Raw genomic sequence first — 55833 nt, forward strand, 5'->3', positions numbered from 1 at the left:
TCCAGCACCGCCACCTCGACCTGCGGATCGCCGAGGACCATCTGCGCCGAGCGCGGGCCGGTGGCGTCGGCGATCTGCACGACCCGGCCGTCGATGGTGACACCGTCGCTGGTGGCGGTGCCGGTCCGCAGGCCGCTGCCGCTGAGCAGGTGGGCGATCAGCCGGGTGACGGTGGTCTTGCCGTTGGTGCCGGTGATCGCGACCGCCGGGATCCGCCCGTCCGAGCCGCCGGGGAACATCGCCCGCACGATCGCGTCGCCCACGTCCCGGGACCGGCCCTCCACCGGGGCCAGGTGCATCCGCAGCCCCGGCACCGCGTTGACCTCGATCACCCCGGCGCCGGTGGCGGCGCCGGCCGGCGGGACCGGGGCACCCACGTCCGGCAGGCGCAGGTCGATGCCGGCGATGTCCAGGCCGAGCAGCGCGGCCACCCGCCGGCAGATCCGGGTGACGTCCGGGTGGACCTGGTCGGTCACGTCCCGGCCGGTCCCGCCGGTGGAGAGATTGGCGGTGTCCCGGAGGCCGGCCACCTCACCGCGGGCCAGGACCGATTCGGGAGTACGGCCGTCGCGCGCGAGCACCCGGCGGACCGCGTCGTCCACCACGATCCTGGTCAGCACCCGGGAGTGCCCGGCGCCCCGGCGCGGATCGGCGTTCACCCGCTCGACCAGCTCGGTGATCGTCGCCTGCCCGTCGCCGACCACGTGCGCGGCCACCCGTTCGGCCGCCGCCACCACCTCGCCGGCCACCACCAGCACCCGGTAGTCCCGGCCGTCCAGCTGCCGTTCGACGACCGCCTCCCCGCCGACCGCGGCGAACGCCGCCCGGACCTGGTCCGCGGTGGTCAGGTGCAGGGCGACCGCCCGCCCGTGCCGCCCGTTGCGGGGTTTCACCACGACCGGGCCGCCGAGCAGTTCCAGGATCCGGACCGCCTCGTCACCGGTGCCGGCCGCGCCGCCGGGGGCGACCGGGATGCCCGCCTCGTCGAGCAGCCGCCGGGTGACGTGTTTGTCGCCGGCGATGTCCACGCCCAGCGCGCTGGTCCGGTCGGTCATCGCGGCCCAGGCCATCCGGCGGCGGTGGCCCCAGCCGAGCCGGACCAGGCTGAGGTCGTCGAAACGTTCCACCGGGATGCCGCGACGGCGGGCCGCCTCGATGATCGACCGGGTGCTGGGGCCGGTGGCCTCCCGCTCGGCGAGCGCGGCCAGTCCGGCGAGCGGCCCGGCCAGCTGAGCGGTGGACGGGCCGGCGCCGGCGGCCACCCGGACCACCAGGTCGATCGCGGCGGCCAGCAGCGCACCGGGAACCGGTGACTCGGGTGACTCGTCGACCGGGCACTCGGTGATCACGTCGTAGACGCCGTCCACCCCGGTGCCGACGGTCCGGCCGAACGTGACGTCCCGCCCGATCAGCTGGGACAGCTCGATGCCGACGTGTTCGGCGACGTGGCCGAAGTAGGTGCCGCCGCGCAGCCGGCTGACGAACCCGCCGGGGGTGCCGGCCGCGCAGTGGTGCTCGGCCAGTCCGGGCAGCGCCCGCAGCAGGCGCTCGGTGAATCCGGTGACGTCGGTGGTCTCCACCCCGGTCAGGTCGCCGAGGTGCAGCCGGGCGACGGTCGCGGGCCGGGAGAGGTAGACGTTGGGACCACGCAGCCGGCGGAGGCTCTCGATCTTCATGTGGCTCGTTCCCGTTCTGCCGACGACGGGCCGGTGACGGGTCGGCGGCCCGTTAGGTGGAAGGTGCTGCCCGCGGGCAGCACGTGGATACGGGCTCCGGCGAGCGCGATCGGCCCGGCCTGCGGAACCCGGATGTCGGTGGCGGCGCCGGCGTCGACCACCGTCACCGCCCCGCTGCCGAGAACCTCGAAACTGTCGCCTCCGGTCAGGATGGCGGTGTCCTCGTCGATGCCCACGCCCAGCTCGTGCGGGTAGCGGGCGACCGCGCTGAGCAGCCGGTTGAGCCGGCCCCGCTCGGCGAAGTGCTGGTCGATCAGCAGACCCGGCAGGAACTCCAGCCCCGGGCCGGTGCGCACGCTGTCCGCGGTCACGCCCGGGCTGTCCCCACCGGTGATCATGGTGCCGGCCATCATCGCCGCGCCGGCGCTGGTTCCACCGAGCACCACCCGCCCCTCGGCGACCAGGTCGTGCAGCAGGGCGTCGACGACGGTGCCGCCCAGGATCCCGGTGATCCGCTCCTGGTCGCCGCCGGTGAAGAAGACGCCGGTGGCCTCGCGCAGCACCGCCTCGGCGGCCGGGGCGTTCGCGTCGGTCCGGCAGGACAGGCGCAGGGCGCGCACGGTGCCGGCGCCGAGGTCGGAGAACCGCTGCAGGTAGACCTGCTCGGCGGTGGCCGGGGCCTGGCTGGCGGTGGCGATGACCACGATCCGGGCGGCGGCCGCTCCGGCGAGTTCCACGAACCGGCCGAGCAGGGCGGTTCCGGCCGCCCCACCCATGATCAGAAGCCGGTTCCCGCCCTCCACACTGCTGAGATTAAACGGATGTTTCGGTCTTATTCCGGTTTCTGACGCTTCGCCCGGGCGGCCCGCCGCTCCTCGAACCGGGACGCCTGCGTCTCCAGCTCGGCCATGTGCGCGGCCAGTTCCTCGCGGGCCTTCTCGCCGTCACCGCTCAGATCGGTGCGATCCCAGACGTTCCACTGCCGCAGCACCGGCTGCAGCACCTCGTCGCGGTGCTGGCGCAGGTCGTAGATCCCGGCCAGCGCGATCAGCACCGCCTTGCGGCCGAACCCCTCGATGTTCGCGCCGGGCATCTGGAAGTCGGCAGTCACGTTCGCCACCGCCCGCATCGCCTGGTTCGGCGCCAACTCGAAGGCCGCGGTCAGGATGTTGCGGTAGAACATCATGTGCAGGTTCTCGTCGGCCGCGACCCGGGCCAGCATCTGCTCGGCGATCGGGTCGCCGGTGGCCTTGCCGGTGTTGCGGTGCGAGATCCGGGTCGCCAGCTCCTGCAGCGCGACGTAAGCGATCGAGTGCAGCATCTCGTGGCCGTTGACGTTCACGTACCCGGACTGCATGTGGTCCATCCGGGCCCGCTCCAGCTCGACCGGGTCGACACCGCGGGTCACCGTCAGGTAATCGCGGATCGCGATGCCGTGCCGGCCCTCCTCCGCGGTCCACCGGTGCACCCAGGTGCCCCACGCGCCGTCCCGCCCGAAGAGGGAGGCGATCTCGTGGTGGTACGAGGGCAGGTTGTCCTCGGTGAGCAGATTGACGATCAGCGCGGTCTTCGCGATCTCGGGCAGCTTCGAGTCGTCCGGGCGCCACGCCTCACCACCGAGGATCCCGTCGAACGTACGGCCCTCGCTCCACGGCACGAACTCGTGTGGGAACCACTCCTTGGCGAGCGACAGATGCCGGTCGAGGTTCGTCGCCACGACGGGCTCCAGCTCGATCAGCAGCGCGGTCTGGTCCAGCGGCATCCACTCACGGTAACCGCTGGACCAGCCCTCCGCAGGATCAGCTCGCGGACACCGACGGGTGAAGATCAACTGCCGGCGGCTGCCAGGTCTCCGGGTCGGCCTCGACCTGCTCGCCGGACCGGATGTCCTTGACCGTGCCGGTCTCCCCCGGGAACCAGACGAACGGGATGCCCCGGCGGTCGGCGAACTGGATCTGCTTGCCGAACTTCGCCGCCGACGGCGCCACCTCGGTCGGGATGCCCCGGGCGCGCAGCTTCCCGGCGATCCGGTCGCACGCGGGCCGCTGGTCCTCGCTGGGCAGGGCCACCACCACACACGTCGGCACCGACCGGGACACCGCCAGCGCGCCCTTGCCGAACAACAGGCCGAGCAGCCGGGACACCCCGATCGAGATGCCCACCCCGGGGAACCTGGTGTTGCCGACCGAGGCGAGCGTGTCGTACCGGCCGCCGGAGGTGATCGACCCGTACTGCTCGTAGCCCTTGAGCTGCGTCTCGTACACCGTGCCGGTGTAGTAGTCGAGACCACGGGCGATCTTCAGCTCGGCCCGGACCAGTCCCGGGGCGTGCGCGTTCGCCGCGTCGACCACCCGCACCAACTCGTCCAGACCCTCGTCCAGCAGCGGGTCGGTGACACCGAGCGCCCGGACCCGGTCGGCGAACGACCCGTCGGTCGCCGAGATCTCCGCCAGCGCCAGACAAGCGGCGGCCTGGGCATCGGTGGCCCCGGCCGTCTCCACCAGCAGGGCGGCCACCTTCTCCGGGCCGATCTTGTCGAGCTTGTCGACGGTCCGCAGCACCTGCGCGGTGTCCGCCAGACCCAGACCGCGGTAGAAGCCCTCGCACACCTTGCGGTTGTTGACCAGGATCGTCGCCTCCGGGATCGGCAGCGACCGGAGGATGTCCCCGATCACCAGCGGCATCTCGGCGTCGAAGTGGAACGGCAGGGTGTCCCGGCTGACCACGTCGATGTCGGCCTGGAGGAACTCGCGGTAGCGGCCCTCCTGCGGGCGCTCCCCCCGCCACACCTTCTGGATCTGGTAGCGCTTGAACGGGAACTGCAGCTTGCCGTGGTTCTCCGTGACGAACCGTGCGAACGGGACGGTCAGGTCGAAGTGCAGGCCCAGCTGGTCGTCGCGTTTGGAGTCGTCGTCCTCCTGCAGACGGTGCAGCAGGTAGACCTCCTTCGAGGTCTCACCCTTGCTGAGCAGGGTGTCCAGCGGCTCGACGGCCCGGGTCTCGAGCGATGCGTAGCCGTACAGCTCGAAAGTGGATCTGATCCGGTCGAGCACCTGCTGCTCGATGATGCGCTGCGGCGGAAGCCACTCGGGGAAGCCGGAAATGGGCACTGTTGCTCCTAGCGCGAAAAGTAAAGACTCAGAGGCCGCGGCCGGGCGCGGCGGTCAGATCCCGCAGGTACGGGTTCGACGCGCGCTCACGGCCGATGGTGGTGGACGGGCCATGGCCGGGCAGCACGACGGTGTCGTCGGCCAGCGGCAGGATCTTGTCCCGCAGGCTGGTCATCATCGTCGGGGTGCTGCCACCCGGCAGGTCGGTGCGGCCGATCGACCCGGCGAACAGCACGTCGCCGGAGAGGCAGATCTCCTCCGCGTCCCAGGACGAGGCCGCCCCGGGCAGGCGGAACAGCACCGACCCGCCGGTATGGCCCGGTGCGTGGTCGACGGTGACCTCGAGACCCGCCAGGCTCAGCGTCGCACCGTCGGTCAGCTCGGCCACGTCATCGGGCTCGGTGTATTGCAGCCGGCCGCCGAACAGTGACGTCAGATCGGCGCTCAGGCCCTTCGACGGATCGGCGAGCATCTCCCGGTCGGCCGGGTGCACGTAGGCGGTGATGCCCCGGGCGCCACAGACCGGCGCCACCGAGAACGTGTGATCCAGATGACCGTGCGTCAGCAGCACCGCGGCCGGGTGCAGACGGTGCTTGACCAGGGTCTCCTCAAGCCGGTCCAGCACGCCGATGCCGGGGTCGACGATCAGGCACTGTTCCCCCTCGCCCACAGCGACCACATAGCAATTGGTGCCGAAGGCGTCGGCCGGAAAGCCGGTGACGAGCACGGTGGCGAACCTCTCTGGAGCGGGCGCAAATCGTAACGAGCCTAGCCGGGCGGGCGCACGCCACTTTCTCAGGAGGTACCCGTACACTCTTGCGGGCGTGTGGCGTGCCGCACCCCTTGACATACAGGGCCTCCCAGCGGGGCGACGGGCCTCATCCTGAGGCACAGGGAAGGACAGGCGTTCGGTGGCTTCCAGCAGGGACCGGCAGCGCAAGCTCGCGCGGGCGAAATACGACAGGCAACAAGCCCGCCGCGCCGAACGGGAGCACCGCAACCGCCGGATCACAGCCGGAGTCGGGGCCTCCCTGGCCGTCCTGCTGATCGCGGGTGGCGGCGCCTGGATCGGCGGCGCCTTCGACGGCGACCCGGAGACCGACACCTCGGCCTCCGACACCTGCCTGTGGACGCCGTTGAGCACCGAGGGCAACCCGTCGCTGAAGAACGTCGGTGAACCGCCCACCAAGGACATTCCCGAGACCGGCACCGAGACGATGACGATCACCACCGACAAGGGTGCGCCGATCGTCGTCAGCATCGACGTGGCGGCCTCGACCTGCGCCGCGGCCAGCTTCTCCTACCTGTCCGGCCGGCAGTTCTTCGACAACACCGAGTGCCACGAGCTGACCGCCGAGGGCGCCCTGCACTGCGGCGACCCGACCGGCACCGGTCTCGGCGGCCCGACCTACAGCTACTACAGCGAGAACGACCCGGCCGGCGCCCCGGCGCCGGACCCGAGCGCGAGCGCCGCCGCCACCGCTACCGAGGTGACCTATCCCAAGGGGACGGTCGCCCTGTTCGGCAACCCCAAGGGCGTCAACGGCAGCCAGTTCCTGATCTTCCACAAGGACTTCACGTCGGCCGACCCGCAGTACTCGATCCTGGGCAAGGTCACCGGCGGCCTGGACACGCTGGCCGCGATCGCGAAGATCCCGACGGTCGAGAACGATGCGGGCGAGAAGGTCAAGCCCAAGGACAAGATCACCGTCAAGACCCTGACCGTAGGCACGGACACCGCCGGTACGGCACCCACGGCCTCGGCCGGTGCCGCACCCGCAGCGAGCGTCCAGTCGTGAGTGCGAAGGCAGAGAGCAACATGGAGGAGACCGTGTCGTCGATCAAGGACCGGCAGCGCGCGGCGGCGCGGGCCCGGCTCGAGAAGGAGATGGCCGAGCGTTCGGCGGCCGCTCGTAAGCGCCGGCAGCGGCAGGCGATCGTCGGCTCGGCGCTCGCGGTCGTGGTGATCGCCGGCATCGCGTTCTTCGTCGTGCAGGCGACGAGGAACGACGACAACAAGAGCACCGAGGCGGCCGCGGCCGACCCGAGTGCCAGCGCCGCGACCGAGCCCAGTCTGCCGCCCGCCCCGGCCGGCACCGCGAACTGCACCTGGATCCCCTCCGACGAGGCGACCGGCGGCAAGGTCAAGGACACCGGCGGCACCCCGGCCGGCAACGTCCCGGCGACCGGCACCGACACCCTGAAGCTGGACACCAACCTCGGCGTCATCAGCGCGACGGTGGACAAGACGAAGGCCCCGTGCACCGCGGCCGCGTTCGAGTACCTGGCTGCCAAGAAGTTCTGGGACAACACCAAGTGCCACCGTCTCGTCAGCGAGGGCATCAAGGTCCTCCAGTGCGGTGACCCGTTCGCCAGCGGCGACGGCTATCGCGAGACCGACGGCACCGGCGGCCCGAACTTCATGTACCCGGAGGAGAACCTGCCGACCGAGGCGCAGGTGACCTACCCGAAGGGGACGATCGCCATGGCGCGTACCCAGCAGGAGGCCACCACCGGTAGCCAGTTCTTCATCGTCTACGAGGACATCCCCGCGACGTCCCTGCCGGCGCAGTACACCGTGCTCGGCAAGATCACTTCGGGGATCGACCTGGTGGAGAAGGTCGGCAAGGCCGGCAGCGACAACGCCAACGGCCAGAGCGACGGTCACCCCAAGACCGAGGTCACCATCAAGTCCCTGACGATGGCCGCGGCCTGACCTGTTGAACGACGAAGCCCCGGTCCGCGTCACGCGGGCCGGGGCTTCTTCTTGTGGTCTGTTCCACCGGGCGGCTCAGGCTCCCGAGGTCACCCGGTAGGCGTCGAAGACACCGTCCACCTTGCGCACCGCGGCGACCAGGTGACCCAGGTGTTTCGGATCGGCCATCTCGAACGTGAACCGGCTGACCGCCACCCGGTCACGGGTGGTGGTGACCGTCGCGGACAGGATGTTCACCCGCTCCTCGGACAGCACCCGGGTCACGTCGGCCAGCAGCTTGTGCCGGTCGAGGGCCTCCACCTGGATCGCCACCAGGAACGTGGACGCCGACGTCGGTTTCCAGCTGACCTCGACCACCCGCTCGGGCTGGTCGCGCAGGTCCTCGGCGTTGGCGCAGTCATCGCGGTGCACGCTGACCCCGCCGGACCGGGTGACGAACCCGAACACCGAGTCACCGGGAACCGGCGTGCAGCAGCGGGCCAGTTTCACCCAGACGTCCGAGACGTCCTTCACCACCACGCCCGGGTCCTGGGCGGCGCTGCGGTTGCGCGGCGGGCGGGTCGCGACGGCGGTCTCGGCGATGTCCTCGACCGCGCCCTCCTCGCCGCCGAAACCGGCGACCAGTTTCTGCACCACCGACTGGGCCGAGACGGCGCTCTCGCCGACCGCCGCGTAGAGCGACGCCACGTCCGGCAGGTGCAGGTCGCGGGCGATCGTCATGAGGTTCTCGTGGGTCAGCATGCGCTGCAGGGGCAGACCCTGCTTGCGCATCGCCTTGACGATCGCCTCCTTGCCGTCCTCGATCGCCTCCTCGCGGCGCTCCTTGTTGAAGTACTGCCGGATCTTCGTCCGGGCGCGCGGGCTCTTCACGAAGCCGAGCCAGTCCTGGGTGGGACCGGCCGTCGCCGACTTGGACGTGAAGATCTCGATCACGTCGCCGTTCGACAGCGGGGACTCCAGCGGCACCAGCTTGCCGTTCACCCGGGCGCCGATGCACTTGTGACCGACCTCGGTGTGCACCGCGTACGCGAAGTCCACCGGGGTCGAGCCGGTCGGCAGCGGGATCACGTCGCCCTTCGGCGTGAAGACGTAGACCTCCTGGCTGGAGAGGTCGAAGCGCAGCGCGTCCAGGAACTCGGACGGGTCGCTCGCCTCCCGCTGCCAGTCCAGCAGCTGCCGCAGCCAGGTCATCTCGTCGATGTGCGCCGGCGGGCCGACGATCGTCGCGCCCTTCTGCTCTTTGTATTTCCAGTGCGCGGCGATGCCGAACTCGGCGGTCCGGTGCATCGCGAACGTGCGGATCTGCATCTCGACCGGCTTACCGGTCGGGCCGATGACCGTCGTGTGCAACGACTGGTACATGTTGAACTTCGGCATCGCGATGTAGTCCTTGAACCGGCCCGGCACCGGCTGCCAGTTCGCGTGGATGACACCCAGCGCGGCATAGCAGTCCCGGACCGTGTCGACCAGGATGCGGACGCCGACCAGGTCGTAGATGTCGTTGAAGTCGCGGCCCCGCACGATCATCTTCTGATAGATCGAGTAGAGGTGCTTCGGCCGGCCGGTCGTCTCGGCCTTGATCTTCGCCGATTTCAGATCCAGGCTGACCCGGTTGGTGACCTGCCGCAACAGCGCCTCACGCTGCGGCTGGTGCTCACCGATCAGGCGGTTGATCTCCTCGAACCGCTTCGGGAACAGCGTGCCGAAGGCGAGATCCTCCAGCTCCCACTTGATCGTGTTCATACCGAGGCGGTGGGCCAGCGGGGCCAGGATCTCCAGCGTCTCCTTGGCCTTCTGCTCCTGCTTGGCGCGGGGCAGGAAGGTCAGGGTGCGCATGTTGTGCAGCCGGTCGGCCAGCTTGATCACCAGGACCCGCGGGTCCTTGGCCATCGCCACGACCATCTTGCGGATCGTCTCGGCCTTCGCCGCGTCACCCAGCTTGACCCGGTCGAGTTTCGTCACGCCGTCGACCAGCAGCGCCACCTCGGCGCCGAAGTCGTTGCGCATGCTCTCCAGGGAGTAGTCGGTGTCCTCGATCGTGTCGTGCAGCAGCGCGGCCACCAGCGTCGTGGTGTCCATGCCCAGGTTCGCCAGGATCGTCGCCACCGCGAGCGGGTGCGTGATGTAGGGGTCACCGGACTTGCGGTACTGCCCGGAGTGCCAGCGGGCCGCGACGTCGAACGCCTTCTGCAGCGCCCGGCCGTCGGCTTTCGGATGGCTGGCGCGGTGGGTCGCGATCAGCGGCTCGAGAACCTCGCTGACCTGCGTGCTCTGCCAGGGCGCGTTGAACCGGGCGAGCCGGGCCCGAACCCGGCGGCCGGTGGGTGCGCTGGCCAGCCCGAAACCGCTGCCCGGCTCATCCGCGGGAGCGAGTGGCTGGGTGGTGTCGGGATCAGGGGGCGAACCATCGCCCGAACTCTGGGACGGTTGCACCGTGCCCTCCGCCGGAGGAACGACGTCGCTGGACACCGGGCTCCTCACACGTTCGCCGGAATCTGGATCACTGAAATCTGAAGGTTCGCCCATCCTACCCGCACCGCCCTGCTGGTTGCCCCGGCCGAACCTACGAAAAAGCGAGCCCGGCCGGGCGAAGAACATCGAAGACGGATCAAACGGTCAGCAGAGCGTGTACCTTCCGTGGGCTCAGCCGCTCCCGCCCGTCCAGGAAACCCAGCTCCATCAGGACGGTGAACCCGGAGACCACGCCACCGGCCCGCTCCACCAGGTCCATCGTCGCGCCCGCCGTGCCACCGGTGGCGAGCACGTCGTCGACCACCAGGACACGCTGTCCGGGCGTGAACGCGCCCTCGTGCACCTCCAGGGTAGCCTCGCCGTACTCCAGCGCGTACGACGCGGAGAAAGCCGGTCGCGGCAGCTTCCCGGCCTTGCGGACCGGGACCACACCCACCCCCGTCGCGTACGCGATGGCGGCGGCCAGCACGAACCCGCGCGCCTCCACCCCGGCCACCACGTCGAACGAGCCGGGGCCCCAGTGCGCGACGATGCCGTCGACGACCTTCTTGAACGTCGGGCCGTCACCGAAGAACGGCATCAGATCCTTGAAGAGGACACCCGGTTTCGGGAAGTCCGGCACGTCGACGGTGCCGCTCGCGACCAGTGCTGCCAACTCCGGCCCGCTGTCGCCGCTCACCGGCTGGTTCTCGCTACTCACGGCGGACAGCCTAACGGGCGCGGCCCGCCACCCCGGGTGGGGTGGCGGGCCGCGCCGGTGTCAGGGGACGTCAGGGGCGCTTGCCCCCGGGACGGCTGCCACCACGCTTCTGTGCCGGGCGGGCGCCCGGGCGCGGGGTGGTGCTGCCCGCGAACGCAGGCACCTCGTCCGAGGCGGCCGGGTTCGTGCCGGTCCCGTCCTGGCTCACCGCGACGGAGCGCTGGTTCCGCTTGGCCATCACCCGGGCGTTGTGGGCCTTGATCCGCGGCTCCTGGTCCTTCAGATAGCTCAGCACCGGGGCGGCGAACACGATCGACGCCGCGACACCGATGCCCATGCCCACGAAGAGCACCAGGCCGAGGTCCTTCAGGGTGCCCGCGCCGAGCAGGCCGGCACCGATGAAGAGCACACCACCGACCGGCAGCAGAGCCACCAGACCGGTGTTGAGCGAGCGCATCAGGGTCTGGTTGACGGCCAGGTTGGTGGCCTCGGAGTACGTCCGGGTGCTGCCCGCCGTGATGCCGCGGGTGTTCTCCTGGATCTTGTCGAACACCACGACCACGTCGTAGAGCGAGAAACCGAGGATCGTCAGGAAGCCGATCACCGTGTACGGCGTGAGCTCGAACCCGACCAGCGAGTAGACACCCGCCGTGACGATCATGTCGAGCAGCAGCGACGCGAGGGCCGCCACCGCCATCCGCCACTCGAACCGGACCACCAGATAGACGGTGACCAGGATCAGGAAGATGACCAGGCCGAGGATGGCCTTGTCGATGACCGCGCCACCCCAGGCCGCGGAGACCTGCTCGTCACCGATCTGGCTGGCCTCCAGCCCCAGGTCGGCTTCGATCAGGCCCTTGACCTGCGCCATCTCCGCCGAGGACAGCGCCGGGGAGCGGACCACGAAGTTGGCGCTGGCGCCCTCACCGATCTGCTGGGCAGCGGTGACCTGAGCGCCCGGCTGCACCTCGTGGACGGCGTCGCCGACCGCGTTGAAGACGTCCTCCGCGGTCAGCGTCTGGCCCGCGACCACCGCCGGGACGGAGAACTTGCTGCCGCCGGCGAACTCGATGCCGAGGTGGAAGCCCCGGAAGACGAAGCTGCCCAGGGAGATCGCCACCAGCACGGCCGCGATGGTGAACCACATCTTGCGGCGACCGATGATCTGGATGTTCGCCTCGCCCTGGTACAGGCGATTCGCGAAACCGGAGCCGGCCATGTCAGGCCTCCTTCTGGCTGGTACGCAGGGCACGGCCGAGACCGCTCACCCGGGGCGACAGGAACGCCTTGGTACTGGCGAGCACCGTCATGATCGGGTGCCGGAACAGGAACACCACGACCAGGTCGAGCACGGTCGACAGGCCGAGCGCGAAGGCGAGGCCCTGCACCTGGCCGATCGACACGATGTAGAGAACCACGGCACACATGATCGTGATGGCGTTCGCCGAGATGATCGTGCGCCGGGCCCGGTGCCACGCCCGTGGAACCGCGCTGCGCGGACTCCGGCCCTCGTGGATCTCGTCCTTCAACCGCTCGAAGTAGATGACGAACGAGTCCGCCGCCACACCCAACGAGACGATGAAACCGACGATACCCGCCAGAGTGAGGGTGAAGCCGATCGAGCGACCCAGGAACACCAGGGCGCCGAAGGTGAGCAGGGCGGACAGGCCCAGGCTCAGGAAGATCACCAGGCCGAGCATCCGGTAGTAGAAGAACGAGTAGATCGCCACCAGGCCGAGGCCGATCGCGGCGGCGAGCAGGCCCGCCTCCAGCTGCTGGCCACCGACGGTCGCGGAGACGGTCTGCGCCGGGCCGGACTCGAAGGTGACCGGGATGGCGCCGAAGTTCAGCTGGTCGGCGAGCTCCTTGGCGGAGGCCGAGTTGAAGTCACCGGTGATCTGCGACTGACCGGTCAGCACGCCCTGGATCTGCGGCGCGGAGACGATCTCCTTGTCCAGGACCACGGCCACCGCACAGTGCTCGACGTTCGGGTAGAGCGAGCTGGCCGCGATGTAGCAGGGGTCGCTGGTGGTGGCCTCGAACGCCTTGCGGGTCAGAGCGGCCCACTTGTTCTGGCCGGCGCTCTTGAAGTCGAGCGAGACGACCCACTGGTTCTGGGTGGTGTCCAGCTGCGGGCTGGCCTTGTCGATGTCGTCACCGACGACCTCGGCCTTGTCCAGCATGACCTTGGCGCCCTGGTAGCAGGCGATGACCTCGCTGTTGATGTCGTCGATCGCGCCGTTCGGCCGCTTGTCCAGCTGCTCGCAGCTGATCGTCGGCACGTTGAACTGCATCTGCGGGTCGAGCGCGTTGACCTCGAGCGGGGTCAGCGTGGAGAACGGCTTGAACGGCAGGCCGGCCTTCGGCTCGGTGGACAGGTCCACCGGGGCGGTCAGCTTCTCGGCGGCGGCCCAGACGGCGGCGCCGACCTTCTTGGCGATCGCGGCGCGCTGTTCCTTCTGGTCCGCGGTCACCGGGGCCTCGGCGGCCGGAGCCGACGCGGAAGCCGACGGGGCGGCGGACGGCTCGGCCGAGACGCTCGGCGCCGGAGCGCCACCGCCCTGGCCACCGGTCGACGCCGACGAGGTGACCTCGGGAGCCTTGCTGCCGGACGCCGACGGCGCGGCGGAACCGGACGCGGACGGCTTGGCGCTGCCACTGGCCGAGACGCTCGGCGACGGGCTCGGCGGGTTGAGCGCGACCGAGGCGACGTCGCCGGTCACGCCGGTGAGCAGCCGGAACCGCATGTTCGCGGCCTTCGACAGGTCCTTGAGCTGGTCGTCGGCCTTACCGGCGAGCGAGACGACGATGGTGTTGTTGCCCTGGATGACCACCTCGGCCTCGGAGACGCCGAGAGCGTTGACCCGGCTCTCGATGATCTCCTGCGCCAGCTCCATGGCCTCCTTGGTGGGCGGCGCGCCCTGCTGGGAGGCGATGTAGGTGGCCTGCGTGCCACCGATGAGGTCGAGGCCCAGCTTCGGCTCCAGCCGATCCTTCCAGGTGCCGCTGGCGCCGGCCCCGAAGAAGACCAGCAGATACAGGACGACGAAGACCAGACCGAGCACGCCGAGTTGGCGTCCAGGATGCATCTGTCCCTGAGGTGGTCGTGCCACGGCGTTAGGTCTCCCTGTGTTCGGCCGCGTGGCTGCGCGGCGCTAGGTGTCTTAGACCGGCCGTCGACGGTCGAACGGCGGGCTGACGCACCGGGCCGGCGTGATCACCACCGGACCGGTGCGCGGGAACTACGGGTCAGTCCTGCTTACGCACTTCGGTGACGGGAGACTCCGGCTGATCCGTCTTGGACTCCTCGACCTTGGACTCCTCGACGGGAGAATCCTCAGCGGTGGGCACCTCGACGTCGGGCTCCGGGATTTCCTCACCGGACTTGTGAACGACTCGGGCGATCGCGGGACGCGCGAAACGAACCTGCACATCGGGGGCGATCTCGAGCAGAACCTCGTCGTCGGAGACGCCGGCGACGGTGCCGTGCAGGCCGCCGATGGTCACGATCTGGTCGCCCGGTCCGAGCGAGCTCTGCATCTCCTGTGCCTTGCGGCGCTGCTTCTGCTGCGGGCGGATCATCACGAAGTACATGAAGCCGAAGAGCAGAACCAGAATCAGCAGGAACGAATAATTGCCGCCGCCGGCTGGCGCGTCGGTTGCTGCGAGCACGAAAAAGCCTTCCGTCAGCCGCCGGCGCGACGAGTGTGGGCGGGCACCGGAGGTGATCTGCAGAATCCTGTTGGAACGGCGGCGAGTCTAATAGGTCAACCTGGAGATAACGAATGCGGCACACGTCACGTTCACATCACGAGGGATATTTATACGTCTCGGGCGAACAGGTCACCCTGAAACACACCGCCGCGGCCATCGGTGGGTGGCGTTTTGCCCAGATGTGCCCAGCCCGCCTCGGTGGCCACCCGGCCCCGCGGGGTCCGCGCCAGCAGCCCGGCCCGCACCAGGAACGGCTCGCACACCTCCTCGACCGTGTCGGACTGCTCCCCCACCGCGACGGCGAGGGTGGACAGACCGACCGGACCGCCCTTGAAGGACTCGATCAGCGCCCGCAGCACCGCCCGGTCCAGCCGGTCCAGGCCGAGCGCGTCGACGTCGTACACCTGCAGTGCCGCCTTGGCGACCTCCTCGGTGACCACGCCGTCCGCCCGGACCTCGGCGAAGTCGCGCACCCGGCGCAGCAGCCGGTTCGCGATACGCGGGGTGCCCCGGGACCGGCCGGCGATCTCGGCCGCGCCCTCGGCGGTGATCCGCACGCCCAGGATCCGCGCCGACCGGTGCAGCAGAGCGTCCAGATCGGCCGGTGAGTAGAAGTCCAGGTGCGCGACGAACCCGAACCGGTCACGCATCGGGCCGGACAGCAGGCCGGCCCGGGTGGTGGCCCCGACCAGGGTGAACGGCTCCACGTCCAGCGGAATCGCGGTCGCGCCGGGGCCCTTGCCGACGACCACGTCGACCCGGAAGTCCTCCATCGCCGAGTAGAGCAGCTCCTCGGCCGGTTTCGCGATGCGGTGGATCTCGTCGATGAACAGCACGTCCCCCGGGGCCAGCCCGGTCAGGATGGCGGCCAGGTCGCCGGACCGCTCGATCACCGGGCCACTGGTGGTCCGGATCCCGGTGCCCAGCTCGGCGGCCACAATGTTGGCCAGGGTGGTCTTGCCCAGGCCGGGCGGGCCGGACAGCAGGATGTGATCCGGCGGGGTGCCCCGGCCCATCGACGCCTTCAACAGCAGCTCCAGCTGGTCGCGGACCCGGTGCTGGGCGATGAAGTCGGACAGCCGGCGCGGGCGGACGCTGGCCTCGGCGTCGAGGTCCTCGTCGATCGGGTCCGGGGAGACGATCTCGTCGTTCACCGGGCGTCACACAGCGACATCGAGATCCTCCTGACCTGTACAACCGTTCGAATCAGCCTACCGGCACCGGAAAATACGTTCGGTATTCGTGGCCGGCACCATTCAGCGCGCCGGCCGATCACCCTAAGCAATTGACGTCACCCGATGTAACAATCAGCGGGTCCGGCCGAGCAGACGGATCGCCTGGCGCAGCAGCACCGGAACCGGCGGGGTCTCCCCGTCGATCGTCTCGGCCACCGCGGCCACCGCCTGATCGGCCTGCGTCGCGGTCCAGCCGAGCGCCAGCACACCCTGCCGCACCTGCTCCTGCCACGCGCCGTTGAGCACACCCGCCGAACCGCCGTCACCGATCGCGATCGGGCCGATCTTGTCCTTCAGCTCGACGATCATCTTCTCGGCGCCGCGCTTGCCGATACCCGGGACCTTCGTCAGGGCGGCCACGTCACTGCCGGCCAGCGCCCGGCGTACCGCATCGGGTTGATGGACCGCGAGCACCGCCTGCGCGATCCGCGGGCCCACCCCGTTGGCCGTCAGGAGCAGGTCGAAGAGCTGTCGCTCGCCGTCGTCGGCGAACCCGAACAGGGTGAGCGAGTCCTCCCGCACGATCAGCGTGGTCGCCAGCCGCGCCTCGCCGCCGGTCCGCAGGCCGGCCAGCGTGTTCGGGGTGCAGAACACCCGCATGCCGACACCACCCACCTCGACCACGGCGCTGTCGTGGAAGATCGCGGTGACCTCACCGCGCACACTGGCGATCATCTCAGGCTCCTGCGGGCTGCGGCCTCGATCCGGGCGCGGGTGCCCCCGCGCCAGATGTGGCAGATGGCGATGGCGATGGCGTCCGCGGCGTCGGCGGGTTTCGGCGGGGCCGCCAGTTTCAGCAGCCGCGTCACCATGGCGGTGACCTGAGCCTTGTCGGCGGTGCCGGACCCGGTGACGGCCGCCTTCACCTCACTCGGCGTGTAGGTCTGCACCGGCAGCCCGGCCCGCGCCCCGGCCAGGATCGCGATCCCGCTGGCCTGCGCGGTGCCCATCACGCTCTGCGCGTTGTGCTGGGCGAACACCCGCTCCACGGCGACACTCTCCGGCCGGTACGCCTCGACCAGCTCGGCCAGCGAATGGTCCAGGTGCAGCAGGCGCTGGGAGATGTCCTCGTCCGGGTCGCTGCGGACCACGGTGTAGCCGATCAGCTTGCCCTGCCGCCCCGGCATGCCCTCCACGACGCCGACACCACACCTGGTCAGCCCCGGATCGATGCCGAGCACCCGCACAGACTGCCTCCCCCTCGCGTACGTGTGTTCGACACCCTAGTACGCCCACCTCTTGCGCCCGCCGCCGACACGCCTCGACGATGAGCCAGGGAGGTCCGCCATGCACCTCATCCCGCCGATGCCCGACGAGCCGCCACCGGACTACCTGGCCTTCGTCGCCCGGCACCATCACGCGCTGCGCGCCGAGGCCCACCGCCTGACCGGCGGCGCCCCGGCCCACGAGGAGATCTACCTCTCGGTCCTGACCGACCTGGCCACCCGCTGGCGCCGCCTGCGCCTGCTGAACCGCACCGAGCCCTACGCCCGCGAACGCCTGACGAGACGAACCGCCCGGTGGCGCGAGGACCAGGTCTACGAGGTCCAGGTCCGCGTCCTGCCGCCGGCTTCACCGTCGGCTTCGAGGACCCGGCCGCGGTACGGCACCCTGGCGCTGCTCAAGGCCGAGGTGATCGACGGCACGACAAGACCGTCCCTGGAAGCCGTCGCCGACGCGGAGATCGCCTGGGTGCACGCCTGCCTACGCTCCCACTGGAACCGCCTGCTGCTGCACACCGCTTTCGTGCTGCTGGTGGTCGGCGCCCTGCTCCAGTACGCAGCCTGGCTGAGCACCGACCCCCATTGACCTCCCGATACCGGATCACAGGCCGGCAGTACTCAAGCGCTGCTGCTTGAGTTTCGGCACGAACCGCGCAACCGTCTCGTAGTCGGCGTCTTCGTGCAGGATGGTCATGTTCAGGCGGAGTGCCGTAGCCGCAATGACGAGATCCGCCACCGACAGCCCTTGATGGGCACTGTGCGATGCGAGCTCCCGCCGAATACCGGCCACCAGCCGCCAGACGCCGTCAGGAACGTCGATCTTCAAGTACTTCTCTTCGATCGACGTCTCCAGCGCCTCATACTTCTTGGTCTCCGCCAGCAGGAGCGTTTCGGCCATCGCCGGTTCACAGATGGTCAACAGGCCTCGGTCGGCCAGCTCGTCCCACTGATCAGCGGCCTGGTTCCGCAGAAGGCGCACCAGCGCGCTGGTGTCCGCCAGATACTTCATTCGCCACCCGCCTCCGGGTCACGAAAAGTGACGTCACCATCAGCGATCATCTGCTGAAGGCGCTCACGCGCTGCCCGCCTCCGGCCCCGCTCGGCCTCGACGAATCGGCGAAGAATTTCGTTGATCGCCTCGTTGGGCGATGCGGCCTGAAGCTGCCACTGCGCCTCCTCCAGCAACTCCAGATCGATCGGGGGTTGAGCATCGATCTTCTCGGATCCCACCTCCGCGCCGGCTTCGGCATCGGGACGGGTCACCACAGCGGTCATCTGCACCTCCGGCAGATCAGCCATCAACAACACCCCCACCGTACTAGTCTCATGTCAATCTGGATACTAGTCAATGTGCACTGAGCAAGTGCCTACCGTTCCGAGAATACCTCGGAAACGCGAAAAGCCGGCCGCTGAGGCCGGCTTTTCGAAGGGTGCTGTCACTCCTCGTCGAGGACTGCCATGATCTCGTCGGAGATGTCGGCGTTGGAGAAGATGTTCTGGACGTCGTCGCAGTCCTCGAGCACGTCGATCAGCTTGAGGACCTTGCGGGCGCCGTCCTCGTCGACCGGCACGCTCATCGTCGGGACCAGCGCGGACTCCGCCGAGTCGTAGTCGATGCCGGCGGTCTGCAGGGCGGTGCGGACCGCGACCAGGTCGGTGGCCTCGCTGACGACCTCGAACGCGTCGCCGTGGTCGTTGATCTCCTCGGCGCCGGCGTCGAGCACCGCGAGCATCACGTCGTCCTCGGTCAGCTCGCCCTTGGGGACGATCACCACGCCCTTGCGGTTGAACAGGTACGACACCGAGCCCGCGTCGGCGAACGTGCCGTTGTTGCGGGTCAGCCGGGTGCGCACCTCGGTGGCGGCGCGGTTCCGGTTGTCGGTGAGGCACTCGATCAGCAGGGCGACGCCGTTGGGGCCGTACCCCTCGTACATGATCGTCTGCCAGTCGGCGCCGCCGGCCTCCAGGCCGGAGCCCCGCTTGACGGCGTTGTTGATGTTGTCGTTGGGGACCGAGCTCTTCTTGGCCTTCTGGATGGCGTCGTAGAGCGTGGGGTTACCGGACGGGTCGCCGCCACCGGTCCGGGCCGCGACCTCGATGTTCTTGATGAGCTTCGCGAACATCTTGCCGCGCTTGGCGTCGACGACAGCCTTCTTGTGCTTGGTCGTCGCCCACTTGGAGTGGCCGGACATGCGTAACCTCCGCTGTTATCAAAGGGCCTGGCGGACCATCTCGACGAAGTACCGGTGAACGCGAAGGTCGCCGGTGAGCTCCGGGTGGAAAGCCGTGGCGAGCAGGTTCCCCTGCCGAACGGCCACAATCCTACCGGCGTCGGCACCCTCGGCCACGCGCCCCAGCACCCGCACGTCGTCGCCGACCTCTTCGACCCACGGCGCACGGATGAAGATCGCGTGAAACGGGCCGCCCTCGATGTCGTCGATCGCGACCGGCGCCTCGAACGAGTCGACCTGCCGGCCGAACGCGTTGCGCCGCACGGTCATCTCGATCCCGTGGAACGTCTCCTGGTCGGATCGCCCGTCCAGCACCTTCGTGGCCAGCATGATCATGCCCGCGCAGGAGCCGTAGACCGGCTTGCCGGAGGCGACGAACGACCGGATCGGCTCGAGCAGCCCGAACGCCGCGGCCAGCTTGCTGATCGCGGTCGACTCGCCACCGGGCAGGACCAGGCCGTCGACACCGTCCAGCTCCTCCGGGCGGCGGACCGGCCGGGCCAGCACGTCCGCCTCGGCCAGCGCGGACAGATGTTCACGCACGTCGCCCTGAAGGGCCAGCACACCGATGTTCACCGCCCAACAATAAGGATGCAGGCCACCAGCGGGTCGATTGGCTATCGGAACCGCCGTCACGGCTTCGTAGCATCCGGAAAAAGCCAAAAGCAGCCGGGAAAAGCCAAAAAGGGAGCTTCCATGTCGGAGAACCAGCCCGCCGTCGGTACGGCCCGCGTCAAGCGCGGCATGGCGGAGATGCTCAAAGGCGGCGTGATCATGGACGTGGTCGACGCCGAGCAGGCGAAGATCGCCGAGGACGCCGGAGCGGTCGCGGTGATGGCCCTGGAGCGGGTGCCGGCGGACATCCGCGCGCAGGGCGGCATCTCCCGGATGTCCGATCCTGACATGATCGACGGGATCATCGCGGCGGTCTCGATCCCGGTGATGGCGAAGGCCCGGATCGGTCACTTCGTCGAGGCGCAGGTGCTGCAGGCGCTGGGCGTCGACTACGTGGACGAGTCCGAGGTGCTGTCGCCCGCCGACTTCGCGAACCACATCGACAAGTGGCAGTTCACCGTGCCGTTCGTCTGCGGCGCCACCAACCTGGGCGAGGCGCTGCGCCGGATCACCGAGGGCGCGGCGATGATCCGCTCCAAGGGCGAGGCGGGCACCGGCGACGTCTCCAACGCCACCACCCACATGCGGAGGATCCGGGCCGAGATCCGCCGGTTGCAGACGCTGCCGGAGGACGAGCTGTACGTCGCGGCCAAGGAGCTGCAGGCGCCGTACGAGCTGGTCAAGGAGGTCGCCGAGGCCGGCCGGCTGCCGGTGGTGCTGTTCACCGCGGGCGGGATCGCCACGCCGGCGGACGCCGCGATGATGATGCAGCTGGGCGCCGAGGGGGTCTTCGTCGGTTCCGGCATCTTCAAGTCCGGCAACCCGGCGCAGCGGGCCGCGGCGATCGTCAAGGCCACCACGTTCCACGACGACCCGGACGTGATCGCGAAGGTCTCCCGCGGCCTCGGCGAGGCGATGGTCGGCATCAACGTCGAGGACGAGCCGGTCCCTCACCGTCTGTCCGAACGAGGTTGGTGACAAAACCGCCTTTCCGGTACGCCCGGCGAACGGCTCTGCCTCGTCCCGCGAGGTGGCGCCGGGGCCGGGACCGACCCGCGACCGCCGGGCCGGATGCGGTGGCCGGGGGCTAGACCGCCTGAACCGGGCGGACCTCCTCGACCGGCGGGGCCGGGGACGGGGACGGCAGCGGCGGCAGGTCGGGGAGCGCCGACTCGACGATGTCGAAGTACTCCGGGCGCGGGTACCGCCGGGTCAGGCCGAGCAGTCGCACGATGACCCGGCGGCGGGCACTGAGCGCGTCCCGCACCAGGTCGGTGTGCACCTGCCGGGCCAGCATCACCCGGCGGCTGGTGCCGATCAGGGTGCGCGCCGCCGGGTCGGCCGGGTCCAGGGTGACCGTCCGCAACTGCCGGGTCAGGTCGTTCTCGGCGGTCTCGCGCTCACCCGGCTCGGCGTCCAGCGCGAGCCGCGCCGCCGCGTACAACTCCACCGACTCGGCCTGCTCGGCGACGACCGCGGCGGCCGCCGCCCGGCGCAACAGATGCGCGTCCAAGGCGCGCTCGGCCGACCGCGCCCGCGTGTGCAGACGCTCCACCCGTTGGGCGGTCCAGCCGAGGTACGCCGAGAAGACCGCGGCCAGCACGACGACTCCCACCACCCACCACATGCCGGGCATCGTAGTGCCCCGCCGTGACGGGACCTGTGGTCAGGACCACTCGTCGTCGAAAACTCTCCCGTCGGTGGCCTCGATCGACGTCGCGTAGACCTCCAGCACCCGGTTGGCCACACTCGGCCAGTCGAACGCGCCGACCGCCAGCCGGGCGCAGGATGCCAGGTCGGCGCGGCGGGCCGGATCGTCCAGCAGCTCGCCGAGCAGCCCGGCCAGGGCTTTCGTGTCGCCGTTGGGGAACAGCGCCCCGGCCCGGCCGCCGTCCAGCACCCGGCGGAACGCGTCCAGGTCACTGGCCGCGATGGTGGCGCCGGCGGCCATCGCCTCGGTGAGGATCATGCCGAAACTCTCCCCGCCGGTGTTCGGGGCCACGTAGACGTCGACGCTACGCAGCATCCGCGCCTTGTCCGATTCTGATACCAGACCCAGGAACTCCACCCGGTCGTGCAGGTCGGCCGGGACGTCGTCGTACAACTCGTCGCGGTCGCCCGGCCCGGCCACCAGCAGCCGCAGGCCGGGCCGTTCCCGGGCCAGCGCCACGAACGCCGTACGCAGCAATGGGAAGCCCTTGCGCGGCTCGGTGAACCGGCCGAGGAAACCGAGGGAACCGCCCTCGCCGGGCCATCCGGGCAAGGGCGCAGCCGAGGCGAACTTGGCGACCGCGACCCCGTTGGGGATCTCCACCGCGCCCCCGCCGAGGTGTTCGACCTGCACTTTCCGGGCGAGTTCGCTGACCGCGATCCGGGCGGTGATCTTCTCCATCGCCGGTTGCAGGAAGTTCTGCGCGGCGGAGAGCGCCCGCGAGCGGGTCATCGCGGTGTGGAAGGTGGCCACCACCGGCCCGCGCGCGGACAGCACCGCCAGGAACGACAGGCTGGGCGTGAACGGCTCGTGCACGTGCAGCACGTCGAACTCGCCGCGGCGCAGCCAGCGCCGGACCCGGGCGGTGGAGACCGGGCCGAAGGAGATCCGGGCGACCGAGCCGTTGTACGGCAGCGGCACCGCGCGACCGGCCGGCACCACGTACGCGGGCAGGTCGGCGTCGTCGTCGGCGGGCGCCAGCACGCTCACCGTGTGACCGAGACCGATCAGTGCTTCGGCCAGGTCCATGATGTGGTTCTGCACACCGCCGGGGACGTCGAACGAGTAGGGCGAGACGATCCCGATCCGCACCCGCTCCCCCTAGAGCCAGAGCTTCTGGAGCATGTGCCAGTCCTGCGGGTGCTCGGCGATCCCGGCCGCGTAGGCGTCGGCGAGCAGCTGGGTGGTCTTCCTGACCCGTTCGTCGAGCGCGCCCTCGGTGGGTGGCACGACCCGGCGCATCCGGGACTGGACGCGGTCCTCGTCGTACCACATGTCGACGGCGAACAGCGGCGCGCCGGTCCGGATGGCGAGGATCGCCGGGCCGGCCGGCATCCGGGTGCGCCCGCCGAAGAACTCGACCTCGATCCCGCGGCGGGACAGGTCCCGGTCGCCGAGCAGCGCGACCACCCAGCCCTTGCCCAGGTGTTCGGCGAGCACGTCGAGAGCCGGGCGCTCCCCGCCGCTGTGCGGGAGGATCTTCATCCCGAGCTTCTCCCGGTACGCCAGGAACTGCTGGTACACCTTCTCCTGCTTGAACCGCTCGGCGACGGTGATCAGCGGGAAGTCCTGGCCGGTCACCCAGGCTCCGGCGGCGTCCCAGTTCGCCACGTGCGGCAGCGCCAGGACCACACCGGTGCCGTCGGCGACACCCTTCTTGATCTGGTCGTGCCACTCGGGCTCCATCCGGAACCCGTCGAGGAACTGCTCGCGGCTCTGCGACGGCAGCCGGAACGCCTCCATCCAGTACCGCGCGTACGACCGCAGCGCGTCCCGGACCAGCGTCTCCGGCATGTCCGGGCCGACCACCTGCCGCAGGTTGGCGCGCAGCCGCTGGGTGCCGGGCCCGTCGGATTTCCAGGCCCGGTCGGCCCCGGCCCGGAACACTGCCTTCGCCACCGGCAGCGGCAGTGCGCGCACGATGTTCCACCCGGCCGAATAGCCGAGATCGATGAGACGGTCCTTCACTCGCTGGTCACCTTCGGTTCGGTCCGGCCGGCGTGGATCAGCCGCTGGAAGGCGGTGATCACGGAGAGAACGGCGAGCACCCAGAGCGCGGCCGGGAGGCCCCACTCCAGGCCGGCCGCGCCGAGCAGGCCGCCGACGCCGACGATCAGCAGTCGTTCCAGGCGCTCGGCGATACCGACGTCGGCGTTCAGCCCGAGGCTCTGGGCTCGGGCCTTCACGTACGACACGACCTGCCCGAAGACCAGGCAGAGCAGACCCGCGACGACGCCACCGTAAGGGTTGCCCTCGGTGGCCAGGTAGTAGGTGACGGCGCCGAAGACCGCGCCGTCGGCGATCCGGTCCATCGAGGAGTCGAGGAGCGCGCCGAACTTGCCGGTGCCGCCCCTCATGCGGGCCATTGTGCCGTCGAGAGTATCGGTGAGGGCACAGGCGGTTACGATCACGGTGGCCCAGAAGAGGTGTCCGTGAGCGCCGAGATATGAGCCGATCAGCACGCCGACGGTGCCGGCGACGGTGACCGCGTTGGGCGTGACACCGATCCGGAGCAGGAAACGGGCGACCGGGTTGACGCCGTACGAGACGACGGCACGGGCCGTTGATTGAACGATCTTTGCCATGGCCGTCCCACCATATCGGCGCGCGCCTGGTGACGGCACGGCTCGGCCGTCGGCTTGGCCGTATCGTCACCATCCGGCACCTTTCCAGGGCTGAAGGTCCTTGCGGCCCTTACCGCGCCGGGTGTGGGATTCAAAGAACAGCCGCGTAACAACCTGGAAACGACGGGAGCACTCGGCATGGCGCAGAAGGCTTCGGAGAAGGGACAGGTCGGCGCGGGCGCGCCGGCGGTGACCGAGCCCGGCAGGGTTCGCAACGTGGTGCTGGTGGGCCACTCCGGTGCGGGGAAGACGACTCTGGTCGAGGCGCTGCTCGCCGCGACCGGGGTGATCTCCCGGGCCGGTGGGGTGACCGACGGCACCACGGTCACCGATCATGATCCGGCGGCGATCCGCCAGCAGCGTTCGGTCGCGCTCTCCTGCGCGCCGCTGCCGCACCGGGACGTGAAGATCAATCTGCTGGACACCCCCGGTTTCGCCGACTTCGTCGGGGAGTTGCGCGCCGGCCTGCGGGCCGCGGACGCCGCGCTCTTCGTCGTCTCCGCGGTGGACGGGGTGGACGACTCGACGGTGGCCCTGTGGGAGGAGTGCGCCGCGGTCGGCATGCCCCGGGCGGTCGCCGTCACCCGCCTGGACCATCCGCGCGCCGACCACGACCAGGCGCTGCAGGACTGTCAGGCGGCGTTCGGCGACAACGTGCTGCCGGTCTTCCGGACGGTGCCCGGTCCCGGCCTGATCGGCCTGATCTCGCAGCGGGTCTCGGACTACGCGACGGGGTACCCGCCGCAGATCCGCGAGGCCACCCCGGCGGAGACCGACACGATCGCCGCCGACCGGAACACGCTGATCGAGGGCATCATCGCCGAGAGCGAGGACGAGACCCTCATGGACCGCTACATCGGCGGTGCACGGATCGGCACCGAGACCCTGATCGCCGACCTGGAGAAGGCCGTGGTCAAGGGCAACTTCCACCCGGTCGTCCCGGTCTGCGCGCACACCGGGGTCGGCCTGGACGCCCTGCTCGACCTGCTGGTCAGCGGCTTCCCGTCGCCACTGGAGCACGACCTGCCGCAGGTCACCGGCCTGGACGGCTCGCCGCGTGACCCGCTGACCTGCGACCCGGCCGGCCCGCTGGTGGCCGAGGTGGTCCGCACCACGATCGACCGGCACGTCGGCCGCGTCTCGCTGGTCCGGGTCTTCTCCGGCACGCTGCGCCCGGACCAGACCCTGCACGTCTCCGGGCACGGCCTGGCCGAGCGCGGGCACCCGGACCACGACGCCGACGAGCGGGTCGCGCACGTCTACTCGCCGCTCGGCGCGCAGCTGCGGGAGATCGGCTGCGCGGTCGCAGGCGACCTCTGCGCGATCACCAAGTCGGGCAGCGCCGAGACCGGTGACACCCTGTCGGCCAAGGACGCCCCGCTGCTGATGAAGCCCTGGCGGATGCCGGAGCCGCTGCTGCCGATCGCGGTCGTCGCGAAGACCCGCTCGGACGAGGACGCCCTGGCCAAGAACCTGGCCCGGCTGGTCGCTGGCGACCCGACGCTGCGCTTGGAACGCAACCCGGACACCCATCAGCTGGTGCTCTGGACGATGGGCGAGTCACACGCCGACGTGGTCCTCGACCGGCTCCGGGCGGGTGGTGTCGAGCTGGACACCGAGCCGGTCAAGGTGGCGCTGCGGGAGACGTTCGGCAGCGGCGCGAAAGGCCACGGCCGGCACGTCAAACAGTCCGGCGGGCACGGGCAGTACGCCGTCTGCGACATCGAGGTGGAGCCGCTGCCCCGGGGCGCGGGGTTCGTCTTCGTGGACAAGGTGGTCGGCGGGGCGGTGCCGCACAACTACATCCCGTCGGTGGAGAAGGGGGTCCGGGCGCAGCTGGAGAAGGGCATCGCGGCCGGGTACCCGGTGGTCGACCTGCGGGTCACGCTCTACGACGGCAAGGCGCACAGCGTCGACTCCTCGGACGCCGCCTTCCAGACCGCCGGCGCCCTCGCACTGCGGGCCGCCGCCGAGAACGGGCGGATCACCCTGCTGGAACCGGTCGACGAGATCGAGGTGCGGGTGCCGGAGACCTACGTCGGCGCGGTGATGAGCGACCTGTCCGGCCGGCGCGGCCGCCCGCTGGGCAGCGAGTCCGGCGGCACCGGCGAGGCCAGCCTGGTCCGCGCGGAGGTCCCGGCGACCGAGCTGATCCGGTACGCGGTGGAGTTGCGCGCCATCACCTCGGGCACCGGCACGTTCTCCCGCCATTACCTGCGGCACGAGCCGATGCCACCGCACCTGGCCCAGGAACACGCCTCAGTCCGGTGAGACCGGCCAGGCCTTGGTGATCAGATCCCGGGTGTCGTGCAGCAGCTGGGGCACCACCTTGGTCCGGCCGATCACCGGCATGAAGTTGGCGTCGCCGCCCCACCGCGGCACCACGTGCTGGTGCAGGTGGGCGGCGATGCCGGCGCCGGCGATCGAGCCCTGGTTCATGCCCAGGTTGAAGCCGTGCGGGGTGCTGACCGCGCGCAGCACCCGCATCGCGGTCCGGGTGAACGCGGCGACCTCGACCGTCTCGTCCTCGGTCAGGTCGGTGTAGTCGGCCACGTGCCGGTAGGGGCAGATCAACAGATGACCCGGGTTGTACGGGTACAGGTTGAGCACCGCGAACACCAGCACACCCCGGGCCACCACCAGCGAATCCGCCCCGGCCAGCCCGGGCGCCAGGCAGAACGGGCAGCCGCCGGGTTTGTCGTACCCGCCCTCCGGAGCGTCCTCCCCGGAGATGTAGGTCATCCGGTGCGGCGTCCAGAGCCGCTCCAGCCCGTCCGGTTCGCCGGTGCGCAGCCCCTCGTCCACGATCGCATCCTATGCCGATCCGTCAGTTCCGCAGCTGTGGGAAAACCCCGTACAGATGGAACCGGGCGCCGCCCGCGCGCTTGGCGGCGTACATCGCCGAGTCGGCGTAGCGGAGCACGTCGTCCGGGCTGTCGCCGGCCCGGGACAGCGCGATCCCGACACTCGCCGGGGCGCGCAGCTCGTGCCCGGCGACGAACACCGGCTCGTTCAGGGCGGTGATGATCCGCTCCGCGACGAGCACCGCGTCCACCTTGTCGTGCAGGTCCTCGGTCATCACCACGAACTCGTCGCCACCCAGCCGGGCCACCGTGTCCTCGGTGCGCACACACCCCCGCAGCCGGTCCGCGACCACCCTCAGCAGGGCGTCGCCGACGTCGTGGCCGTAGGTGTCGTTGACCGGTTTGAAGCCGTTCAGGTCCAGCAGCAGCACCCCGGCCGGGCGCCCGGTGCGCTGGGCGCGGGTCAGCGCGCCGGTCAGCCGCTCGCGCAGCAGGGCCCGGTTGCCCAGCCCGGTCAGCGGGTCGTGCAGCGCCCGGACGGTCAGCTCGGCGGTCAGCGCCACGCTGCCCAGCGCCAGCGACACCTGGGTGCGCAGCGTGTGCAGGGCCTTGACCAGCTCGTCGGGCAGGTCGTCGTCGGCTCCGGCGGTCATCATGCCGAAGAACCGGTCCCCACTGAGCAGCGGCATCATCAGCACCGGCCGGCCGGAGTCCGGCGCCTCGACGATCTCCCCCGCGAGCACCCCGGACGGCACCGCCGACCCGGGGGTCTCGGTGCCGAGCAGTTCCTCGGCGCCCGGCCCGGAGGCGTGCACCACGGTCCAGTACTCGGTGCCCGGCCCGGTGGTGACGACGGTGGTCCGGGCACCCGGCAGGCCGGCCAGCAGCCCGGCGGCGGCCACCCCGGCGAGCCGGTGCACCTCGGCCGGCTCGGTGGTGCGCAGCAGGGTGGTGCCCAGGTCGCTGAGCAGCTGCTCGCGCTCGATCGCGGCCCGCAACGCGGTCATGCCCGCGTCGACGCGCAGCACCAGGCGGCTGTTGTCCCGGACCGAGACGATCTGCCGGGTCACCACGATGCCGGTGAGCAGGATCGCCCCGCCCAGCACCGCCCAGGCGCCGGAGTCCAGGCCGTGCCGGCTCAGCACGAAGATCAGCAGCAGATCGACGGCGGCGATGGCGGCGTACGGCAGCAGGCTCGCCGGGCGGCGGGCACCGGAGACCGGGGCCGGCTCGCCATCGGTGGCCTTGCGGATGTGCGCGACCAGCGAGGCGATCACCGACACCCCGGCGACCTGGGCCAGCGCGAGCATCAGGCTCAGGCGTGGGGTGTGGGCCACCAGCGGCTGCAGCAGACCGGACCCGATCTGCGAGGCGGCCAGGGGCACTCCCCAGAACATCGCCCGGCGGCTCACCTCGGCGACCCCGCCGATCCACAGCCGGGCGACCGCGAACAGGCCGACCAGCGGCGCGACGGTCAGCACGATCGTCTCGGCGGACGCGCCCGGGCCGGCGATCTGCGGGCCGGCCAGGAAGTACCAGACGAAGACGGCGCCGGCCGTCATCACGGTGGCCATGTCCAGGCTCAGCCGCAACCGGCTGGACGACCAGCGGGTCTGCAGCGGGATGGTCAGCAGCGCCGGCAGGATGCACACCGGAACCAGCAGGTTCAGCAGCAGGACCAGCGGGGACTGCGAGGGGAACGACCGGTCACCGGCCGCCACCAGGTGCACCAACTGGACCACCGCGGCCAGTTCCAGCGCGGACCAGGCGATCCCGGTCAGGAAGAGGTACCGCTGGGCGGCCGTCTGCCCGGCCTCGCGGGCCAGGTACCAGGCCCGCCAGCCGAGCGCGGTCATGATCCCGCCGAGCAGCGGGGAGACCAGCTTGGAGAGGGTGATCTGGAAGTCCCAGCCGCCCACCCCGGTCACGTGCACCACGAACAACACGGCTGCCAGGACGTATCCCGCCACAGCCGGCGCCGGTGTCCGGAACCGCATCCCGCCCCCGTTCCCGCCGTCGCGTGTCGCGACGGACCACTCCGCGATCCAGTCGGACGGCGGGAACGGAAACTGAGATCAGGCGGCCGACGGGCCGGTGTTGATTCGGGAGCGGACCACCTCGACGACGTGCGCGACGGCCTCGTCGATCGAGACGCCGTTGCGCTGCGAGCCGTCCCGGTAGCGGAACGACACGGTGCCGCCGCTGACGTCGTCGTCACCGGCGATCGCCATGAACGGGATCTTCTGCTGCTGCGCGGTCCGGATCTTCTTCTGCATCCGGTCGGTGGAGTGATCCACCTCGGCGCGGATGCCCTTCTTACGAAGAAGCGTCACGAACTCCTCGAGGTACGAAGCGTGGTCGTCGCGGATCGGGATGCCGACCACCTGCACCGGGGCCAGCCAGGCCGGGAACGCGCCCGCGTAGTGCTCGACCAGCACGCCGAAGAACCGCTCCAGCGAGCCGAACTTCGCCGAGTGGATCATCACCGGCTCCTGCCGGGTGCCGTCCGCCGCCTGGTACTCCAGACCGAACCGGGCCGGCATGTTGAAGTCGTACTGGATCGTCGACATCTGCCAGGTCCGGCCGATCGCGTCCTTGGCCTGCACGCTGATCTTCGGGCCGTAGAAGGCCGCGCCACCCGGGTCCAGGACCAGTTCCAGGCCGGACTCGGTCGCCACGTCCTCCAGGACCTTGGTGGCGGTCTCCCACTGCTCGTCGGTGCCGATGAACTTGTCGCTCTGCGGGTCCCGGGTCGACAACTCCAGGTAGTAGTCGTCCAGACCGAAGTCGTCCAGCAGCGACCGCACGAAGTTCAGCAGGTGCTTGATCTCGCCCGGGGCCTGCTCGGCCGTGACGTAGGAGTGCGAGTCGTCCTGGGTCAGGCCGCGCACCCGGGTCAGGCCGTGCACCACGCCGGACTTCTCGTACCGGTACACCGTGCCGAACTCGAACAGGCGCATCGGCAGCTCACGGTAGGACCGCCCGCGCGACCTGAAGATCAGGTTGTGCATCGGGCAGTTCATCGCCTTGAGGTAGTAGTTCGCCCCCTCCAGCTCCATCGGGGGGAACATCGTGTCCTTGTAGTAGGGCAGGTGGCCCGAGGTGTGGAACAGGCCTTCCTTGGTGATGTGCGGCGAACCGACGTACTGGAAGCCCTCCTCGATGTGCCGGGCGCGGACGTAGTCCTCCATCTCGCGCTTGATCACACCGCCCTTGGGGTGGAAGACCACCAGACCGGAACCGATCTCGTCCGGGAAGGAGAACAGGTCCAGCTCGGTGCCGAGCTTGCGGTGGTCCCGGCGCTCGGCCTCGGCCAGCCGGTTCAGGTACGCCTTGAGCTCGTCCCGGGACGGCCACGCGGTGCCGTAGACCCGCTGGAGCTGCGGGTTCTTCTCCGAACCGCGCCAGTAGGCGGCGGCCGAGCGCATCAGCTTGAACGCCGGGATCAGCCGGGTCGACGGCAGGTGCGGGCCGCGGCACAGGTCGCCCCAGACCCGGTTGCCGTCCTTGTCCAGGTTGTCGTAGTGGGTCAGCTCGCCCGCACCGACGGCGGCGGCCTCCTCGTCCACGTCACCCTTGATGTCGACCAGCTCGAGCTTGAACGGCTCGTCCTTCAGCTCGGCCTTGGCCTCGTCGAGCGAGCCGTACTTCCGGCGGCGGAAGGTCTGCCCGGCCTTGACGATCTCCTGCATCCGCTTCTCGAGCTTCGTCAGGTCCTCCGGCTGGAACGGCTTCTGCACGTCGAAGTCGTAGTAGAAACCGTCCCGGATCGGCGGGCCGATGCCCAGCTTCGCCTCGGGGAAGACGTCCTGCACGGCCTGCGCCAGCACGTGCGCGGCCGAGTGGCGCAGCACGTCCAGGCCGTCCGGGGTGTCGATGGCGACCGGGGTCACCTCGGTGTCGGCGGCGGGCGCCCAGTTCAGGTCACGCAGACGACCGCCGGCCTCGCGGACCACGACGATCGCCTTCGGCCCGTGTGCCGGAAGCCCGGCGGCGGCCACCGCGTCGGCCGCCGTAGTCCCGGCGGGGACGACTAGTGGGTCGGCCACGACGGGTGTACGGGGTGCAGACACGGTGATCTCCATTCAGAAAACGATTAGAAGCCCTGATGCTATCGGCCGGTCCGCACCGGGCAGCCCAGGAGGGGAGCGGCTCGCGGGCGGCCGGACCCGGCGGGCACATCGCGATCGAGATCACCCCGGGGCCCGGTTCCGCCTGGTTTGTCAAGCGAAGGAGTGACGTCCCTACCGGGGAAACGGGGGAACGCCTACCGGGGAAAAGGGCTAACGGCATCGGTACTTCGGATCGTATTCCATCACTGAGAGTCATCAAAGCTTCTCGCTCGATCACCCGTTGGGCCCAGCCTTGCCAGGGACGCTACGGTCTTCGCATGGCCACGGTGTTGCTCGTCGAAGACGACCATGTCGTGCGCGGCGCCATGCTCCGGTCGCTGGCCGACCGGGGGCACGCCGTGCACGCCGTCGGCACCGCCCTGGAAGCCCTGCGGCGGGTCGCCGCGGAGACTCCCGACCTGGTCGTCCTGGATCTCGGGCTGCCCGACCTGGACGGCTCGGACGCGTTGCGGATGCTGCGTGGCATCACCGACGTCCCGATCATCATCGCCACCGCGCGCGACGACGAGCAGACCGTCGTCCGCCTGCTGCGGGCCGGCGCCGACGACTACATGGTGAAACCGTTCACCGGCGCCCACCTGGACGCCCGGATCGCCACCGTGCTGCGCCGGGTGGGCCGGGCCAGCCGGGCCGCGCAACCGGCCGTGCACGAGGTGGGCGAGCTGCGGGTGGACGTCGGCGAGCGCAGCGCCACCCTGGGCGATCAGCCGCTGGCGCTGACCCGCAAGGAGTTCGACCTGCTGGCCTACCTCGCCGCCCGTCCGGGCCGGGTGGTTTCCCGTCGTGAGCTGTTGGAGGAGGTATGGCGACAGCCATCGGTCGGCGAGGACCAGACCATCGACGTGCATCTGTACTGGCTCCGGCGGAAGCTGGGCGAGTCCGCGGCGAAGCCCCGCTTCCTGCGCACCGTGCGGGGGGTCGGATTCCGGTTGGTGGCGCCGGACTGAGGTTGCGGCTGGCGTACACCACCGCCGCCACCACCACCATCGCCGCTCTCGTCTTCATGGTTCCGCTGGGCTGGAGCCTGCGCAACGACCACCGGGACGCCGCCCTGGCCGAGGCCGCCGAGCGGTCCGCCACGGTGGCCGGGGTCATCGCGATCGGCGGCAACGACAAGGGTGTCGCCGCGGCGGTCCAGGCGGCCGGCGGCGTGCCGGTGGTGCACACCCCCGGTCTCGCGCCGTCCCCGGGCGGCCGGGCCGACGCCGCGCTCATCGACCGGGCCGCGACCGCCGCCGAGCCGACCGTCGCGGACGTCGGCGGTGGTGTGGTGCGCCTGCAGCCGGTGACGGTGAGCGGGAAGACCCTGGTGGTCGAGGCGTTCGTGCCGGCCGCGGTGCTCAACGAGGACACCGCCCGGGACTGGTGGCTGCTGATCGGGCTGGCCGTGGTCCTGATCGGCGGTTCGGTGTTCGCGGTGGACCGGCTGGCCCGGGGTGCGGTCTCGTCCGCCCGGAACCTGGTCGACGCCGCCATGGCGGTCGGGGACGGCGATCTGGCGGTACGGGTTCACCCGTCCGGCCCCCGGGAGCTGACCGAAGCGGGGTACGCCTTCAACCGAATGGCCGACCGCTTGGTAACCTCTCGCACCGACGAGCGTGAATTGGTCGCCGACCTGTCGCACCGGCTGCGTACTCCGCTGACCGCGTTGCGACTGGACGCCGAGGCGCTCGACCCGGACGACACCCAGATCATCGACCTCACCGCAGCCGAGGTGGACCGCCGTCGTGGCATCCGGCGCATCCGGCAGGCGATCGGCACCTTGGAGGACGAGGTCAACCACCTGATCAACACGACCCGGCAGGCCGTCGCGGACCGGGTCGCCGCCACCGAGCCGGAGGACACCCTCTGCGACGCCAGCGAGGTCGTCCGGGAACGGATGATGTTCTGGTCGGCGCTCGCCGGCGACCAGGACCGTCAGTACCGGGTGATAGGAGCACACCTGCGCATCCCGGTGCCGGTGGCCCGGGCCGAGCTGGCCGCCGCGCTCGACGCGGTGCTCGGCAACGTCTTCCGGTACACCCCGCAGGGCACCGCGTTCGAGGTGGCGCTCTCCCGCCGGGACGGCTGGGTGGCGCTGCGCATCGACGACGCCGGTCCCGGCATCCCGGACCCGGAGAACGCCCTGCGCCGCGGCCAGAGCCAGCAGGGCTCGACCGGGCTGGGGCTGGACATCGCCCGCCGGGCGGCGCAGGCCACCGGTGGCTCGGTGAGCCTGGACCGGGCCCAGCTGGGTGGCGCCAGCGTGGTGATGCTGCTGGCCGACGCCGACGCGGCACCCAAACAGGCGAGCCGCTTCGGCCTGGTCGGCCGGGGCCGCCTGGCCCGCGACTCGGATCGACGCCGTAACAGACGAGGAGAGGGATGAACTTTTTTCAATCCGACGAGGGCCGCGCCTCCCGGCGCCGGCGGGGCGACCCGGCCGCTACAGCCCGAAGTCGGATGGAAAATGGTTCACCGAGCAAGAGGTTCGACGGACGGATCCCTCGGACGACACAGCTCTTGCTTATATCTTCTTTAGGAACGTTCCTTCGGAACCGCCTCAGTGGCAAGGTTCCCTCCGATCCCATCAGGTTTCCGGGTTCGCGACCCGCAGCGCGTCCCCCGCGCCGCGACCCGCGAAGCCACCGGGCGGTGGGAGGTGGTCACCCCATGGCCCCCTCCCACCGCCTCCAAGCTCGACGAGGAGACGCCGTGTCCGCGCATCGCCGGCCGACGTTCCGCGGGTCGCCGCCTGGCCGGCGCCGCGCGGCCAGCGACCAGAAGCAACTGCGAACACGCTCCGCGACTTTCCGGTTCCTTCCGGTAGCTCTCGGCCTGGCCCTCCTCGGGGTCGGCGGCGTGGTCGGCCCCAGCGTCATCGGGTCGAGTCCGTCCACCGACGACTTCGCCCTGACCTCGCTGCCCGCCGACGCCCCCGAGCAGGGGCTGGTCTACAGCGGATTGAAGCTCGCCGCGTCCGACTCGGTCTGCGCCGGGTCGTACCAGGTGTTCGACGAGAACTGCACCCACGGCCCGGACGCGGCTCCGGCGGGTCTCACGGTGCGGCGGGACGTCGCCCCGGTGACCGCGGGCGGCTCCGAGGCCAAGGCGGTACGCCAGGAGAGCGGCACGGTCCCCGGTGACGCCGAGATCGCCCGGGACGAGGGCGGCAGCGCGATCACCGCGGACGCCCCGGCCCTCATCCCGGATGCGGCGCCCGGCCAGGCCGACTTCATCCTCGGCCCGGACGACGTGGCGTGCGCCGGTGACGGGCGTACCGGCAAGCGGGTGCAGTTGCTCTATCTGCACGAGGCGGGCAGCCCGAGCCGGTACGGGAAGTTCCTCAACTCGTTCCGCACCTGGGCGGCCGGGGTGGACGCCATCTACGACGCGAGCGCGGGTGAGACCGGTGGTTCCCGGCACATCCGCTACGTGACGACGCCCGAGTGCCGGGCCGACGTGGTCGAGGTGCAGCTGCCCGGCGGTTCGCTGCGGTCCTTCGCCTCGACCATCGACTCGCTGCGCGGCCTGGGTTACAACCGGGCCGACCGCAAGTACCTGATGTTCGCCGACACGAACCTCTACTGCGGCATCTCCACGTACGTCAACGACACCCGGGCGGGCCGGGGCAACCGCAACAACGGCGGCCCGTCCTACTCCCGGCTCGACGCCGGCTGCTGGAGCACCACCGTCGCCGCCCGCCAGCTCACCCGCTCGCTGGGCGCGGTCCTCACCGACTCGCCGAACTCCACCGGTGCGGGCAGCTGCACCGACGGGTTCGACCTGCTCTGCGCCGAGGACCGGACCGGCAAGCCGGTGCAGACGGTGTGCCCGAAGCAGAACAGCATCCGCCTGGACTGCGGGCACGACGACTACTTCAGCACCGACCCGGAGAAGGACAGCTACCTGGACAAGCACTGGAACGTCGCGCTCAGCGACTTCCTGCTGCGCAGCGACGGTGGCGACGACATCCCCGACACACCCGGCGCCACCGTGCCGGACCGGTCCGGGACGGCCCCCGGCAAGTCCGCTCCGGCCGACCCGGAGGCGGCGCCCAGCAGCGCCGCCCCGAGCCCCAGCGGTTCCGTGTCGCCGGCCCCGGACCCCTCCACCACCAGCGCCGCGCCCGGTCTGCCGCTGCCCCTGCCGAGCATCCCGGACGGCATCATCCCGTCCGTGGCGGTGGCTCCGGTGGCCCGGTACAACGCCAGCGGCGGCACCGGTGACCGGGACGGGAACGCCAGCCCGGACGTGCCGCCGGCGCTCACCGACGACGGTGTGCAGGCGGTGCTGGAGATCCGTGAGGCGACCAGCGGCTCGGTCCGGCTGACCTGGAGCGCGGGCGCCGCCGACGCGCAGTACGAGGTGTCGGTGGACGGCGAGCCGGTGGCCTGGACCAGGGCCACCCGGGCCCGGCTGATCGGCTTGAAACCGGACGCGAAGTACCTGGTGGAGATCCGGAACCGCAAGCTCGGCTACCACGCCAAGGGCAACGCGGAGACGGCTCCGGCGGCCAGCCCGGTGCAGAACTCGTGGTTCGTGCTCACCAACTCGCTGACCGGCGGCGCGGCCGATCTGTACGCGGCCCGTTCCGCCGACGGCACCCCGATCACCCTCGGCAACGACGAGGGCGGGACCCAGCAGCAGTGGCAGCTCGTGCCGGCCGGGAACAACACCTATTCGCTGGTCTCCAAGGCCAGCAACAGGTGTGCCGTCCCGCTCGGCGGCGAGGCGGTCGCCGGGTCGCCGCTGGTGCAGGGCGACTGCCAGGGCGGTGCGGCCACCCGGTGGACGCTGCGCGCCTCGGCGTACGGCTTCACCATCCGCTCCGCCACCGGTGACCTGGTGATCGGCGCGGGTGCACAGCGCTTCGGCACGTACCGCGTGCTGGTCTTGCAGAAGGACACCGAGCAGCGGCATCAGAGCTGGACGGCAGTGCCGGACTGAGCGCCGCCCCGACGGGAGACTGACTTCGATGCCCGATGTACTGAGTGGCCAGAAGACCGAGCCGGACGAGGATCCGGCCCGGTTCTCCGGTAAGCGCCTGGTGCGATGGCTGACGATCCTGACCATCGGCACCGCGATGATGTGGGCCTGCTGGCAGGACCCGCTCTACCCCTGAGCCTTCGTGTAGGCATCGATCTCGGCCAGCAGGGTGGCCTTGCCGTCCGCGGACCGGAAACTGTGCCGGACCGCGGCCCGGGCCAGGTCGGCCACTCCGGTGGCGTCCAGGTTCAGCAGGCGGGCCGCGGTGGCGTACTCCTGCTCCAGGGTGGTCCCGAACATCGGCGGGTCGTCGGAGTTCACGCTGACCGGCACCCCGGCGGCGATCAGCCGGGCGATCGGGTGCTCGTCGAGGTCGGCGACCGCCCGGGTGCGCAGGTTGGAGGTCGGGCAGACCTCGAGCGGGATCTGGTGCTCGGCGAGGTGGGCCATCAGCCGCTCGTCCTGGGCGGCGGTGATGCCGTGCCCGATCCGTTCGGCGCCCAGGTCGCGCAGCGCGTCCCAGATCGTCTCCGGGCCGGTGGTCTCGCCGGCGTGCGGGACGCTGTGCAGGCCGGCGGCGCGGGCGGCGTCGAAGTACGGCTTGAACTGCGGCCGCGGTACGCCGATCTCCGGCCCGCCCAGTCCGAAACTGATCAGGCCGTCGGGTCGTTCCTCGAGGGAGATCCGCAGCGTCTCCTCGGCGGCCGGCAGTCCCGCCTCGCCGGGGATGTCGAAGCACCAGCGCAGGTCGACGCCGAAGTCGCGGGCGGCGCTGCTCCGGGCGTCCTCGATCGCCTCGCAGAACGCCGTCGCCGCGATGCCCCGGCGGACGCTGGAGTAGGGCGTGACGGTCAGCTCGGCGTACCGCACGTTCTGCCGGCCCAGCTCGCGGCCGATCTCGTAGGTCAGCAGCCGGACGTCCTCGTCGTCGCGGACCAGGTCGACGACGCTCAGGTAGATCTCGATGAAGTGGGCGAAGTCCCGGAACTCGAAGTACTTCGCCAACAGCTCCGGGTCGGCCGGGACCGGCGAACTGCCCTCGTGCCGAGCGGCCAGCTCGGCGACGATCCGCGGTGACGCCGAGCCGACGTGGTGGACGTGCAGCTCGGCCTTCGGCAGGCCGGCGATGAACGACGTCAGGTCGGTCAAGAGAGTGCTCCTCAGATAGATGCCACCACGAAGATACGGCGGAACGGGAACGCGACGAGGCCGTGCCGCTCCGGGTACTCCTCGGCGATCCGTTCCGCGAACGCGGCGCGGAAGGCCGTCCACGCGCCGTCGTCCAGGGCCGCGCGGACCGGGCGCAGGGCGGTGCCCTCCATCCAGCGCAGCACCGGGTGCTCGGCGCCCTCGACCACCGGCAGCAGATGCAGGTAGGTGGTCTCCCAGGCGTCCACGGTCGCGCCCGCGCCGGTCAGCAGCCCGGCGTATCCCGCGGCGTCGGAGACCGGATCGGCCCGCAGCTCGATCGGGGACAGCTCGCGGGCCGCGCGGTGACCGGGGCTGTCGAAGTTGCCCGGCACCTGCATGGCGAGCCACGCACCGGCGGGCAGCTCGGTCACCCAGCGGGCCAGCATCTCCTGGTGGCCGGGCACCCACTGCAGGGCGGCGTTGGTGACGAGCACGTCGACGTCCGGCTCCGGGCTCCAGTCGGCGATGTCACCGAGCCGGAAGCCGTCGCCCGCTTTCGCGATCATCTCGGGCGACGAGTCGATGCCCGTCACCCGGGCGCCGGGCCAGCGGTCGGCCAGGGTGCGGGTCAGGTCGCCGGGGCCGCAGCCCAGGTCGACGACGGCCCGCGGGTTCTCCGCGCCGATCCGGGTGACCAGGTCGAAGAAGGGCCGGGAGCGTTCCGCGCCGAAGCGGCCGTAGACAGCGGGATCCCACATTCAGTCCTCCAAACCGTACGTACGTTTTGTTTGAAGGTATCAGCCGGGCGGTAGGGTCTCAACGTGGAAAATCGAACCTTTGGCAAGCTGGGACGCAGTGTCGGTGTGGTCGGACTGGGTGCCTGGCAGCTCGGCGCCGACTGGGGCGAGGTCAGCGAGGCCGACGCGCGCGCCACCCTGGCGGCCGCCGTCGACGCGGGTGTGACGTTCATCGACACCGCCGACGTCTACGGCGACGGCCGCAGCGAGCAGATCGTCGGCTCCTTCGTGAAGGACAAGCCCGGCCTGACCGTCTTCACCAAGATGGGCCGCCGCCTGCCGCAGGAGCACGACAACTACAACCTGGACAACTTCCGGGCCTGGACCGACCGCTCCCGCGCCAATCTCGGCGTGGACACCCTGGAGCTGGTGCAGCTGCACTGCCCGCCCACCTCGGTGTACAGCTCGGACCAGGTCTACGACTGGCTGGACACGCTGGTCCAGGAGAAGCGGATCGCGGCGTACGGGGTGAGCGTGGAGAAGGTCGAGGAGGCCCTCACCGCGATCGCCCGCCCCGGGGTGGCCAGCGTCCAGATCATCCTGAACGCGCTCCGGCACAAGCCGCTGGAGCGGGTGCTGCCGGCCGCGGCCGCCGCCGGTGTCGGCATCATCGCCCGGGTGCCGCTCGCCAGCGGCCTGCTCACCGGGCGTTACGACGCGAACACCACGTTCGCCACGGACGACCACCGCAACTACAACCGGCACGGCGACGCGTTCGACGTCGGCGAGACGTTCTCCGGCGTCGACTACGAGATCGGCCTGGAGGCGGTCCGCCGCCTGCGCCCGCTGGTGCCGGAAAACGTCACGATGGCGCAATTCGCCCTGCGGTGGATCATCGATCAGCCGGCCGTCACCGTCGTGATCCCGGGCGCGCGTAACCCGGAACAGGCGCGCGCGAACGCGGCATCCGCGGACCTTGCTCCGCTCTCGCCGGAAACCGGAGAAATGATCACCGCGGTCTACGATGAGTTGATTCGCCCGCAGGTGCACGACAAATGGTGAAGAATGGAGCCGGGTCACCGCAGTTGAAGGGCTGGCTCGCGATGTCGGCCGGCCTGCTGGCGATGACTCTGGGTGGAGTGTGGACGCTGCAGGGGCTCGGCTATCTCGGCGGCGGCCTGATGAGCGGGAAGTCGTTCTGGGCGGTGGTGGGCGGTGTCGTTTTCGCCGCCGGACTGCTTCTGGTCGTCCGGGGGATGCGCCGGCGCACGGCCGGTCACCAGGACCCGGGCTGACGAAAGAGGCCCCGCAACCTCGTCGAGGGTGCGGGGCCACGGTCGGGCCGACCTCCGCCAGGCGGTCGGCGCCCGGTCTCACGACCGGCTTATAGGTCTCAGAGCGGGCGAACCTGCTCCGCCTGCGGGCCCTTCTGGCCCTGGGCGATCTCGAACTCCACCCGCTGGTTCTCCTCCAGAGTGCGGTAGCCGCTCGTCTGGATGGCCGAGAAGTGGACGAACACGTCAGCACCCCCGCCGTCGACGGTGATGAAGCCGAAGCCCTTGTCTGCGTTGAACCACTTCACGGTTCCTTGCGCCATGCTGAACTCTCCTTCTGAAAATGCCGGCCCGCCCAACCGTGGCAGCGCGGGGCCGATGACCGTTTTCGAGCAGCGGCGCCACGAGGCGGCCTTTCAGAGGACGTCCCATCCACCCGGCCCTCACGACACCTGTCGACCATCCCGGGAAGGGTCGGTGTCACGCGGGTCAAGCAGAAGCAGCGAACCACGTACGCAAAAACTGGCCACACTGTACCCGAAAATCGGGCCGTAAAGCTGCCCCTCGAAGGAATCGAAAAATGGGCTGCCGATATGGAAAAGGTCCCCCACTTCACAAGGTGTGAAGCGGGGGACCGTCAAGACTCTCGTCTATACAGAAGTTGATCTAGTCAGGCCAAGTTCCGGTCAGTTTGTGAGTGGTGATGACACCTCCGCGGTGCACCGCCGCCTTCACGATCGAGAAGATCGCGCCCTGCAGCGCGGCAGCGATCAGGATCTCGGTCCAGCCGCGATCCGGGTCGCCGGCGTCCGGGGCGTCGTCCTCGCCCGCGACCACCTTCCACGCCTGTTTGAAGAGGAACCCGGCCGCCGCGCCGGCCGCGAAACCGGCCGCCACGTTCATCGGCTTCAGGGCCAGCTTCGAGATCTTGCCCGCCATCAGCGCCTCCCTCGGAGAATCAGGATGAGACCGGCCACCGCCGCGATCCCCGCGACGGTCAGCATCACCGGGAAGGGGTTGGCCCGCACCCGCTCGCCGGCCTGCACGGCCAGCTCACGCGGCGGGGTCTCCCGCACCGTCTCGCGGACCCGGCCGGTCATCTCGGCCGCCCGCGTCAGCACCCGCTGCTTGGTGACCTCGACCTGCTCGAGGGCCCGCTGCTTGGTCTCCTCGACCTGCTCCCGGGCGCGCGCCTTGACGTCCGCACGGGCGGCCAGCGCCTGCACGGTCTCCCCCAGCTCGCTCCGGGTCTGTCTGATCTCCTGCCGCAAAGCGACCAGGTCGGGCTTGTCGGCCCCATTCTTCTCGCTCATGCCCGGCTTCGCTCCTTGACCGCGTGCTTCACTTCGTCGACATCGGCCTTCACACTCTCGATCGCGGCCGACGGCTCCGGCGGCACGGCCTTCTCGACCTGCTTCTTGCCCAGCAGGGCGAGCACACCGGCGATCGCGAACAGCAGGACGGTGACGATCAGCGCCGCCGCCCAGAGCGGAAGGATCAGATCGAGGGCGATGACCCCAGTCGCGATCGCCGCTCCCACTCCGTACATCGCCAGCACGCCCGCGCCACCGAAGAGCCCGGCGCCGATACCGGCCCGTTTGCCCTTCTCGGCGAGTTCGGCCTTGGCGAGAGTGATCTCGTCCCGCACCAGCCGGCTCAGCTGCTCACTCGCACGCTGGACCAGCTCGGCCGTGGACTGCTCGGTGATCGGCCGGACGGGAACGCCGTTCAAGACATCGGCCATCGTTCAACCCCTTTCCGTGTGCCCGAGGTATGCCCTGATCAGAGGTCACTCAATCCTTACTCTCGGACGCAACCGGGACAGGGCCGCCGAATACCGCCCCACGGGCGTCACCGTCGGCTCCGCCGCTGAAGACGCGGGCCGCCTCGGACTCCGGGCCGGGACCGTGATGACCGTCCACGAACGGCCGGCTGCGGTCCGCCTGCTCCACCTCGGCACGCATCCTGGGCAGGGCAGCCTTCTGGTGCTCCCAGATCCAGGCGACCAGGCTCTCGCGTACCAGACAGCGGAGGTCCCAGAGGGCGGCCGCGTCAGCGGCGCTGACCAGAGCGCGCAGCCGGATCCGGCCGTCGGTCGCACCGGTCACCTGCAGCACGCACACCTTGCCGTTCCACAGGTCCGACTGCTCGCAGATCCGCTGCAGCTCGCTGCGCAGCGGCTCGACCGGGGTGGCCCAGTCGACGTCGATCTCGGCCGTCCCGAGCACCGCCGACGACGTGCGGGTCCAGTTCTGGAACGGCTTGGTGGTGAAGTACGAGGTCGGCAGGATGAGCCGCCGGTCGTCCCAGATCTGCACCACCACGTACGTCAGGGTGATCTCCTCGATCCTCCCCCACTCCTGCTCGACCACGACCACGTCGTCGACCCGGATCGCGTCGCTGAAGGCCAGCTGGAGCCCGGCGAACACGTTGCCGAGGGTGCTCTGCGCGGCCAGGGCCGCGACGACGCTGATCAGACCGGCGGAGGCGAGCACGCTGGCCCCGAGCGCGCGGATGTCCGGGAACGTCATCAGCATGACGCCGCCGGCCAGCACCACGATGATCGCGACGGTGACCCGGCGCAGCATCACCACCTGGGTCTTGATCCGGCGGCGGCGCAGGTTGTCCGGCACGTCGGTGCGCCATTTGGCGAGCGCCATGTCCTCCAGCACCAGCAGGATCGCGCCGACCAGCCAGGCGAAGGCGGCGATCACCAGCAGCACGAGGACGTGCACCAGGCCGGCCCGGCCGGGGAACTCACCGGCCCACACCCGGATCGCCTGCTGCACCGCGACGAGGGTGACGGCGGCCAGGAACGGCCGGTGGATCTTGCGGGCCATGTCGGCGGCGAGTGTGGACCGGCGGCCGAGCCGCTTGATGATCCGGTGCACGATCTCGACGAACACGATCGCCACGGCCGCTGCTCCGCCGACGGCGAGCAGGGCGGTCAATACGCTGGGCACTTGCCTTTCCCTCCCACGAGCGGTGTCACGAACGTCCAGCTTTGCCCGTGCGGAGGGGTGGAAACACGGCAGCGGCGGATGTCAGAGATTGCTCACATCCGCCGCGATAGGCCGTTAGGGTGGTTCAGATCTTGCGGTACTTCGACTGCGCCAGGCAGTAGACACCGAAGGCGGCGATGCCGGCCGCGATCAGGACGAGCAGCCACACGCCCCAGGAGTAACCGGCCAGGGTCTTCAGCGCGGCGTCCAGGCCACGGGCCTTCTCCGGGTCGTAGTTGACAGCTGCGGAGACCACGAGCAGACCGGCGATCGCGTACGCGGTGCCCTTGGACATGTAACCGGCCATGCCGAGCCGGATGATCGGCTTGCGGGTGCCGGCCGGCATCTCCTGGGTCTTCAGGTGCCGGGTGAACTTCTTCTTGTAGCCGTAGATCGCCATGCCGACACCGACGCCGAGGACGATCAGCCCGACCAGACCGACCAGGATCCGGCCACCGGAGGAATCCATCAGGCCGGCGGTCATGCCGGCGTTGCTGTCACCCATCGAGGTGCCGGCGCCCTGGACGACCTTGACCGCGTTCCAGGCGAGGTAGGTGTAGAGGATCGCGCGGGCGCCGTTGAGGACCCGCTCGGCCATGGCCCGGCGGTCCTTCGGGCCACTCTCACCGATCGCCGCCTCGAAGGCCTGCCAGATCGCCATGGCGCCGAGGCCGACGGCGATCACGATCAGCAGCGTCTTGCCGAACGGCTGCTTGGCGATCTCCTGAAGGGCTCCGCCCTGGTCGCTGTCCTGTCCGGAGCCGCCGAAGGCGACCTGCAGCGCGATCCAGGCGAAGAGGAGGTGGATGATGCCGTACCCGATGAAGCCGCCCCGGGCCAGGTACTCCAGGGGCTTGCTCTCGGCGGCCCGTGACGCGTGGTGTTTGACGTTCGAGGCAGCTGTGGACATGCCACAGATGTGACCAGGAGCCTCGATCGTCAAACGTAACCCGCCGCTTACCTGCCGATCTCGAGCTGGATCGCGTCCGAGGTGACACTCGACAGGGTCACCTGGAGGCCGCCGACGTCGACCGCCTGCTGGCCCTTGGTGAGCTGGATCTGCTCGCCGGCGATGTCCATGGTCACGGTGTTCTCGTCGGCGGAGACGAACTTCGCCTCGACCCCGAGCACCTGGACGCTGGCGTTCGTCTCCCGCTGGATCGTGACGGTGCACTGGTCGAGGCCGCAGTCGACGTCGTCACCGCAACCGGTCAGCAGGGTGAGGCCCAGAGCGGCCGTGGCGAGGGCGGTGGCGATGCGGCGGCGTGGCTTGGAGATCAACACCCATTTCACGGTACGGGGTGAAAGCAAACATAAGCTGTGAGAGGTGAGTGACCTTTCGGTACGCGACAACGCCCCCGAGCACCGCTTCGAGCTGCTGGTCGACGGTGACGTCGGCGCTCTGGCCACCTATCGCACCCGGGACACGGTGGTGACGATCCTGCACACCGAGACCGCCCCGGAGATGCGCGGCCGGGGCCTGGCCGGGGAGTTGGCCCGGCAGACCCTCGATCAGATCCGGGCACGCGGCGGCCGGGTGGTGCCCGCGTGCCCGTTCTTCGCCAAGTACATCGGCGAGCACCCCGAGTACCGGGATCTCGTCGCCCGCTGAGGTCAGGCGGCCCGCTGAAATCAGGCGGCGACCGGCTGCGGGACCGGGGCTCCGGCGATCAGCTCGGCGGCGGCCCGGCCCAGCGCCCGGGTGGCGCCGTGGGTGGCGATGTGCACCCCACCGGCCACCGTCACCGGGATGCCCATCTCGACCACGACGGTGTCCGGGCGCACCTCGATCACCGCGCGCAGCGCCCGCTCGATCCACGGGTGCCGGTGCACGTCCCGCACCACCAGGACCAACGGCCGGTCACCGGCGCCGGCCAGCACCGCGGCGGCCGGGTCGGCCAGCGGCTCCAGGTCCTCGGCGGAGAGCCGCACCGACGTGGTGCCGGGCAGCAGCTCGGTGAGCGGGCCGCCGACCCCCCACGGGGTCTCCGCGCCGATCGCGATGTTGTGCGGCGGCGCGAACTCGACGACGTGCGGCACCCCGCGGACCGGCAGCACCGGCCCGGCCGCGGAGGTGGTCACCCGGACCGCGCGGCGGGCGGCCTCGAAGCCGATGGCCGAGCCGAGGACCGCGACACCGTCACCGGCGGCGGCGTCCGCGATCGCCCGCGCGCCGGTCTCGGTCTGCCGCCGGGTGGTCCAGGCGGCCAGGGCCCGCACCCGGGCCACCGCGTCGCGCAGCCGCTGCTCGGCCAGCGCGCCGGAGCGGACCGCCTCGACGATGGCGTCGCGCAGCCGGATCGCGGTCTGCTCGTCGTCGTGACCGCCGCCGACACAGATGGCGTCGGCCCCGGCGGCGAGGGCCCGGACGGTGGCGCCCTCCAGGCCGAAGCGGCGGCGCACCCCCTCCATCTCGATGCCGTCGGTGACGATCAGGCCGTCGAAGCCGAGCTCCTCGCGGAGCAGTCCGGTCAGGATCCGCGGGCTCAGGGTGGCCGGCATGTCGGTGTCGTACGCCGGGACCAGCAGGTGCCCGGTCATCACCGAGCGGGCGCCGGCCGCGATCGCCGCGCGGAACGGGACCAGCTCGCACTCCATCAGCTCGTCCGAGGTACGGGCGATCACCGGCATGTCGTGGTGCGAGTCGACAGCGGTGTCACCGTGGCCGGGGAAGTGCTTGGCGCAACCGGCCACCCCGGCGTCCTGGAGACCGCGGACGAAGGCGGAGGTGTGCCGGGCGACCAGCCGGGGCTCGGCGCCGAACGACCGTACGCCGATGACGGGGTTGCCGGGGTTGCTGTTGACGTCGGCGTCGGGCGCGTAGTCGAGGGTGATCCCGGCGACCGCCAGTTCCCGGCCCAGGTCACGGGCGACCGCCTCGGTCAGCTCCGGGTCGTCGATGGTGCCGAGGGCCAGGTTGCCGGGCCGGGAGCTGCCGAGCCGGGACTCGAACCGGGTGACGTCACCGGCCTCCTCGTCGATGGCAACGATCACATCCGGGTTCTCCGCCCGCAGCCCCGCGGTGAGTGCCGCCACCTGAGCGGGTGACTCCACGTTGCGGGCGAAGAGGGCGACCCCGCCGAGTCCGGCGCCGAGCCACCGGCGGACCCAGTCCGGGGCGGTGGTTCCCACGAATCCGGGTTGGAGCACCGCAGCAGCCAGTTCCGGCAATTCGCCGTGAGTCGACATGAGCCCCCGTACCTCCGATGCATCGTCTTCGCCTCTTTGCCGGGGACCACGTTCACACGGCCCGACCGGTTTAGTCAACAAACCTTTCTATTTGCTGTGACACCTGGGTCATTAGAATGTGCACGTGCTCACTCCTGTGGTCGCGGCCGGCGACTGGCGCGACATCGACTGGTCCGAGGTGCATGCCGTCCGTCTTCTGGGGGTGGCCCTCGCTCTTCTTTTCCTGCTCTGGGCGATTCGCCGCATGTTCGGCGGCAAATAGGGGTAACGGGGCGGAACCGAATCCGCCACCCAAGATCGGATAGCCTCCGCTCGATGAGACTCCCCATCTACGGCCCTCGCCTGCGCCGGGTCGCCCGCAACCAGTTCGGCTGGCGCAAGCTGCGCCCCGGGCAGTTCAAGCCGATGCGCGCCGTGCTGCGCCGCAAGGACGCCCTGGTGGTGCTCCCGACCGGGGCCGGGAAGTCGGCCATCTACCAGATCCCGGCGGTGCTGCTGCCCGGCCCGACCGTGGTGATCTCCCCTCTGCTGGCCCTGCAGCAGGACCAGATCGCCGCCCTCAACGACCGCGGCGACGCCAAGATCCGCGCGGTCCGGATCAGCTCCCAGGAGACGGTGGCGCAGAAGCGCGAGGCGTTCGAGGCGCTGCGCCGGGGCGAGGCCGAGTTCCTCTTCATCACCCCCGAGCAGCTCACCGACCCGGAGCGGGTGGCCGAGGTGCGCGCGCTCAAACCCGGGCTGGTCGCCGTCGACGAGGCGCACTGCATCTCCGCCTGGGGACACGACTTCCGGCCGGACTACCTGGCCCTCGGCGACATGATCAAGCAGATCGGCCGGCCGCCGATCCTGGCCCTGACCGCCACCGCGTCCCCGCCGGTCCGTGAGGACATCATCGCCCGGCTGCGCCTGCACAAGCCCGAGATCCACGTGTCCGGGCTGGACCGGCGCAACCTGTTCCTCGAGGTGGCGTACTGCCCCGACGACAACTACCGGTGGCGCAAGCTGACCGGGATGCTCGACGAGGAGCAGCGGCCCGGCATCATCTACGTCGCCACCCGCCGCGCCGCCGAGGAACTCGCCGAGCGGCTCACCGACTCCGGCTACCCGGCCGAGTACTACCACGGCGGCATGCCCTCCGGCCTGCGCGAACAGCGCCACACCGACTTCAGCGACGACAAGGTCGACATCATGGTGGCGACCTCGGCGTTCGGCATGGGCATCGACAAGCCCAACATCCGCTGGGTCGCGCACGTGGCCCTGCCCGACTCCCCGGACAGCTACTTCCAGGAGATCGGCCGGGCCGGGCGGGACGGGGCGCCGGCCCGCGCGCTGTTGCTGTGGCGCTCCGAGGACGAGGCCATCCAGCGCTTCTTCCAGGGCGGCTCACCGTCCGAGGAGGAACTCCGCGATCTCGCCGGTGAGCTGCACAAGGGCCCGGCCACCAAGACCGCGCTGCAGAAGACCACCGGGCTCGGCCCGCGCAAGCTGGGCCAGTACCTCAACCTGCTGGAACAGGTCGGCGCGGTGAACACCGGCAGCAAACTGACGGTCCCGGCCCGCGCGCCGCTCCCGGCCGCCGCGGCGGCGGCCGCCGTCGAGGAGTACGAGCGGCAGCAGGCGGTGGTCCGGTCGCGAACCGACATGATGCGCGCCTTCGCACAATCCCGGCAGTGCCGTACCGAGACGCTGCTGGCGTACTTCGGCGAGGACCTGAAGAAGCCCTGCACCCACTGCGACAACTGCGCCGACGGCACCGCCCACGAGATCGCCGCCGCCGAGCCGGAGGGCCCGTTCCCGGTGCACAGCCAGGTCCGCCACGGCGAGTGGGGCACCGGCATGGTGATGAACTACGAGGAGGACCGGATGACGGTCCTATTCGACGAGGTCGGTTACAAGACGCTGTCGGTTCCGGTCGTCATCGAGAAGGAGTTGCTGAAGCTCGCCTCGAAGACCGGGCGCTAGAGCCCTTCGACGCGGCGCGCCAGGACCGCACCGCCACGACCGGCGCCGCGATCAGGACCGCCACCATGAACAGGTAGGGCGGCACGCCCATGCTCTGCGCGGCGACGTCGAACCCGTCCGCCCGCAGCAGCTCGGCGAGTCTCGCATCGAGCGTGTCGTAGGACAGCACGTTGATCAGGATCAGCCAGACGGGGGTCGCCGCCACGAACAGGATCGCGGCGCCCCGAACCCTGGCCGGCAGGACCGGGATCGCGCACAGCAGCGCGGCCACCAGCAGCAGGACCGGCGCCCACCACAGGGCCGGGCCACCGATCTCGAAACCCGTGTACGCCACGTGCTCCACGGCGCCGTCGTCGCGCAGACCCCAGAAGCTCGAGTCGGGCATGACCGGGGCGGCCAGCAGCGCGAGCCCCGCGGTGATCCAGGTGGCCACCCGCAACTCGTGCGGGCCGGCCAGCACGAGAACCACCACCAGGGTCAGCGTCGCCACCCCGAGCACCGCCAGTCCCCAGCCGATCTTCGTCATGCTGGACAGCGCGGCGTCGCCCGCCGCGGGACCGGGTTGCACACCGGGCAGGCGTTGCGCCACGAGCTGGGCGTCCAGGTGGTCCAGCTTCAGGTACAGCGTGATCATCAGCGCGTTCATCTGCGCGGCCGCCAGCAGGGCCGGCGGACCGGCCACCCGGCGCAGGGTGTGCCGGTACCGGATCAGGACACCTGTCAACAGGACCAGCAGCCCACTGTTGACCGAGTACGCCAGCCAGTACACCGGCATGGCCGTGCCGTGCATCTCGAACAGCGTGACGATGTCGTCCCGCCCCGGATCCACGAACTCGACCCGGGCGCCGAAGAACAGCGCCACCGCGCCGGCGGTCGCCAGGAACACCAGACCGCGGGCCGGCCGTCCGGCAGGGCCGGCAGCTGTGCCGCGCCCGCTCCGGTGCGACATCGCGAGCACCGCCAACAGCACCAGGGCGAGGACGACACCACCCACCGTCAGCGCCGTGACGATCGTGACTTCCGTCGGTGACGGCGCCAGGTAGTGCATGAACGGAACTCCTCTCCACCTCCGCCGATCACGGCCTTGATCGAGGGAGCGCCGTCGCCGGCGGGGAAGGGTAACCCGGACCGGGGCGCCGGGAGGATGGCCCGGGACACAGGGACCGGCCGGGAACCCCTTGCCGGTATTCACGGTGGGCGAAAGATCCACTCTGCGGGGAGCGCTCCCAGGAACGGTTGTGTGGGTATGCAATCATGCGCACGTTGCCAGTTCGGGGGAGGCGGAACGCGGTGGCCGAGAAAGAGAAACGCCGATCGCCCTTATGGGCGCGCATCTGTGTCGGGCTCGGCGCCGGAGTGCTGCTGGTCTCCGGCGGGTCGCTCGTCGCCGGGCAGCAGCTCGTCGCCGGTTACTCCGGGAGGATCACCGACAACACGCTGCTCGACCCGATCGAGCCGAAACCGGCCGAGGCCGCCACGGCCAAGGCCGACATCAACGGCCCGGTGAACATCCTGCTGGTCGGCATCGACCCGCGGGACGACCACACCGCGCCGCTCTCCGACTCGATCCTGATCGCGCACGTCCCGCGCGACCGGCACAGCGCCTACATCTTCTCCATCCCCCGCGACCTGCGGGTGGACATCCCGGCGTTCGAGAAGTCCGGGACCGGCGCCGGCCGCGACAAGATCAACGCCGCGATGTCCTGGGGCAGCCGGCTCGGCAACAACAAGTACAGCGAGGCCCAGGGCTTCCAGCTGCTGGCCAAGACGGTCGGCAACGTCACCGGGGTCAAGAAGTTCGACGCCGGCGCGATCGTCAACTTCGGCGGCTTCCAGAAGATCGTCGAGGCGATGGGCGGCGTCGAGATGGTCATCGACATGGACGTCCAGTCCGAGCACCGCAAACCGGACGGCAAGATCCGGGACCGGCTGCCGGGCTGCCCGGTGACCTCGAACTGCAATCACCCGTACACCGGGCCGGCGAAGTTCTACAAGAAGAGCGACAAGCCGGTGAAGCTGAAGGCGTGGGAGGCGCTCGACTACGTGCGGCAGCGCTATCCGAACGTCAAGGGCGTCGACATGAGCGACTACGACCGGCAGCGGCACCAGCAGCAGTTCATCAAGGCCATCGCGAAGCAGGCGATGAGCCGCGACGTGGTCACCAACCCGGCGAAGCTGAGCGCGGTGATGGACGCGGCCGGCGGCTCGCTGACCTTCGCCGGCGGCGACCACACCGTGCTGGACTGGGCGGTCGAGCTGAAGGACCTCAACGTCGACGACATGGTCACCGTCAAACTGCCCGGCGGCGGCATCTACGACCCCGACTACAAGGGCGAGCAGTTCGCGGACGGTGTCGACGACTTCTTCAAGGCGGTCACCGAGGACCGGGTCGCGCCGTTCCTGCTGGACCACCCGGACTACGTCAACATGGACTGACGGCCGGTCAGGCCACCGCCTTGCGGAACTCCTCCACCGCGAGGCCGGAGACCGGGCGGCCGTGCCCGAAGACGGCGTGCTCGAACTCCAGGTCGGCCAGCCGGGCCAGGCTCTCCCCGGCGCGGGCCGGATCGACGGTGACCGGGTGCGGCGGTCCGGAGACCTTGCCCCGGCGGCTGCCCGCGGCGTCCCCGGTGAAGAGCACACCCCCACTGCGATCCAGCAGGTACGACAGGTGACCGCGGGTGTGGCCCGGGGTGTGCAGGGCGGTGAACCCGGGCAGCGGCTCCGAGCCGTCGGCGGTGATCAGCTGGTCGATCTTCGTCGGGGTGACGGTGCCGATCGCCCGGGACATCAGTTTCGCGAGACGGCCCACCGGCTCGGCCGCCGGAACGTGCCCGGTGATCCACGGCGCCTCGGCGGCGTGCGCGAAGACCCGGGCGCCGGTGCGCTCCCGCAGCTCGGCCAGGCCGCCGATGTGATCCGGGTGCCGGTGCGTGACCAGGATCGACGTCACCTCGGCCAGCGACCGCCCGATCTTGCGCAGCCCGCGCTCGACGAGCGGCACCCGGCCGGGCAGCCCGGTGTCGACCAGCACCACCCCGTCGTCGGTGACGACCACGTGGACGTTGACATGTCCCAGGCGGAGCTCGAAGACCCCGTCCACCACCTCGCGCACGTCATGATTCTGTCAGGCCCCGTTCCCGGGCCGCCGCCACCGCCGCCCGGCGGGTCGGTACCTCCAGTTTCGCCAGGATCGCGGCGACGTGCGCGTCCACCGTGCGCACCGACAGGACCAGGCGGCCGGCGATCTCCGGATTGCTCAGCCCCTCGGCGAGCAGGCGCAGCACCTCCGCCTGACGGCCGGTCAGCCCGGCCGGGTTGTCCCGGGTGGCCGGCCGGGGACCGCGCGGGATCCGGGCCACGCCCAGGTCCCGGAGCCGGGCCCGGACCCGCCGCGCGAGCGGATCGGCGTCCAGCGCGTCGAGGATTCGGACCGCCGTGAGCAGGTCGTCGACCGTGTCGCTGTGACTCAGCGCGAGGGCCTGCTCGTACCGCGCACCGGCTCGGTCCCAGACTCGCGCCGCCTCGCGTGGCCCATCCGGATCACCGCCGAGCAGGGCGTCGTACGGCGCGGAGACGGGCACGTCCGCGCCCAGCCGGCGCAGCCAGTAACCGAACGCGGCCAGCCGGCGGCCACCCTCCGCGGCCAGCACCCGCCGGTAGACCGGAACCAGCCGCGCCGCCTCGGCCGGATCACCACGCAGCCAGGCTGCCTCGGCCACCGCCGCCCCGGCCGGGCCGACCCGCTGCGCCTCACCGATGTCCCGGGCGATCTCCCACGACTCGGCGAGCAGGGCCGCGCCACCGGGACGGCCCCGCCGCAGCCGGGTCAGGCCGAGCACCGTCAGGGCCGGGCTGCGCATCACCCGCGGCGCGCCGTCCGCCCAGGCCGCGTGCCGGTCGGCCGCGTCCCACTCACCGAGCCGCAGATGCGCCACCGACCTGGTGATGTGCAGATACCGCAGAAAACCCAGGGTTTCGGTACGTTCGGCGAACGCGGTCCCCTCGGCCAGCAGCCGCACCGCCTCCCGCATCCGCAGGTCGTCGATCAGATGCCAGGCCAGGTTGGCGTACGCCCGGCCGGCGTGGTCGTTCTCCCCGGCGGCGAGCGCGACGGCCAGACTCTCCGTCAGCATCGTCTCGCCCCGCGGATCGCCCAGGTCCCAGAGCGCGTAACCGACGTTGTTCAGCGCGTGCGACAGCACCCCGGCGGTACCGGCCGCCCGGGCCAGGGTGATCGCCCGCCGCCCGACCGTGACGGCTGCGGCGGCCTGCCCGCCGAGCGCGTGCAACTGCGACCTGTTGCTCAGCCCGAACGCCAGCGCCGCGTCGTCGCCGGCTCGTTCCAGCACGTCAACGGCCTCGATCGCGGCGGTCTCGGCGAGCCGGCGGTCGCCGTGGTACCAGTGCACCCGGGAGAGCCGTCGCAGCGCGAGCCCGAGTGCGGCCGGCGCCGGGCCGGACGCCGCCCGGCGCAGCGCGACCGCCTCCCGCTGGGCGGTCACCGCCGGTTCGGCCAGGCCCAGCAGGTAACACTCCTCGGCGTACGCCTCCAGCAGGTCCGCGCGCCGGTCCGGCGGGAACATCGCCCGGTGCTCCAGGACCAGGCGGTAGTGGGCGGCCGCCTCCCGGTGCGAACCGGCGGCGACCGCCTCGGCCGCGGCCTCCGGGGCACATCGGACGATCAGCGCGGTGTCGCCGCACTCGGCGGCGTGGTGCACGATCCGGGACAGGTCGGCGCCGCCGTGCCGCAGCAGCGCGGCCAGCACCGCCCGGTTCGCGGCGATCCGCCGGGACACCGGCATCGACGCGGCCACCGCCCGGCGCATCAGCTCGTGCCGGAACGCCACCCGGGCCGGCGTGACGGTCAGCAGGCCCCGGTCCTCGGCCGCCGCGACCGCCTCCAGTCCGCCCGGCACCACCGCCTCGACCAGCCACGACTCCACCGCCGACGGGACCACCGCGAGGAATCCGAGCGCCTCCCGGCAGGGCTGGTCCACCGAGCGCAGCCGGGCGTACACCGCTTCGGCGACGGTCGCCGGGACACCGTCGGCGTCGCCGGTGCCGAGGACCTCGGTGACGAAGAACGGATTGCCGGAGGTGACCGCGAAGACCCGGCCGGAGTCCAGGCCCCGGCCGGCGACCAGGCTGCGCACCGCGTCCTCGGAGAGCCGGGCCAGCGGCAACCGGCGCATCGGGGTGCTCGCCGCCAGCCCCAGCAGGCCGCGCAGCGGATGGTCGGCGCCGATCTCGTCGTCGCGGTAGGTGCCGACCATCACCACCGGCAGCGCGGCGATCCGCCGGACCAGGAACCGCAGCACGTCCAGGGTGGCCTCGTCGGCCCAGTGCAGATCCTCCATCACCAGCACGGTCGGGTGGCCGGGCCAGTCCAGCTCGGCCCGGAACGCCTCGAAGACCCGGCCGCGGTCGGAGGAGGCGAGCGCCTCGGTCAGCCCGGCGCCCACCTTGCCGACCAGGTCCCGCAACGGCCCCAGCACCCGCGGGGTGGCCAGGTCGTCGCAGTACCCGACGAGCAGCCGGCCCTCGGCCGGGAGCACCGAGCGGATCGCGTCGACCAGACTCGACTTGCCGATGCCCGCCTCGCCGGTGACCAGCACGACCGAACCGTGCCCGGCCAGGGCCCGCCGGGCGACCGCGCCCAGCTCGTGCTCCCGCTCCAGCAGGATCCGGCCCATGCCGCGGAGTCTAGGTTCCGGAATGGGTGACTCCGCTGCCCGAGCTAGGTAGCCGACACGGATTCACCCGGGCCGGTACCCGCATAGAACAGAGGCATGACAGTCAACGAAGCGAAACTGATGGAGTTCGTGCACCGGTTCGTCGGGGACCTGGGCGCGACGATGGCGGCCGGCGGGATCGTGATCGGCGACCGGCTCGGGCTGTACCGGGCGCTGGCCGACAGCCCGGCGCTGCCGGAGGAGCTGGCCGCCCGGACCCGGACGTCGGCCCGGTACGTCGAGGAGTGGCTGCGGGGCCAGGCCGCCGGCGGTTACGTCGAGTACGACCCGGCGAGCGGGCGCTATTCGCTCACCCCGGAGCAGGCGTTCGCGCTGACCGATCCGGACGGGCCGATCTTCGCGCCCGGCGCGTTCCAGCTGGCGCTCGGCGCCCTGCGGGCGGAGCCGCGGATCACCGAGGCGTTCCGGACCGGCGCCGGGCTGGGCTGGGACCGGCACGACGACGACGTGTTCGCCGGGTGTGAACGGTTCTTCCGGCCCGGATACAGGGCCCACCTGGTCGCCGAATGGCTTCCGGCTCTCGACGGGGCCGAGGAGCGACTGCACGCCGGGGTACGGGTGGCCGACGTCGGCTGTGGACACGGGGCGTCCACGGTGCTGATGGCGCGGGCGTACCCGAAGTCGGTGTTCACCGGGTCGGATCCGCACCACGGGTCGATCGACCAGGCCCGGAAGCGGGCCGCCGACGCCGGGCTGGACGGCCGGGCCGGTTTCGAGGTGGCGGGCGCCCAGTCGTTCGGCGGCGGCCCCTACGACCTGGTGACCACGTTCGACGCCCTGCACGACATGGGCGACCCGCTCGGCGCCGCCCGGCACGTGCGCTCCCAGCTCACCCCGGACGGCATCTGGATGATCGTGGAACCGGCGGCCGGGGCCTCGGTGGCCGACAACCTGAACCCGGTCGGCCGGGTCTACTACTCGTTCTCGGCGTTCCTGTGCGTGCCGAACGCGCTGTCCCAGGACGGCGGCTGGTCACTGGGCGCGCAGGCCGGCGAGGAACCGGTCGGCCGCCTGGCCCGGGACGCCGGTTTCACCCGGTTCCGCCGGGTGGCCGAGACCCCGTTCAACATCGTGTACGAGGCCCGGCCCTAGTCCAGGATCTGACGGGCGGTGAACTGGGCGGCGACCAGCCCCGGCGGCCAGCCCTCGGCGAGCAGCCGGGGTGTGGTGCGGGCCGACCACCAGGAGGCGGTCAGGACCTCTTCGAGATCGTGCAGAGCCCAGGAGACAAAAAGTCCGGAACAGATCAGCCGGTGGGACATGGGCACGATCATCACAGGGTGCGACAGCGACCGGAAAGGGTAAGTAACAATGCTGTCGGCCACCGAACAGGCCGCCGAAAGGGAAGGACAAGCCGTGACGGATCGACCGCTCTACGCCGAACTCGGATACACCGACGCCGAGTGGGGGCTGCTGGCCGGCCTGCCGCAGTCGGTGCTCACCGCGGCCAGCGCCGCCAGCCCGGACAGCGCCCGCAAGACCCGGGCCGAGACGGCCGCCGGACTGGACCGGATCTCCGACGCGCGCGCCTCCGCCAGCGTCCTGGTCTCCGCCGCCGCCAAGGCCGCCGTCGCCGAGTCCGGTGACCCGGAGATCGGCGAGGAGGCGCCGGTGATCCAGCCCGGCGACCCGGTGGCGTACGCCGCGGACGTCGTGTCCCGGGCCGCCGAGGCCGCCGCCCTGCTCGCCGCCAAGGCCGCCCCGGCCGACGCGGAGACCTACAAGCACTGGCTCGTGGAGATCGCCGACGAGGTGGTGGGCGCGGCCTCCACCGGCGGTGTCCTCGGCATCGGCGGCGAGACCGTCACCGACGCCGAGCGGGCCTTCCGCGACGACCTGGCCAAGGCCCTCGGGCACTGAACCACTCCGGGCCCGGTCACCCGTGGTGGCCGGGTTCCGTGGTTTCTCCCCGCGGTACGTGCCGAACGACCACAGGTTGCCCTCCGGGTCGCGGGCCATGAAATCGCGGGAACCGTAGTCGGTGTCGGACGGCGGCTTGAGGATCTCGGCGCCGGCCGCGACCGCGCGGGCGTGCAGCGCGTCGATGTCGTCGGCGACCACATAGGCGCCGAACGTGCCGGGCGTCAGCTGCCAGGGGCTGCTCGGATCGTCCCGGACCGAGCCGAGCATCAGACCACCACCCGGCGGCCAGCTCAGCTGGCAGTGCTGGATCACGTCGCCGTCGGAGTGGACGACGGTCTCCTCGAATCCGAACGCCTCGACGAGGAACCGGATGAGCGCGGGGGCGTCGGTCGCCCACAGTGACGGCCACACCTGTGGCGCTGGTGCCTGAATGTCGGTCATGCCCCCATCCTCGTCACCGGACCGGGCGGTGGCTTGGACAAAAGCGAACTACTGCCGGCCGGCGCCGTGCCGGACGGTCAGCCGCACCTCCCGCCCCGGCGAGGGCTGCTCGCCGGTGACCAGCACGCTGATGTCGACCGCGACCACCGTCTGCCGGATCGCCGCGTGCAGGGCCGGCCGGGCGTCGTCGTCACCGGTCCGGCAGGCGCGGATCGCCGGGCGCACCGCGGGCAGCGCCACCAGGACGCCCAGTGCCAGCGGGCAGGAGCCGATCCGGTGGCCGAAGACGTCCCGCCGCTGATCGCCGGTGCTCACCGAGACGCCGTGCGACCGCAGGATCCGCAGGCCGGGCCGCCGGGGCGGTTCGATGCCGTGGAACCAGATCTCGGTGCCGGCGGTCTCGTCGTACGCCACCAGGGTGCCGACCTCGATCACCGGCGGGTCGACGGCGCAGTGGTGGATGACGTGCAGGGTGTCGCCGAGGACGTACATGACCGCGTGGCCGTCCCGCACGGTCAGGTTCGCGGCCGGGCGCCGGGGGCCGTC

Annotated in this window: 56 protein-coding genes and 1 pseudogene (2 of these 57 running past the window's edge); 17 read left to right on the forward strand and 40 right to left on the reverse strand. The window is 70.8% G+C overall.

The features are described from left to right. The 5 genes in view from cphA to Aco03nite_RS08685 are tightly spaced (at most 37 nt apart) and all read right to left on the reverse strand, a layout consistent with a single transcriptional unit that may run on beyond the window. Positions 1 to 1676: the 5' portion of a cyanophycin synthetase gene (gene cphA / locus Aco03nite_RS08665; protein ID WP_203794250.1), read on the reverse strand. It extends 1057 nt beyond the left edge of the window; the window shows 1676 of its 2733 coding nt (coding positions 1–1676); it begins with the start codon at positions 1674 to 1676; the stop codon falls past the left edge of the window. Beyond that, complete coding sequence (locus Aco03nite_RS08670) at positions 1673 to 2479, reverse strand: cyanophycinase (RefSeq protein WP_239144999.1); 807 nt, start codon at positions 2477 to 2479, stop codon at positions 1673 to 1675. The genes cphA and Aco03nite_RS08670 overlap by 4 nt, the downstream gene beginning before the upstream one ends. Positions 2480 to 2508: 29 nt before the next feature. Continuing rightward, positions 2509 to 3438 carry an acyl-ACP desaturase gene (locus Aco03nite_RS08675; protein ID WP_203794251.1) on the reverse strand — a complete coding sequence of 310 codons (930 nt, stop codon included), beginning with the start codon at positions 3436 to 3438 and terminating at the stop codon, positions 2509 to 2511. Between the two features lie 37 nt (positions 3439 to 3475). After that, on the reverse strand, positions 3476 to 4786 hold the full coding sequence (gene hisS, locus Aco03nite_RS08680) for a histidine--tRNA ligase (RefSeq protein ID WP_203794252.1): 1311 nt from the start codon (positions 4784 to 4786) through the stop codon (positions 3476 to 3478). Positions 4787 to 4814: 28 nt separating this feature from the next. Continuing rightward, positions 4815 to 5513: an MBL fold metallo-hydrolase gene (locus Aco03nite_RS08685; protein WP_203794253.1), complete on the reverse strand. Its 699-nt coding sequence runs from the start codon at positions 5511 to 5513 to the stop codon at positions 4815 to 4817. A gap of 184 nt (positions 5514 to 5697) precedes the next feature. On the opposite strand from Aco03nite_RS08685, the gene Aco03nite_RS08690 reads away from it, so the two are divergent. Beyond that, on the forward strand, positions 5698 to 6585 hold the full coding sequence (locus Aco03nite_RS08690; RefSeq protein ID WP_203794254.1) for a peptidylprolyl isomerase: 888 nt from the start codon (positions 5698 to 5700) through the stop codon (positions 6583 to 6585). A 20-nt stretch (positions 6586 to 6605) separates the two neighbouring features. After that, on the forward strand, positions 6606 to 7502 hold the full coding sequence (locus Aco03nite_RS08695; RefSeq protein ID WP_203794324.1) for a peptidylprolyl isomerase: 897 nt from the start codon (positions 6606 to 6608) through the stop codon (positions 7500 to 7502). Between the two features lie 75 nt (positions 7503 to 7577). Here the strand turns inward: Aco03nite_RS08695 and Aco03nite_RS08700 are convergent, their stop codons facing one another. From Aco03nite_RS08700 to ruvC, 8 genes are all read right to left on the reverse strand, one after another. Further along, entirely contained in the window at positions 7578 to 9971 is a 2394-nt protein-coding gene (locus Aco03nite_RS08700) for a RelA/SpoT family protein (RefSeq protein WP_203794255.1), read from the reverse strand. A gap of 139 nt (positions 9972 to 10110) precedes the next feature. Then, positions 10111 to 10674, reverse strand: coding sequence for an adenine phosphoribosyltransferase (locus tag Aco03nite_RS08705; RefSeq protein WP_203794256.1), 564 nt, complete (start codon positions 10672 to 10674; stop codon positions 10111 to 10113). A 70-nt stretch (positions 10675 to 10744) separates the two neighbouring features. Beyond that, positions 10745 to 11893: a protein translocase subunit SecF gene (gene secF, locus Aco03nite_RS08710; RefSeq protein WP_203794257.1), complete on the reverse strand. Its 1149-nt coding sequence runs from the start codon at positions 11891 to 11893 to the stop codon at positions 10745 to 10747. 1 nt (position 11894) lies between these two features. Further along, a complete protein-coding gene (secD, locus tag Aco03nite_RS08715) occupies positions 11895 to 13763 on the reverse strand; it encodes a protein translocase subunit SecD (RefSeq protein ID WP_203794258.1) in 1869 nt (622 codons plus the stop codon). Between the two features lie 160 nt (positions 13764 to 13923). Beyond that, positions 13924 to 14346: a preprotein translocase subunit YajC gene (gene yajC / locus Aco03nite_RS08720; protein ID WP_203794259.1), complete on the reverse strand. Its 423-nt coding sequence runs from the start codon at positions 14344 to 14346 to the stop codon at positions 13924 to 13926. Positions 14347 to 14495: 149 nt separating this feature from the next. Next, on the reverse strand, positions 14496 to 15542 hold the full coding sequence (gene ruvB, locus Aco03nite_RS08725; RefSeq protein ID WP_203794260.1) for a Holliday junction branch migration DNA helicase RuvB: 1047 nt from the start codon (positions 15540 to 15542) through the stop codon (positions 14496 to 14498). Positions 15543 to 15695: 153 nt separating this feature from the next. After that, positions 15696 to 16298 carry a Holliday junction branch migration protein RuvA gene (ruvA, locus tag Aco03nite_RS08730; RefSeq protein ID WP_203794261.1) on the reverse strand — a complete coding sequence of 201 codons (603 nt, stop codon included), beginning with the start codon at positions 16296 to 16298 and terminating at the stop codon, positions 15696 to 15698. Then, positions 16295 to 16810, reverse strand: coding sequence for a crossover junction endodeoxyribonuclease RuvC (ruvC, locus tag Aco03nite_RS08735; RefSeq protein WP_203794262.1), 516 nt, complete (start codon positions 16808 to 16810; stop codon positions 16295 to 16297). The genes ruvA and ruvC overlap by 4 nt, the downstream gene beginning before the upstream one ends. Before the next feature lie 100 nt (positions 16811 to 16910). On the opposite strand from ruvC, the gene Aco03nite_RS08740 reads away from it, so the two are divergent. Beyond that, on the forward strand, positions 16911 to 17432 hold the full coding sequence (locus Aco03nite_RS08740) for a hypothetical protein (protein ID WP_203794263.1): 522 nt from the start codon (positions 16911 to 16913) through the stop codon (positions 17430 to 17432). 15 nt (positions 17433 to 17447) lie between these two features. On the opposite strand, the gene Aco03nite_RS08745 is transcribed toward Aco03nite_RS08740, so the two are convergent. The 4 genes from Aco03nite_RS08745 to pdxT form a co-directional block, all read right to left on the reverse strand. Continuing rightward, positions 17448 to 17855 carry a PIN domain-containing protein gene (locus tag Aco03nite_RS08745; RefSeq protein ID WP_203794264.1) on the reverse strand — a complete coding sequence of 136 codons (408 nt, stop codon included), beginning with the start codon at positions 17853 to 17855 and terminating at the stop codon, positions 17448 to 17450. Continuing rightward, positions 17852 to 18145: a hypothetical protein gene (locus Aco03nite_RS08750; protein ID WP_203794265.1), complete on the reverse strand. Its 294-nt coding sequence runs from the start codon at positions 18143 to 18145 to the stop codon at positions 17852 to 17854. Before Aco03nite_RS08750 ends, Aco03nite_RS08745 begins: the two co-directional genes overlap by 4 nt. A gap of 137 nt (positions 18146 to 18282) precedes the next feature. Then, complete coding sequence (locus Aco03nite_RS08755; RefSeq protein ID WP_203794266.1) at positions 18283 to 19038, reverse strand: YebC/PmpR family DNA-binding transcriptional regulator; 756 nt, start codon at positions 19036 to 19038, stop codon at positions 18283 to 18285. A gap of 18 nt (positions 19039 to 19056) precedes the next feature. Continuing rightward, the gene (gene pdxT / locus Aco03nite_RS08760; RefSeq protein ID WP_203794267.1) at positions 19057 to 19653 is read right to left on the reverse strand and encodes a pyridoxal 5'-phosphate synthase glutaminase subunit PdxT; all 597 of its coding nucleotides are present in this window, start codon (positions 19651 to 19653) and stop codon (positions 19057 to 19059) included. A gap of 120 nt (positions 19654 to 19773) precedes the next feature. Between pdxT and pdxS the strand changes: the two genes are divergently transcribed. Beyond that, positions 19774 to 20670 (forward strand): pyridoxal 5'-phosphate synthase lyase subunit PdxS, encoded by an 897-nt coding sequence (pdxS, locus tag Aco03nite_RS08765; protein WP_203794268.1) that lies wholly within the window; start codon positions 19774 to 19776, stop codon positions 20668 to 20670. 109 nt (positions 20671 to 20779) lie between these two features. On the opposite strand, the gene Aco03nite_RS08770 is transcribed toward pdxS, so the two are convergent. From Aco03nite_RS08770 to pgsA, 4 genes are read right to left on the reverse strand one after another with little or no spacing between them, the layout of a single operon-like run. Next, positions 20780 to 21328, reverse strand: coding sequence for a hypothetical protein (locus Aco03nite_RS08770; protein WP_203794269.1), 549 nt, complete (start codon positions 21326 to 21328; stop codon positions 20780 to 20782). A 30-nt stretch (positions 21329 to 21358) separates the two neighbouring features. Then, positions 21359 to 22495 (reverse strand): glycosyltransferase family 4 protein, encoded by a 1137-nt coding sequence (locus Aco03nite_RS08775; protein WP_203794270.1) that lies wholly within the window; start codon positions 22493 to 22495, stop codon positions 21359 to 21361. Between the two features lie 9 nt (positions 22496 to 22504). Continuing rightward, on the reverse strand, positions 22505 to 23371 hold the full coding sequence (locus tag Aco03nite_RS52750) for a phosphatidylinositol mannoside acyltransferase (protein ID WP_239145000.1): 867 nt from the start codon (positions 23369 to 23371) through the stop codon (positions 22505 to 22507). Continuing rightward, positions 23368 to 23988: a phosphatidylinositol phosphate synthase gene (gene pgsA, locus Aco03nite_RS52755; protein ID WP_239145001.1), complete on the reverse strand. Its 621-nt coding sequence runs from the start codon at positions 23986 to 23988 to the stop codon at positions 23368 to 23370. Before pgsA ends, Aco03nite_RS52750 begins: the two co-directional genes overlap by 4 nt. Positions 23989 to 24165: 177 nt before the next feature. Here pgsA and Aco03nite_RS08785 point away from each other — a divergent pair, with 177 nt between their 5' ends. Beyond that, a complete protein-coding gene (locus Aco03nite_RS08785; RefSeq protein ID WP_203794325.1) occupies positions 24166 to 26298 on the forward strand; it encodes an elongation factor G-like protein EF-G2 in 2133 nt (710 codons plus the stop codon). Here the strand turns inward: Aco03nite_RS08785 and Aco03nite_RS08790 are convergent. The 3 genes from Aco03nite_RS08790 to thrS form a co-directional block, all read right to left on the reverse strand. Further along, positions 26287 to 26769 (reverse strand): HIT family protein, encoded by a 483-nt coding sequence (locus tag Aco03nite_RS08790; protein WP_203794326.1) that lies wholly within the window; start codon positions 26767 to 26769, stop codon positions 26287 to 26289. The genes Aco03nite_RS08785 and Aco03nite_RS08790 overlap by 12 nt on opposite strands. A gap of 85 nt (positions 26770 to 26854) precedes the next feature. Then, positions 26855 to 28828, reverse strand: coding sequence for a GGDEF domain-containing protein (locus Aco03nite_RS08795; protein WP_203794272.1), 1974 nt, complete (start codon positions 28826 to 28828; stop codon positions 26855 to 26857). A 78-nt stretch (positions 28829 to 28906) separates the two neighbouring features. Further along, positions 28907 to 30904 (reverse strand): threonine--tRNA ligase, encoded by a 1998-nt coding sequence (gene thrS / locus Aco03nite_RS08800; RefSeq protein WP_203794273.1) that lies wholly within the window; start codon positions 30902 to 30904, stop codon positions 28907 to 28909. Between the two features lie 317 nt (positions 30905 to 31221). On the opposite strand from thrS, the gene Aco03nite_RS08805 reads away from it, so the two are divergent. The 4 genes from Aco03nite_RS08805 to Aco03nite_RS08820 all read left to right on the forward strand — a co-directional run bounded on the left by Aco03nite_RS08805 (position 31222) and on the right by Aco03nite_RS08820 (position 36068). Then, positions 31222 to 31911 (forward strand): response regulator transcription factor, encoded by a 690-nt coding sequence (locus Aco03nite_RS08805; RefSeq protein WP_092555028.1) that lies wholly within the window; start codon positions 31222 to 31224, stop codon positions 31909 to 31911. Between the two features lie 56 nt (positions 31912 to 31967). Then, the gene (locus Aco03nite_RS08810; RefSeq protein ID WP_203794327.1) at positions 31968 to 33332 is read left to right on the forward strand and encodes a HAMP domain-containing sensor histidine kinase; all 1365 of its coding nucleotides are present in this window, start codon (positions 31968 to 31970) and stop codon (positions 33330 to 33332) included. A 326-nt stretch (positions 33333 to 33658) separates the two neighbouring features. Next, positions 33659 to 35893: an RICIN domain-containing protein gene (locus tag Aco03nite_RS08815; RefSeq protein WP_203794274.1), complete on the forward strand. Its 2235-nt coding sequence runs from the start codon at positions 33659 to 33661 to the stop codon at positions 35891 to 35893. A 28-nt stretch (positions 35894 to 35921) separates the two neighbouring features. Beyond that, a complete protein-coding gene (locus Aco03nite_RS08820; RefSeq protein WP_203794275.1) occupies positions 35922 to 36068 on the forward strand; it encodes a hypothetical protein in 147 nt (48 codons plus the stop codon). Here the strand turns inward: Aco03nite_RS08820 and Aco03nite_RS08825 are convergent. Both Aco03nite_RS08825 and Aco03nite_RS08830 read right to left on the reverse strand, forming a co-directional pair. Continuing rightward, positions 36059 to 37081, reverse strand: coding sequence for an adenosine deaminase (locus tag Aco03nite_RS08825; RefSeq protein ID WP_203794276.1), 1023 nt, complete (start codon positions 37079 to 37081; stop codon positions 36059 to 36061). The two genes, Aco03nite_RS08820 and Aco03nite_RS08825, sit on opposite strands and share 10 nt — an antisense overlap. Positions 37082 to 37092: 11 nt before the next feature. Continuing rightward, positions 37093 to 37821, reverse strand: coding sequence for a methyltransferase domain-containing protein (locus Aco03nite_RS08830; protein ID WP_203794277.1), 729 nt, complete (start codon positions 37819 to 37821; stop codon positions 37093 to 37095). Between the two features lie 63 nt (positions 37822 to 37884). Here Aco03nite_RS08830 and Aco03nite_RS08835 point away from each other — a divergent pair, with 63 nt between their 5' ends. Together Aco03nite_RS08835 and Aco03nite_RS08840 are read left to right on the forward strand one after the other, a co-directional pair. Continuing rightward, a complete protein-coding gene (locus tag Aco03nite_RS08835) occupies positions 37885 to 38862 on the forward strand; it encodes an aldo/keto reductase (RefSeq protein ID WP_203794278.1) in 978 nt (325 codons plus the stop codon). Beyond that, positions 38856 to 39095 (forward strand): hypothetical protein, encoded by a 240-nt coding sequence (locus tag Aco03nite_RS08840; protein ID WP_203794279.1) that lies wholly within the window; start codon positions 38856 to 38858, stop codon positions 39093 to 39095. The genes Aco03nite_RS08835 and Aco03nite_RS08840 overlap by 7 nt, the downstream gene beginning before the upstream one ends. Before the next feature lie 98 nt (positions 39096 to 39193). On the opposite strand, the gene Aco03nite_RS08845 is transcribed toward Aco03nite_RS08840, so the two are convergent. The 7 genes from Aco03nite_RS08845 to Aco03nite_RS08875 all read right to left on the reverse strand — a co-directional run bounded on the left by Aco03nite_RS08845 (position 39194) and on the right by Aco03nite_RS08875 (position 43360). Next, positions 39194 to 39397, reverse strand: a complete 204-nt coding sequence (locus Aco03nite_RS08845; protein WP_011905669.1) for a cold-shock protein — start codon at positions 39395 to 39397, stop codon at positions 39194 to 39196. Positions 39398 to 39740: 343 nt separating this feature from the next. Next, positions 39741 to 40013, reverse strand: a complete 273-nt coding sequence (locus Aco03nite_RS08850; protein WP_203794280.1) for a DUF4235 domain-containing protein — start codon at positions 40011 to 40013, stop codon at positions 39741 to 39743. Next, entirely contained in the window at positions 40013 to 40387 is a 375-nt protein-coding gene (locus tag Aco03nite_RS08855; protein WP_203794281.1) for a DUF3618 domain-containing protein, read from the reverse strand. Before Aco03nite_RS08855 ends, Aco03nite_RS08850 begins: the two co-directional genes overlap by 1 nt. Beyond that, complete coding sequence (locus Aco03nite_RS08860) at positions 40384 to 40818, reverse strand: phage holin family protein (RefSeq protein ID WP_203794282.1); 435 nt, start codon at positions 40816 to 40818, stop codon at positions 40384 to 40386. Before Aco03nite_RS08860 ends, Aco03nite_RS08855 begins: the two co-directional genes overlap by 4 nt. 49 nt (positions 40819 to 40867) lie before the next feature. Further along, positions 40868 to 42037, reverse strand: coding sequence for a mechanosensitive ion channel family protein (locus Aco03nite_RS08865; RefSeq protein WP_203794283.1), 1170 nt, complete (start codon positions 42035 to 42037; stop codon positions 40868 to 40870). A 124-nt stretch (positions 42038 to 42161) separates the two neighbouring features. Then, entirely contained in the window at positions 42162 to 42986 is an 825-nt protein-coding gene (locus Aco03nite_RS08870; RefSeq protein WP_203794284.1) for a DUF1206 domain-containing protein, read from the reverse strand. A 47-nt stretch (positions 42987 to 43033) separates the two neighbouring features. Next, entirely contained in the window at positions 43034 to 43360 is a 327-nt protein-coding gene (locus tag Aco03nite_RS08875; protein WP_203794285.1) for a hypothetical protein, read from the reverse strand. Between the two features lie 43 nt (positions 43361 to 43403). Here Aco03nite_RS08875 and Aco03nite_RS08880 point away from each other — a divergent pair, with 43 nt between their 5' ends. Further along, entirely contained in the window at positions 43404 to 43688 is a 285-nt protein-coding gene (locus Aco03nite_RS08880) for a GNAT family N-acetyltransferase (protein ID WP_203794286.1), read from the forward strand. Between the two features lie 20 nt (positions 43689 to 43708). Here Aco03nite_RS08880 and Aco03nite_RS08885 read toward each other — a convergent pair whose 3' ends face one another. Then, positions 43709 to 45265 carry a glycoside hydrolase family 3 N-terminal domain-containing protein gene (locus Aco03nite_RS08885; protein WP_203794287.1) on the reverse strand — a complete coding sequence of 519 codons (1557 nt, stop codon included), beginning with the start codon at positions 45263 to 45265 and terminating at the stop codon, positions 43709 to 43711. Positions 45266 to 45389: 124 nt separating this feature from the next. Between Aco03nite_RS08885 and Aco03nite_RS08890 the strand changes: the two genes are divergently transcribed. Both Aco03nite_RS08890 and Aco03nite_RS08895 read left to right on the forward strand, forming a co-directional pair. Further along, complete coding sequence (locus tag Aco03nite_RS08890) at positions 45390 to 45527, forward strand: hypothetical protein (protein ID WP_203794334.1); 138 nt, start codon at positions 45390 to 45392, stop codon at positions 45525 to 45527. A 53-nt stretch (positions 45528 to 45580) separates the two neighbouring features. After that, entirely contained in the window at positions 45581 to 47227 is a 1647-nt protein-coding gene (locus Aco03nite_RS08895) for a RecQ family ATP-dependent DNA helicase (protein WP_203794288.1), read from the forward strand. Here the strand turns inward: Aco03nite_RS08895 and Aco03nite_RS08900 are convergent. Continuing rightward, positions 47181 to 48275 (reverse strand): hypothetical protein, encoded by a 1095-nt coding sequence (locus Aco03nite_RS08900; protein WP_203794289.1) that lies wholly within the window; start codon positions 48273 to 48275, stop codon positions 47181 to 47183. The genes Aco03nite_RS08895 and Aco03nite_RS08900 overlap by 47 nt on opposite strands. 242 nt (positions 48276 to 48517) lie before the next feature. Here Aco03nite_RS08900 and Aco03nite_RS08905 point away from each other — a divergent pair, with 242 nt between their 5' ends. Further along, positions 48518 to 49663: an LCP family protein gene (locus Aco03nite_RS08905; protein WP_239145002.1), complete on the forward strand. Its 1146-nt coding sequence runs from the start codon at positions 48518 to 48520 to the stop codon at positions 49661 to 49663. Positions 49664 to 49670: 7 nt separating this feature from the next. Here Aco03nite_RS08905 and Aco03nite_RS08910 read toward each other — a convergent pair whose 3' ends face one another. Both Aco03nite_RS08910 and Aco03nite_RS54010 read right to left on the reverse strand, forming a co-directional pair. Next, on the reverse strand, positions 49671 to 50342 hold the full coding sequence (locus Aco03nite_RS08910) for an MBL fold metallo-hydrolase (protein ID WP_239145003.1): 672 nt from the start codon (positions 50340 to 50342) through the stop codon (positions 49671 to 49673). A 1-nt stretch (position 50343) separates the two neighbouring features. Then, positions 50344 to 52923 carry an ATP-binding protein gene (locus Aco03nite_RS54010; protein ID WP_275415852.1) on the reverse strand — a complete coding sequence of 860 codons (2580 nt, stop codon included), beginning with the start codon at positions 52921 to 52923 and terminating at the stop codon, positions 50344 to 50346. A gap of 96 nt (positions 52924 to 53019) precedes the next feature. On the opposite strand from Aco03nite_RS54010, the gene Aco03nite_RS08920 reads away from it, so the two are divergent. Then, entirely contained in the window at positions 53020 to 54075 is a 1056-nt protein-coding gene (locus tag Aco03nite_RS08920; protein WP_203794291.1) for a class I SAM-dependent methyltransferase, read from the forward strand. On the opposite strand, the gene Aco03nite_RS08925 is transcribed toward Aco03nite_RS08920, so the two are convergent. Then, a complete protein-coding gene (locus tag Aco03nite_RS08925; RefSeq protein WP_203794292.1) occupies positions 54072 to 54245 on the reverse strand; it encodes a hypothetical protein in 174 nt (57 codons plus the stop codon). The genes Aco03nite_RS08920 and Aco03nite_RS08925 overlap by 4 nt on opposite strands. Positions 54246 to 54339: 94 nt before the next feature. Here Aco03nite_RS08925 and Aco03nite_RS08930 point away from each other — a divergent pair, with 94 nt between their 5' ends. After that, a complete protein-coding gene (locus tag Aco03nite_RS08930) occupies positions 54340 to 54843 on the forward strand; it encodes a hypothetical protein (protein ID WP_203794293.1) in 504 nt (167 codons plus the stop codon). Between the two features lie 75 nt (positions 54844 to 54918). Here the strand turns inward: Aco03nite_RS08930 and Aco03nite_RS08935 are convergent. Both Aco03nite_RS08935 and Aco03nite_RS08940 read right to left on the reverse strand, forming a co-directional pair. Next, positions 54919 to 55287: pseudogene (locus Aco03nite_RS08935) on the reverse strand (VOC family protein); the annotation flags it as partial. Positions 55288 to 55335: 48 nt separating this feature from the next. After that, a protein-coding gene (locus tag Aco03nite_RS08940; RefSeq protein WP_203794294.1) for a hypothetical protein crosses the window boundary here: on the reverse strand, positions 55336 to 55833 show its 3' portion. 486 nt of this gene lie beyond the right edge of the window; the window shows 498 of its 984 coding nt (coding positions 487–984); its start codon lies beyond the right edge, outside the window — the gene reads right to left on this strand; it ends in the stop codon at positions 55336 to 55338.

Origin of the sequence: Actinoplanes couchii (assembly GCF_016862075.1) — a bacterium.
Classification (GTDB): domain Bacteria; phylum Actinomycetota; class Actinomycetes; order Mycobacteriales; family Micromonosporaceae; genus Actinoplanes; species Actinoplanes couchii.

Bases quoted from the DNA above. Each gene is read 5' to 3' on its own strand.
- Aco03nite_RS08885 (WP_203794287.1), bottom strand. From the start codon at position 45,265: ATGTCGACTCACGGCGAATTGCCGGAACTGGCTGCTGCGGTGCTCCAA.
- ruvA (WP_203794261.1), bottom strand. From the start codon at position 16,298: ATGATCGCCAGTGTGCGCGGTGAGGTCACCGCGATCTTCCACGACAGC.
- Aco03nite_RS08840 (WP_203794279.1), top strand. From the start codon at position 38,856: ATGGTGAAGAATGGAGCCGGGTCACCGCAGTTGAAGGGCTGGCTCGCG.
- pdxS (WP_203794268.1), top strand. From the start codon at position 19,774: ATGTCGGAGAACCAGCCCGCCGTCGGTACGGCCCGCGTCAAGCGCGGC.
- secF (WP_203794257.1), bottom strand. From the start codon at position 11,893: ATGGCCGGCTCCGGTTTCGCGAATCGCCTGTACCAGGGCGAGGCGAAC.
- secD (WP_203794258.1), bottom strand. From the start codon at position 13,763: ATGCATCCTGGACGCCAACTCGGCGTGCTCGGTCTGGTCTTCGTCGTC.
- Aco03nite_RS08855 (WP_203794281.1), bottom strand. From the start codon at position 40,387: ATGAGCGAGAAGAATGGGGCCGACAAGCCCGACCTGGTCGCTTTGCGG.
- Aco03nite_RS08810 (WP_203794327.1), top strand. From the start codon at position 31,968: ATGGTTCCGCTGGGCTGGAGCCTGCGCAACGACCACCGGGACGCCGCC.
- Aco03nite_RS08755 (WP_203794266.1), bottom strand. From the start codon at position 19,038: ATGTCCGGCCACTCCAAGTGGGCGACGACCAAGCACAAGAAGGCTGTC.
- Aco03nite_RS08870 (WP_203794284.1), bottom strand. From the start codon at position 42,986: ATGTCCACAGCTGCCTCGAACGTCAAACACCACGCGTCACGGGCCGCC.
- Aco03nite_RS08895 (WP_203794288.1), top strand. From the start codon at position 45,581: ATGAGACTCCCCATCTACGGCCCTCGCCTGCGCCGGGTCGCCCGCAAC.
- Aco03nite_RS08795 (WP_203794272.1), bottom strand. From the start codon at position 28,828: ATGCGGTTCCGGACACCGGCGCCGGCTGTGGCGGGATACGTCCTGGCA.
- Aco03nite_RS08845 (WP_011905669.1), bottom strand. From the start codon at position 39,397: ATGGCGCAAGGAACCGTGAAGTGGTTCAACGCAGACAAGGGCTTCGGC.
- Aco03nite_RS08750 (WP_203794265.1), bottom strand. From the start codon at position 18,145: ATGGCTGATCTGCCGGAGGTGCAGATGACCGCTGTGGTGACCCGTCCC.
- Aco03nite_RS08770 (WP_203794269.1), bottom strand. From the start codon at position 21,328: ATGCCCGGCATGTGGTGGGTGGTGGGAGTCGTCGTGCTGGCCGCGGTC.
- Aco03nite_RS08830 (WP_203794277.1), bottom strand. From the start codon at position 37,821: ATGTGGGATCCCGCTGTCTACGGCCGCTTCGGCGCGGAACGCTCCCGG.
- pgsA (WP_239145001.1), bottom strand. From the start codon at position 23,988: ATGGCAAAGATCGTTCAATCAACGGCCCGTGCCGTCGTCTCGTACGGC.
- Aco03nite_RS08790 (WP_203794326.1), bottom strand. From the start codon at position 26,769: ATGACCTACATCTCCGGGGAGGACGCTCCGGAGGGCGGGTACGACAAA.
- Aco03nite_RS08675 (WP_203794251.1), bottom strand. From the start codon at position 3,438: ATGCCGCTGGACCAGACCGCGCTGCTGATCGAGCTGGAGCCCGTCGTG.
- Aco03nite_RS08860 (WP_203794282.1), bottom strand. From the start codon at position 40,818: ATGGCCGATGTCTTGAACGGCGTTCCCGTCCGGCCGATCACCGAGCAG.
- Aco03nite_RS54010 (WP_275415852.1), bottom strand. From the start codon at position 52,923: ATGGGCCGGATCCTGCTGGAGCGGGAGCACGAGCTGGGCGCGGTCGCC.
- Aco03nite_RS08920 (WP_203794291.1), top strand. From the start codon at position 53,020: ATGACAGTCAACGAAGCGAAACTGATGGAGTTCGTGCACCGGTTCGTC.
- Aco03nite_RS08740 (WP_203794263.1), top strand. From the start codon at position 16,911: ATGCACCTCATCCCGCCGATGCCCGACGAGCCGCCACCGGACTACCTG.
- Aco03nite_RS08785 (WP_203794325.1), top strand. From the start codon at position 24,166: ATGGCGCAGAAGGCTTCGGAGAAGGGACAGGTCGGCGCGGGCGCGCCG.
- Aco03nite_RS08695 (WP_203794324.1), top strand. From the start codon at position 6,606: ATGGAGGAGACCGTGTCGTCGATCAAGGACCGGCAGCGCGCGGCGGCG.
- Aco03nite_RS08745 (WP_203794264.1), bottom strand. From the start codon at position 17,855: ATGAAGTATCTGGCGGACACCAGCGCGCTGGTGCGCCTTCTGCGGAAC.
- Aco03nite_RS08850 (WP_203794280.1), bottom strand. From the start codon at position 40,013: ATGGCGGGCAAGATCTCGAAGCTGGCCCTGAAGCCGATGAACGTGGCG.
- Aco03nite_RS08900 (WP_203794289.1), bottom strand. From the start codon at position 48,275: ATGCACTACCTGGCGCCGTCACCGACGGAAGTCACGATCGTCACGGCG.
- Aco03nite_RS08925 (WP_203794292.1), bottom strand. From the start codon at position 54,245: ATGTCCCACCGGCTGATCTGTTCCGGACTTTTTGTCTCCTGGGCTCTG.
- Aco03nite_RS08805 (WP_092555028.1), top strand. From the start codon at position 31,222: ATGGCCACGGTGTTGCTCGTCGAAGACGACCATGTCGTGCGCGGCGCC.
- Aco03nite_RS08820 (WP_203794275.1), top strand. From the start codon at position 35,922: ATGCCCGATGTACTGAGTGGCCAGAAGACCGAGCCGGACGAGGATCCG.